50 protein-coding genes, 1 tRNA gene, 1 pseudogene and 1 riboswitch (1 of these 53 running past the window's edge) are annotated in these 57,671 nt (G+C 37.7%); of the genes and pseudogenes, 44 read left to right on the plus strand and 8 right to left on the minus strand.

The window, feature by feature from the left end; genetic code table 11:
• Nucleotides 1–620: 620 nt before the first annotated feature.
• Entirely contained in the window at nt 621–1,328 is a 708-nt protein-coding gene (locus tag O3793_RS00005) for an alpha/beta hydrolase (protein ID WP_371444651.1), read from the plus strand.
• 43 nt (nt 1,329–1,371) lie between these two features.
• On the opposite strand, the gene O3793_RS00010 is transcribed toward O3793_RS00005, so the two are convergent.
• The 3 genes from O3793_RS00010 to O3793_RS00020 form a co-directional block, all read right to left on the minus strand.
• Nucleotides 1,372–1,445, minus strand: a tRNA-Arg gene (locus O3793_RS00010).
• Nucleotides 1,446–2,054: 609 nt separating this feature from the next.
• Nucleotides 2,055–2,498, minus strand: coding sequence for a threonine/serine exporter family protein (locus O3793_RS00015; RefSeq protein ID WP_005605748.1), 444 nt, complete (start codon nt 2,496–2,498; stop codon nt 2,055–2,057).
• Nucleotides 2,495–3,265: a threonine/serine exporter ThrE family protein gene (locus O3793_RS00020; RefSeq protein ID WP_049554443.1), complete on the minus strand. Its 771-nt coding sequence runs from the start codon at nt 3,263–3,265 to the stop codon at nt 2,495–2,497. The genes O3793_RS00015 and O3793_RS00020 overlap by 4 nt, the downstream gene beginning before the upstream one ends.
• 209 nt (nt 3,266–3,474) lie before the next feature.
• On the opposite strand from O3793_RS00020, the gene pta reads away from it, so the two are divergent.
• The 6 genes from pta to queA all read left to right on the plus strand — a co-directional run bounded on the left by pta (nt 3,475) and on the right by queA (nt 9,951).
• Entirely contained in the window at nt 3,475–4,464 is a 990-nt protein-coding gene (gene pta / locus O3793_RS00025; protein WP_371444652.1) for a phosphate acetyltransferase, read from the plus strand.
• A gap of 863 nt (nt 4,465–5,327) precedes the next feature.
• The gene (locus tag O3793_RS00030) at nt 5,328–5,867 is read left to right on the plus strand and encodes an NADPH-dependent FMN reductase (RefSeq protein WP_175814680.1); all 540 of its coding nucleotides are present in this window, start codon (nt 5,328–5,330) and stop codon (nt 5,865–5,867) included.
• 131 nt (nt 5,868–5,998) lie between these two features.
• Nucleotides 5,999–7,140, plus strand: a protein-coding gene (locus O3793_RS00035) for an IS3 family transposase (RefSeq protein ID WP_175814681.1) whose coding sequence is annotated in 2 segments (ribosomal slippage) — nt 5,999–6,284 and nt 6,284–7,140 — 1,143 coding nt in all. Because the reading frame shifts where the segments join, the coding sequence is not laid out codon by codon here.
• 151 nt (nt 7,141–7,291) lie between these two features.
• Nucleotides 7,292–7,879 carry a Holliday junction branch migration protein RuvA gene (gene ruvA, locus O3793_RS00040; protein ID WP_371444654.1) on the plus strand — a complete coding sequence of 196 codons (588 nt, stop codon included), beginning with the start codon at nt 7,292–7,294 and terminating at the stop codon, nt 7,877–7,879.
• A 12-nt stretch (nt 7,880–7,891) separates the two neighbouring features.
• Nucleotides 7,892–8,899 (plus strand): Holliday junction branch migration DNA helicase RuvB, encoded by a 1,008-nt coding sequence (gene ruvB / locus O3793_RS00045; RefSeq protein WP_371444656.1) that lies wholly within the window; start codon nt 7,892–7,894, stop codon nt 8,897–8,899.
• A gap of 14 nt (nt 8,900–8,913) precedes the next feature.
• Nucleotides 8,914–9,951: a tRNA preQ1(34) S-adenosylmethionine ribosyltransferase-isomerase QueA gene (gene queA / locus O3793_RS00050; RefSeq protein WP_371444658.1), complete on the plus strand. Its 1,038-nt coding sequence runs from the start codon at nt 8,914–8,916 to the stop codon at nt 9,949–9,951.
• A 302-nt stretch (nt 9,952–10,253) separates the two neighbouring features.
• Here the strand turns inward: queA and O3793_RS00055 are convergent, their stop codons facing one another.
• Nucleotides 10,254–10,436: a YjzD family protein gene (locus tag O3793_RS00055; RefSeq protein WP_175814690.1), complete on the minus strand. Its 183-nt coding sequence runs from the start codon at nt 10,434–10,436 to the stop codon at nt 10,254–10,256.
• Nucleotides 10,437–10,575: 139 nt separating this feature from the next.
• Here O3793_RS00055 and O3793_RS00060 point away from each other — a divergent pair, with 139 nt between their 5' ends.
• The 12 genes and pseudogenes from O3793_RS00060 (at nt 10,576) to O3793_RS00115 (ending at nt 23,362) form a co-directional block, all read left to right on the plus strand.
• The gene (locus O3793_RS00060; RefSeq protein ID WP_371444660.1) at nt 10,576–13,929 is read left to right on the plus strand and encodes a DNA polymerase III subunit alpha; all 3,354 of its coding nucleotides are present in this window, start codon (nt 10,576–10,578) and stop codon (nt 13,927–13,929) included.
• Between the two features lie 98 nt (nt 13,930–14,027).
• Complete coding sequence (gene pfkA, locus O3793_RS00065; RefSeq protein ID WP_371444661.1) at nt 14,028–14,993, plus strand: 6-phosphofructokinase; 966 nt, start codon at nt 14,028–14,030, stop codon at nt 14,991–14,993.
• Nucleotides 14,994–15,014: 21 nt separating this feature from the next.
• Nucleotides 15,015–16,430: pseudogene (gene pyk, locus O3793_RS00070) on the plus strand (pyruvate kinase); the annotation flags it as partial.
• Between the two features lie 181 nt (nt 16,431–16,611).
• Entirely contained in the window at nt 16,612–17,475 is an 864-nt protein-coding gene (locus tag O3793_RS00075) for a S1-like domain-containing RNA-binding protein (RefSeq protein ID WP_175814698.1), read from the plus strand.
• A gap of 18 nt (nt 17,476–17,493) precedes the next feature.
• Nucleotides 17,494–17,943 carry a Fur family transcriptional regulator gene (locus O3793_RS00080; RefSeq protein ID WP_208451441.1) on the plus strand — a complete coding sequence of 150 codons (450 nt, stop codon included), beginning with the start codon at nt 17,494–17,496 and terminating at the stop codon, nt 17,941–17,943.
• 3 nt (nt 17,944–17,946) lie between these two features.
• On the plus strand, nt 17,947–18,831 hold the full coding sequence (gene xerD, locus O3793_RS00085; protein WP_371444664.1) for a site-specific tyrosine recombinase XerD: 885 nt from the start codon (nt 17,947–17,949) through the stop codon (nt 18,829–18,831).
• Between the two features lie 23 nt (nt 18,832–18,854).
• Nucleotides 18,855–20,024 (plus strand): phosphopentomutase, encoded by a 1,170-nt coding sequence (gene deoB, locus O3793_RS00090; RefSeq protein ID WP_371444666.1) that lies wholly within the window; start codon nt 18,855–18,857, stop codon nt 20,022–20,024.
• A 19-nt stretch (nt 20,025–20,043) separates the two neighbouring features.
• Nucleotides 20,044–20,859, plus strand: coding sequence for a purine-nucleoside phosphorylase (locus O3793_RS00095; protein ID WP_371444668.1), 816 nt, complete (start codon nt 20,044–20,046; stop codon nt 20,857–20,859).
• A 20-nt stretch (nt 20,860–20,879) separates the two neighbouring features.
• Nucleotides 20,880–21,263 carry a reductase gene (locus O3793_RS00100; RefSeq protein ID WP_371444669.1) on the plus strand — a complete coding sequence of 128 codons (384 nt, stop codon included), beginning with the start codon at nt 20,880–20,882 and terminating at the stop codon, nt 21,261–21,263.
• Nucleotides 21,251–22,012, plus strand: a complete 762-nt coding sequence (locus O3793_RS00105; RefSeq protein ID WP_005605721.1) for a ScpA family protein — start codon at nt 21,251–21,253, stop codon at nt 22,010–22,012. Before O3793_RS00100 ends, O3793_RS00105 begins: the two co-directional genes overlap by 13 nt.
• A complete protein-coding gene (gene scpB / locus O3793_RS00110; protein ID WP_371444672.1) occupies nt 22,005–22,625 on the plus strand; it encodes an SMC-Scp complex subunit ScpB in 621 nt (206 codons plus the stop codon). The genes O3793_RS00105 and scpB overlap by 8 nt, the downstream gene beginning before the upstream one ends.
• Nucleotides 22,626–22,633: 8 nt before the next feature.
• Entirely contained in the window at nt 22,634–23,362 is a 729-nt protein-coding gene (locus O3793_RS00115) for a pseudouridine synthase (protein ID WP_371444674.1), read from the plus strand.
• A gap of 64 nt (nt 23,363–23,426) precedes the next feature.
• Here the strand turns inward: O3793_RS00115 and O3793_RS00120 are convergent, their stop codons facing one another.
• Entirely contained in the window at nt 23,427–23,681 is a 255-nt protein-coding gene (locus tag O3793_RS00120; RefSeq protein WP_371444676.1) for a ferredoxin, read from the minus strand.
• Between O3793_RS00120 and O3793_RS00125 the strand changes: the two genes are divergently transcribed.
• The 13 genes from O3793_RS00125 to O3793_RS00185 all read left to right on the plus strand — a co-directional run bounded on the left by O3793_RS00125 (nt 23,680) and on the right by O3793_RS00185 (nt 38,477).
• Nucleotides 23,680–24,747, plus strand: a complete 1,068-nt coding sequence (locus O3793_RS00125) for a helix-turn-helix domain-containing protein (protein WP_175814706.1) — start codon at nt 23,680–23,682, stop codon at nt 24,745–24,747. The two genes, O3793_RS00120 and O3793_RS00125, sit on opposite strands and share 2 nt — an antisense overlap.
• Nucleotide 24,748: 1 nt before the next feature.
• Nucleotides 24,749–26,122, plus strand: a complete 1,374-nt coding sequence (locus O3793_RS00130; RefSeq protein ID WP_175814708.1) for a RecQ family ATP-dependent DNA helicase — start codon at nt 24,749–24,751, stop codon at nt 26,120–26,122.
• Nucleotides 26,123–26,257: 135 nt separating this feature from the next.
• A complete protein-coding gene (locus tag O3793_RS00135; protein WP_175814710.1) occupies nt 26,258–26,830 on the plus strand; it encodes an SAG1386/EF1546 family surface-associated protein in 573 nt (190 codons plus the stop codon).
• A 71-nt stretch (nt 26,831–26,901) separates the two neighbouring features.
• Complete coding sequence (cmk, locus tag O3793_RS00140; RefSeq protein WP_048710074.1) at nt 26,902–27,567, plus strand: (d)CMP kinase; 666 nt, start codon at nt 26,902–26,904, stop codon at nt 27,565–27,567.
• A gap of 131 nt (nt 27,568–27,698) precedes the next feature.
• Nucleotides 27,699–28,892 carry a 30S ribosomal protein S1 gene (gene rpsA / locus O3793_RS00145; protein ID WP_175814712.1) on the plus strand — a complete coding sequence of 398 codons (1,194 nt, stop codon included), beginning with the start codon at nt 27,699–27,701 and terminating at the stop codon, nt 28,890–28,892.
• Between the two features lie 84 nt (nt 28,893–28,976).
• Nucleotides 28,977–30,290 carry a ribosome biogenesis GTPase Der gene (gene der, locus O3793_RS00150; protein WP_049554467.1) on the plus strand — a complete coding sequence of 438 codons (1,314 nt, stop codon included), beginning with the start codon at nt 28,977–28,979 and terminating at the stop codon, nt 30,288–30,290.
• Nucleotides 30,291–30,453: 163 nt separating this feature from the next.
• The gene (locus O3793_RS00155; protein WP_175814714.1) at nt 30,454–30,732 is read left to right on the plus strand and encodes an HU family DNA-binding protein; all 279 of its coding nucleotides are present in this window, start codon (nt 30,454–30,456) and stop codon (nt 30,730–30,732) included.
• Between the two features lie 140 nt (nt 30,733–30,872).
• Nucleotides 30,873–32,144, plus strand: coding sequence for a tetratricopeptide repeat protein (locus O3793_RS00160; RefSeq protein ID WP_371444680.1), 1,272 nt, complete (start codon nt 30,873–30,875; stop codon nt 32,142–32,144).
• Between the two features lie 10 nt (nt 32,145–32,154).
• Entirely contained in the window at nt 32,155–32,685 is a 531-nt protein-coding gene (locus tag O3793_RS00165) for a YpiB family protein (RefSeq protein WP_371444682.1), read from the plus strand.
• Entirely contained in the window at nt 32,678–33,910 is a 1,233-nt protein-coding gene (locus tag O3793_RS00170) for a CCA tRNA nucleotidyltransferase (protein WP_371444684.1), read from the plus strand. Before O3793_RS00165 ends, O3793_RS00170 begins: the two co-directional genes overlap by 8 nt.
• A 124-nt stretch (nt 33,911–34,034) precedes the next feature.
• The gene (locus O3793_RS00175; RefSeq protein ID WP_371444685.1) at nt 34,035–34,508 is read left to right on the plus strand and encodes a hypothetical protein; all 474 of its coding nucleotides are present in this window, start codon (nt 34,035–34,037) and stop codon (nt 34,506–34,508) included.
• A gap of 135 nt (nt 34,509–34,643) precedes the next feature.
• Complete coding sequence (gene glgA / locus O3793_RS00180; RefSeq protein WP_371444687.1) at nt 34,644–36,062, plus strand: glycogen synthase GlgA; 1,419 nt, start codon at nt 34,644–34,646, stop codon at nt 36,060–36,062.
• Nucleotides 36,063–36,080: 18 nt separating this feature from the next.
• Entirely contained in the window at nt 36,081–38,477 is a 2,397-nt protein-coding gene (locus O3793_RS00185) for a glycogen/starch/alpha-glucan phosphorylase (protein ID WP_371444689.1), read from the plus strand.
• 67 nt (nt 38,478–38,544) lie between these two features.
• Here O3793_RS00185 and O3793_RS00190 read toward each other — a convergent pair whose 3' ends face one another.
• Nucleotides 38,545–40,389 carry a glycoside hydrolase family 13 protein gene (locus O3793_RS00190; RefSeq protein WP_371444691.1) on the minus strand — a complete coding sequence of 615 codons (1,845 nt, stop codon included), beginning with the start codon at nt 40,387–40,389 and terminating at the stop codon, nt 38,545–38,547.
• A 263-nt stretch (nt 40,390–40,652) separates the two neighbouring features.
• Between O3793_RS00190 and glgB the strand changes: the two genes are divergently transcribed.
• From glgB to nth, 9 genes are all read left to right on the plus strand, one after another.
• Nucleotides 40,653–42,506, plus strand: coding sequence for a 1,4-alpha-glucan branching protein GlgB (glgB, locus tag O3793_RS00195; RefSeq protein ID WP_371444693.1), 1,854 nt, complete (start codon nt 40,653–40,655; stop codon nt 42,504–42,506).
• 15 nt (nt 42,507–42,521) lie between these two features.
• Nucleotides 42,522–43,694 carry a glucose-1-phosphate adenylyltransferase gene (locus tag O3793_RS00200; RefSeq protein WP_371444695.1) on the plus strand — a complete coding sequence of 391 codons (1,173 nt, stop codon included), beginning with the start codon at nt 42,522–42,524 and terminating at the stop codon, nt 43,692–43,694.
• 1 nt (nt 43,695) lies between these two features.
• On the plus strand, nt 43,696–44,808 hold the full coding sequence (gene glgD / locus O3793_RS00205) for a glucose-1-phosphate adenylyltransferase subunit GlgD (RefSeq protein WP_371444697.1): 1,113 nt from the start codon (nt 43,696–43,698) through the stop codon (nt 44,806–44,808).
• A 138-nt stretch (nt 44,809–44,946) separates the two neighbouring features.
• A complete protein-coding gene (locus tag O3793_RS00210) occupies nt 44,947–47,586 on the plus strand; it encodes an exonuclease domain-containing protein (protein WP_371444698.1) in 2,640 nt (879 codons plus the stop codon).
• Between the two features lie 88 nt (nt 47,587–47,674).
• Nucleotides 47,675–48,151, plus strand: coding sequence for a DUF5590 domain-containing protein (locus O3793_RS00215; protein ID WP_048709893.1), 477 nt, complete (start codon nt 47,675–47,677; stop codon nt 48,149–48,151).
• Between the two features lie 67 nt (nt 48,152–48,218).
• The gene (locus tag O3793_RS00220; protein ID WP_371444700.1) at nt 48,219–49,352 is read left to right on the plus strand and encodes a pyridoxal phosphate-dependent aminotransferase; all 1,134 of its coding nucleotides are present in this window, start codon (nt 48,219–48,221) and stop codon (nt 49,350–49,352) included.
• A 30-nt stretch (nt 49,353–49,382) separates the two neighbouring features.
• Nucleotides 49,383–50,684 (plus strand): asparagine--tRNA ligase, encoded by a 1,302-nt coding sequence (gene asnS, locus O3793_RS00225; RefSeq protein WP_371445088.1) that lies wholly within the window; start codon nt 49,383–49,385, stop codon nt 50,682–50,684.
• Nucleotides 50,685–50,751: 67 nt separating this feature from the next.
• Nucleotides 50,752–51,441 (plus strand): DnaD domain-containing protein, encoded by a 690-nt coding sequence (locus tag O3793_RS00230; protein WP_371444702.1) that lies wholly within the window; start codon nt 50,752–50,754, stop codon nt 51,439–51,441.
• A gap of 1 nt (nt 51,442) precedes the next feature.
• Entirely contained in the window at nt 51,443–52,081 is a 639-nt protein-coding gene (nth, locus tag O3793_RS00235) for an endonuclease III (RefSeq protein WP_371444703.1), read from the plus strand.
• Between the two features lie 40 nt (nt 52,082–52,121).
• On the opposite strand, the gene O3793_RS00240 is transcribed toward nth, so the two are convergent.
• Nucleotides 52,122–52,943, minus strand: a complete 822-nt coding sequence (locus O3793_RS00240; protein ID WP_371444705.1) for a hypothetical protein — start codon at nt 52,941–52,943, stop codon at nt 52,122–52,124.
• Nucleotides 52,944–53,252: 309 nt separating this feature from the next.
• Here O3793_RS00240 and O3793_RS00245 point away from each other — a divergent pair, with 309 nt between their 5' ends.
• The gene (locus tag O3793_RS00245) at nt 53,253–55,094 is read left to right on the plus strand and encodes an Ig-like domain-containing protein (protein WP_371444707.1); all 1,842 of its coding nucleotides are present in this window, start codon (nt 53,253–53,255) and stop codon (nt 55,092–55,094) included.
• A 123-nt stretch (nt 55,095–55,217) separates the two neighbouring features.
• Nucleotides 55,218–55,299: riboswitch (SMK box riboswitch) on the plus strand.
• Complete coding sequence (gene metK, locus O3793_RS00250) at nt 55,297–56,469, plus strand: methionine adenosyltransferase (RefSeq protein ID WP_371444709.1); 1,173 nt, start codon at nt 55,297–55,299, stop codon at nt 56,467–56,469. Its footprint overlaps the riboswitch before it by 3 nt.
• Before the next feature lie 76 nt (nt 56,470–56,545).
• Here metK and O3793_RS00255 read toward each other — a convergent pair whose 3' ends face one another.
• Nucleotides 56,546–57,115: a class I SAM-dependent methyltransferase gene (locus tag O3793_RS00255; protein ID WP_285252205.1), complete on the minus strand. Its 570-nt coding sequence runs from the start codon at nt 57,113–57,115 to the stop codon at nt 56,546–56,548.
• A 151-nt stretch (nt 57,116–57,266) separates the two neighbouring features.
• Here O3793_RS00255 and O3793_RS00260 point away from each other — a divergent pair, with 151 nt between their 5' ends.
• Nucleotides 57,267–57,671: the 5' portion of a LysM peptidoglycan-binding domain-containing protein gene (locus O3793_RS00260; protein ID WP_371444712.1), read on the plus strand. Its footprint extends 1,476 nt past the window's final position; 405 of the gene's 1,881 nt are visible here — the first part of the coding sequence; it begins with the start codon at nt 57,267–57,269; the stop codon falls past the right edge of the window.

Genomic DNA, 57,671 nt, shown 5'->3' on the forward strand with positions numbered 1-57,671 from the left:
TATGAATCGTTCTAATTCTTTTGCAGTATGTTTCTTAGCCAATCTAAAAAATACCCCCTCTAAAGTAGTTTACTTTTTTTAGTGTCTACTTTAGAGGGAGCATATCACAGTAACAAATATGTTACATTTCAAAAATTGAAGTATAATTGGAAGTTTGTTATTACTTAAGTATTTATCTTTCTTAATTGACTAGTATCGATACTACTCTTGAACTTAAAAAAATCGTATTGTAGTTTGATTAAGAATGGAGTGTTTTCGACTAGTAAAGATTACTAAAAGTGTTTCGGGTTAGTCGAAATTGTTAATAAAGCCGCGCATATTGAATTAGAATTGAATCGTGATAGCAAAAATAATGTAATATCAAAAGCAGATTTAAGAAAAAATTGCGACGTTCTTGGAGTAGAAGGAAAATACTTAAACGACTAGCATTAGTCGATAACTAAAACTAAAACGATGAATAATTAAATTAATGGAATTGCCCAAAAACTGTTTAAAAGATTGTTCATTACGTAATAACATCAGACGTCAGTGCGTATCGCTAGCGTCTCTTTATTTGGACTTATCAACTGCCCAGAAAACTGTTAAAATAGTGGAGAATAAGCAGTAGAAAGGAAATCGCCATGACTAGAAATTCTGTATGGATTCAACAAGAAATTGAGGGTGTGAAGCTATATGTTTATCGTTCCAATGTCAAAGATGCTACGACCATTTATTTTTTAGATGGAGATCAATTCGAAGAACCTTTTAATCATTGGATTCGTAAACATCAACCTGCACTCAATTTTGTACTCATCAATTCTGATAATCGAAAAGATGATTATACTCCTTGGCCACTACAAGCCACTGAAGCCTTGCCGATGGATTTCGGTGGAAAAGCTGCAGAACATCTTTCGTTTTTAGCAACACAAGTTATTCCATTTTGTGAGAGTGAATATGGTTTTACTTCAAGCACAGAAAAGAGAGTTATCGGGGGTTATTCGCTAGGTGGATTATTCAGTCTGTACGCAGCGGTGAACACTGATTTATTCGGAACTGCCCTCAGTTGTTCTTCGTCGCTGTGGTATCCGGATTTTCTAGACTATTTAAAAGCACATCCCTTTAAAGCCTCTCATCCAAAATTGTACATGAGTGTGGGCGATCAAGAAGGAACGACCTCTACGAATTTAACAGCAGCCCAAACTTGTAATACGATAGCATTAAAAGATTTTTATGAGCCGAAATTTCAAGCAGGTGATTTCAAGTTTACTTTGGAAGAGGGAAATCATGGAAATGATATCTCAGGACGTGCCTGGCGTGCTATTGAATGGGTAGAAGAGAATTGTAAATAATCAACAAAAAATCCACTGGTTAAACCAGTGGATTTTTTTCTAGCGGTGCCAAAGGGTCTCGAACCCCCGACCTAGCGTTTAGGAAACGCTTGCTCTATCCAACTGAGCTATGACACCCTGATACATTTATTGAACCACAGAACCCGCTATCTGTCCATACGAAGTTACTTAATCTTAAAATAAATGAGCAGTAGCAATCTTCATCATAGCAGCAGATTTAAATAATAAAAATAGACTATTTTTTGGTCTACTCAGAAGGTTTAGAAAAAACCGATTCTATGAAAAAAAGATGGAGTGCCTTGGGATTCTATGGTAGGAGTAAGAGCGAGAGGTAACTGATACGAATATGAGACTCTAGGAATTTATTCCGTAGAGACTCATTGAGGCTCAGTAGGTGAGAGACTTCGGCTCGAACCGGTACAGCTCTTATCCCTACCATGAAGATATCCCAAAGGGACGGAATCCAAAGACTTTCTTGATGAGTTGGTTTGTGATGAAAGGGTGTGGTTATAGTAGCCATATTAGGGAATCGCATTGAATGTGAATTAGCTGGAGTTTGGAATGTATTCCTTACTCCAGCTTTGAAGCTTCAAAGGTGCAAGACCAAGGCTTGCACCGGTGCCCTAATTTAGCAACTATAACAAAACACACCATTTCAAAAACAAACCAACGGTAAGCATAAAAAAACCACCAAAGAAAATCTTTGGCAGTTTCAAGTTCATTTATTTAGTTTGCTGACTGACGGCGTGAAGATTGCCAATGCGAGTACAGACGGAAGATTGAATCGACCGTAAAGATAGCAAGTGCAATCATCCCGGCAGTAATCATTGTTTGACCGAAGAAGAATTTTCCTTTTTCAACATCTCCTACAAAGAAGGCATATACGGTACGATACATGCCTGCACCAGGAACGAGTGGGAAAAATCCAGGGATAAAAAATACCGTTACGGGAGCTTTAAAATAGCGTGCTGCTAAGTGCGATAAAAACGCAATTGTAAGGCCGCTATAGTAAGTAGCTAGTTGTAATCCAGAACTGTCCAAGAAGAAGAGATATACAAACCAACCAATGCCTCCAATAATCGAAATATGAATGAGGAGACGTTTTGGAGCTTCAAAGACAATACAACTGAAGTAGACAGCGATGAGAGCACTAATCACTTGATAAATCATAAGGGGTTTGCACCTCCTGCTAACACGAGTCCTAAAGCAACAGCAATCGCGACGGAAAGAGCCGTCACAAACGCTTCAATTGCCCGAGCTGCTCCTGAGTTGTAGTCTCCGCGTAATGTATCGCGAATGGCATTTGTAATGGCGGTTCCAGGAACGGCCGGCATGATTAATCCTACAATGGAGATGCCGATTCGAGCATCCGGAACGAAATGTTTCTGAATCAAAATAATAATGACAATCGCTGGAATAATCGAGATGAGGTTCAACACGAATGTCCCTAATTTTAATTTCGGATCTAACTTATAAACAAATGGCATGATAATCGCTGCTACTGATGCAATGACGAGTTCAATTGGCGTTGCTCCAAATAGAGCAGCGTAGAACCCACACATCAGAATAAGGCCTAAGTCTTTTAACCACTGTGGATATTCGGATTCTTTTAAATCTTGTAATCGTTGATAAGCTGTATCGAGGTCAATTTCTTTTGTCACTAATTGACGAGAGATTGCGTTGACCTTATAAATTCGGTTCAAGTTCGTGTCGCGATTTGGAACACGGCGAATTTCTGTAATAGAATCGATGCAGTCATCATCGAGCGTTGCAAAGATTCCAGTCGCCATTGCGAAGGCTTCGCAAGTTTCAAAGTTTGAAGTGGAGAGAATATAGTTCATTGTTTCTTCCACGCGATACGATTCCGCATTGCATTCGAGCATGATTTGACCTGCCAGAATAGCGGTATCCATTAATTTTTTTGCATATGATCGCACAAAGCCTTCCTCCTTACTAAAATACTCTCTAAGTATAGCATACTAGCGGTGTTTTGCTAAGTAGAAATTTTTATAAAATGAAACTGTACTATTTTTAAATTGCAATCAGATTAGTACAGTTGTTTTTTTGATGATTGTTTTAACATTGTACTGTTTTTTTAAAAGTATTTAGTGTATTATTAAGATAACAAATTTTTGGAGGGATATCCGTGGAATTATTTGAAGAATTATCACTTAAAGTGAAAGGGAAAGACGTTAAAATCGTATTTCCAGAAGGAGATGAACCAAGAATTATTGGTGCAGCGGTTCGTTTATTAGCAGATGGACTTTGCAAACCAATCTTACTTGGAAACGTAGATGCCATTAACGAAGTAGCAGATGCTCGTGGATTTAACATTTCTCATTTAGAAATTATCGATCCAGAAACTTATGCAGACGATAAATATGCTGAAATGGTAGCAAGCTTTGTAGAACGTCGTAAAGGTAAAGTATCTGAAGAAGACGCTCAAAAATTATTACGTGACGTAACTTACTTCGGAACAATGATGGTATACATGGGATTAGCAGACGGATTAGTATCTGGTGCGGTTCACTCAACAGGGGACACAGTACGTCCAGCGTTACAAATCATCAAAACAAAACCAGGAGTATCTCGTACAAGTGGTGCGTTCATCATGATCAACAGCGACAAATCTAAGAAATACTTATTCTCAGACTGCGCAATCAACATCAACCCTAACGCACAAGAATTAGCTGAAATCGCAGTTGAATCTGCTAAAACAGCTGAATTATTCGGTATCGAACCAAACGTTGCAATGTTAAGTTTCTCAACAAAAGGTTCTGCTAAATCTGAAGAAGCATTAAAAGTAGCTGAAGCAACTAAAATCGCTCAAGAATTAGCTCCAAACTACAACATCGATGGAGAATTACAATTCGATGCTGCGTTCGTACCAAGCGTTGGTAAACAAAAAGCTCCAGACTCACCAGTAGCTGGACAAGCAACAGTATTCGTATTCCCAGAAATCCAATCAGGAAACATCGGATACAAAATTGCACAACGTTTCGGTAACTTCGAAGCAATCGGACCAATCTTACAAGGATTAAACAAACCAATCTCTGACTTATCACGTGGATGTAACGAAGAAGACGTCTACAAATTAGCAATCATTACTGCTAATCAGGCTTTAATGGAAAACTAAGGTGCGACAAAGTGCGCTCAAAAGCGATGACGGTTCGAACTTTGCCGTAAACGACTAGACTAGTCGTGCGGACAAAGTGAGAAAGGCTTGAGCTTTTGCACTTTGGAGCCCGATTTCAAGAGAAAGACAGAAGACAAAAAATGACTCGCAGTGCGAGTCATTTTTGCTTCGTAGTCTTTCCCCCACAGAGCTTATTAGATGTTCTCGAATCACGAGTGATGAAGAGAACGTCAATAAGCTACTGTGCGATGCGAGACTTCGCGATTTCTGCGATGGCGAACTCAACTACACGAAAACGACTCACAGTGTGAGTCGTTTTTCTATTTATACAGCCTTATTAGATGTTCTCGAATCACGAGTGATGAAGAGAACATCAATAAGCTACTGAGCGGTGTGAGAGCATAGTCGTGCGGATATTCTGGGAAGGAAAACTTCACAGTGCGAAGTTTCGGGCCTGTGAGCTCGAGTTCAACTACACAAAAACGACTCACTTGTGAGTCGTTTTTCTATTTATACAGCCTTATTAGACGTTATCGAATCACGAGTGATGAAAAGAACATCAATAAGATACTGCGCGGTACGAAGTTTTGAGCCTGCGATGGGAAAGTCAACCAAACTTTTGCAATTCTATTTGTCTCAAATTTTTTATCATTATAACGTATACATTATAATGATATTTTTCGTTTTTATTTTAAAACACCATGATACCAACGTTTATAAGAGTTTTTCCTTTTTTTAAGCAAAAAATTTTTTTCTGAGCAGATAAATTGCTTTAACGTTTAAGTGATGATAATCTAATTTCAATCCCAAGAGAGATGACGTCGCTTTCTTGCTCAAACCATTCACGAAAAGAGGAAAAGAATATGAAAAACATTTTATTTGTAGTAGGTAGCTTACGTAAAGGTAGCTTCAACCACCAAATGGCAGAAAAAGCAGAACGTATTTTAGAGGGAAAAGCAACTGTTACTTACTTAGATTACTCAAACCTTCCATTAATGAACCAAGACTTAGAAACTCCAGTATTACCTGAAGTACAAGCAGCTCGCGATGCATTTGGTAAAGCTGATGCAGTTTGGATCTTCTCACCAGCGTATAACTTCGCAATTCCTGGAACAGTGAAAAACTTATTAGACTGGATGAGCCGTGCCTTAGACTTATCAGATACACACGGGCCTTCAATTCTACAAGATAAAGTTGTAACGGTATCAGCAATGGCAAACGCAGGACATGAACCATTATTTGCAGCTTATAGTGCATTACTACCATTCATTCGTATGCAAGTAGTGGGTGAATTCACTGGTGCTAAAATTAACCCAGAAGCTTGGGGAACAGGCGTTGTGACTTTAGACGAAGAAGTAGTAGCAGGACTTGAAAAACAAGCAGAAGCATTATTAAATGCCTAATTAAAAACTAAAAAGGTAACTTTTAAAAGCAGTCTCTATAGGCACTGACCCCCGTAAATGAGAATTAAATAAAAACACCTCCAAGTTGGATTTGGTACAATATTATCAAATACGCATGGAGGTGTCTTTTTATGGTTAAAAATCGTGTTGCTTATTCAGCCGATATTAAAAATAAAGCCGTAGAAATGAAATTACAGGGATATAGTACAAAACAAGTAATGCAGGAGTTAAACATTAAAAACAAAACGCAAGTAGAAACATGGTTTAGATGGTATAAAAATGGAGAAACACATCGTTTCCACCAACAGGTGGGTAAACAATATTCTTATGAAAAAGGAATGGCTAAACTTTCTGAAATCGATCAATTAAAATTAGAATTACGAAGAAAAGAAGTTGAATTAGAAATATTAAAAAAATACAAGGAATTGGAAAGGAAGTGTCGCCTCAAGCAGTTGTAAAATTAGTAGAAGAATTGAAAGGTAAATATACAGTTCATTTAATCTGTTTTTGCCTTAATGTACCCATATCTACTTACTACCGATGGAAAAAGAAAGACTTTTCTCCAACCGTTATCGAGGAAACTATTGGTAAAATTTGTAAGAAAAACAAATTTATTTACGGGTACAGAAAGATTAAGCATTTGATTCAGAAGGAATTAAATCAGATTGTTAACCATAAGGTTGTGCAGCGGATTATGCAGAAAAATGGTTGGAATTGTGCCGTGAAAACGAAAAAAGCTATCAAAATAGGTAAACCTTTCTCAATTACTGGCAATACTCTGAATAGAGATTTTTCAGCGGATAAACCTATGCAAAAGTTGACTACTGATATCACATATTTACCTTTCGGCCCTAAACGATTATATTTGTCGTCGATTATGGATTTATACAACGGAGAAATACTAGCTTATACAATTGGTTCTAAACAAGATACTAAGTTTGTATTGGATACTTTAAATCAAATTGACTTACCTAAGGGTGTTCTACTACATAGTGATCAAGGCAGCGTTTATACTTCCGCCGAATACTACAATTTATGTAAAGAAAAAAACATTATCCGCAGTATGTCCCGTAAGGGGACACCCGCAGATAATGCGCCCATCGAAAGCTTCCATTCTTCCCTAAAGTGCGAAGCTTTCTACATAAAAGATGAAGTAATAACTTCATCTTCTATTGTAATTCAAATTGTAGAAAATTACATCAAATATTATAATGAAAATAGAATCCAACAAAAATTGGACTACCTGTCTCCGGTTGAATACCGGAGACGGTAGCCCTAGGGTGTTTTTATTAAATTCTCACTTTTTGGGGTCAGTCCCATAGATGGGGGCTGCTTTTTTGAACAATATGCGAACAGACATTTGCCCTAGACCTTCCTGTTATGCTAGAATTGTACTGATATAGACATAAAAAGGAGCATCATTCATGTATGAATATTTAAATGGAGAGTTAGCGCATATCTTACCAACAGCGATTGTTGTCGATGTGTATGGCGTAGGCTATCAAGTGGTTTTTGCAAACCCATACCGCCTACAAGATTCTCTGAAGAAGCAAATTAAAGTGTTAGTACAACAAGTCGTTCGTGAGGATTCCATTACTTTATATGGATTTATTTCAAGCGAAGAACGCGAATTATTCCAACGTTTAATTAGCGTTTCTGGTATCGGTCCAAAGAGTGCGATGAGTATTTTAGCAAATGACGATACAGAAGGTTTTGTGAATGCTGTAGAAAGTGGGAATGTCACTTATTTAACAAAATTCCCTGGTGTTGGAAAGAAAACCGCACAACAAATTATTTTAGACTTGAAAGGGAAGTTTGAAGCTGTCCCAGAAGAAACGACTAAAGCAGTTGTTTCAACAAACCAAGCAACTCTTGAAGAAGCAAAAGAAGCACTCCTTGGTCTTGGGTATTCTGCAAAAGAAATTACAAAGATTTGGAAGTCGCTGGAAGCTGCTGCTCCAAGTACGACGCAAGAGGCATTAAAAGTGGCCTTTAAACTATTGATGAAATAATGGAGGATTATCGTGGAGGAAGAACGTTTTATTGACCAAAACCCGCTTGACGAAGGGGAAGTACAAGACGAATTATCATTGCGTCCACAGACGTTACAACAGTATATCGGTCAACAAAAAGTAAAAGAAGAACTTGCTATCTATATTCAAGCGGCGCGTAGTCGTTCAGAAGCCTTGGATCACGTATTACTATATGGACCTCCAGGACTTGGAAAAACGACACTTGCGATGGTGATTGCCAACGAATTAGAAGTTGGCATTAAGACGACGAGTGGCCCTGCGATTGAACGCCCAGGGGACTTAGTGGCTCTCTTAAACGACTTGGAAGCCGGAGATGTTTTATTTATCGATGAGATTCACCGCTTGCCACGTGTCGTGGAAGAGATGTTGTATTCTGCGATGGAAGATTTCTTCGTTGATATCGTAGTGGGTCAAGGGCCAACTGCGCATCCAGTACATTTTCCATTACCACCGTTCACGTTAATTGGGGCGACGACTCGTGCAGGGGCTCTTTCTGCACCGCTTCGTGACCGTTTTGGCATTGTGGAGCATATGGAGTATTACGATGAGGCTTCACTTTCTGAGATTGTAAAACGTAGTGCGAATGTCTTTGATAGTGAAATTAAAGATGAGGCCGCTCTTGAGATTGCGCTTCGCTCGCGTGGAACACCACGTATTGCCAATCGTATCTTGAAACGTGTACGTGATTTTTCTCAAGTATACGAAGAAGGCATGATTTCAAAAGAAATTACGCAGCAAGCGTTAAAGGTCTTGCGTGTGGACGCTAAAGGGCTAGACCATATTGACCGTAAATTGTTGACGGCGATGATTGATTTATACGATGGTGGCCCAGTTGGACTAGGTGCCATTGCGGCAAATATTTCAGAAGATGCTGAGACTATTGAAGATATGTATGAACCGTATTTATTGCAAATTGGATTTTTAAAACGGACATCACGCGGTCGTGTGGTGACGCCTGAAGGATATGCTCACTTAGGGCGCTTATATCCTTTATCGTAAGAAAGGAACTAAAAATGAACTATACAACAAAAGATTTTGACTTCGATTTACCCGAGGAATTAATCGCGCAAACCCCATTGAAAGACCGTACGTCTTCACGTTTATTAGTGGTGAATAAAACAACACATACCATTGAAGATAAACATTTTTCTGACCTTTTAGAAGAATTGGAAGAAGGGGATACACTTGTTGTCAATAACACGCGTGTATTGCCAGCACGTCTTTATGGAACGAAAGAAGAAACAGGAGCTCATATTGAAGTCCTCCTATTAACAAATACGGAAGGCGACAAGTGGGAAACGCTTGTGAAACCTGCTAAACGTATGAAAGTGGGTAGTGTGGTTTCGTTTGGAGACGGTCGACTTAAAGCAACAGTTGTCGAAGAATTAGACCAAGGTGGACGTATCATCGAGTTTTCATACGAAGGAGTATTCCTAGAAGTGTTGGAATCTCTTGGTGAAATGCCATTGCCACCATATATCAAAGAACGTTTAGAAGATAAAGAACGTTATCAAACAGTGTATGCTAAAGAGAATGGATCTGCAGCAGCTCCAACAGCTGGATTGCACTTCACAGAAGAGTTAATGCAACAAATCCGTGACAAGGGTGTCAATATTGTGCCAGTCACATTGCACGTTGGTCTTGGAACGTTTAGACCTGTTTCTGTGGATTCACTAGAAGACCACAAGATGCATTCAGAGTATTATAATGTGTCAAAAGAAACTGCGGATATGATCGAAGCGACAAAGAAAGCTGGCAAACGTGTCATTGCCGTTGGTACGACTTCGATTCGTACGCTAGAGACGGTTGCTAGAGACAACGACGGGCATGTGGTGCCTGCGAGTGGGTGGACGGATATTTTCATTTCTCCTGGGTATGAATTCCGTGTGGTTGATGCGTTTGTAACGAATTTCCACTTGCCAAAATCAACGCTAGTAATGCTTGTCAGTGCTTATCTTGGACGTGAATTCACGCTAGAAGCGTATCAGCACGCTATCGAAGAACGTTACCGCTTCTTTAGTTTTGGCGACGCAATGTTTGTGCATAAATAAAGGGAAAAGACCTTCGGTCTAACTACGAACCATAGGGATATCTTCATGGTAGAGATAATAGCTGTATTGGATTGAGCCTTTTGTCTCAATCCTACCGAGCTTCAAACTGACTCTAGGAAATAAATTTCCAGAGTCAGTAATTCACATCGGTTACTAATCGCTATTACTTCTACCATAGAATCCCTATGGTTCTTCGTTTGCCCGCGGTCTTTTGTGCTATTTATACAGAACATCGCTAAAAGAAGAGGAATGTTTTTAGTATGTGCTTATAAAATAAAAAAACAGAAGTTAAGTTTTAAAGCTTAACTTCTGTTTTCTTTTGATTTCATAAATACGTGTTGGATGATAAAGATAGCTGCAGTTACGAGCACTCCTACGATTACAGCGCTCTGCACGTTGTAAGGTGTTTGAGAAAGTGCACTTCCTAAATAATAAGTCACTTGGCTAAGTATCAATCCCCATACGATGGTAACAATATATTTCACGGACAACCCTTCTTTCATTTCCCATTATAGTACAAGCAAGATTCTTTTGACAATAGATGGGCCAAAAAACTTTCCAAATGGGAGCGTGAAAGGGGAAGATATGCTATAATAAGACGACTAATACGAGAGGAGGAGACCTATGCCGTTTACAACATTACAAGTATTCAGTAGCTATTCATTACTCAAGAGTACGATTCGTTTAAATGAGTATGTAGAAACTGGAAAATTATTAGGTTATAAACAATTGGCCTTAACAGATGATGGTGTGTTGCACGGAGCAGTGGAGTTTTATGAGCTATGTATTCAAAATGGAATCCAACCGATTCTAGGGTGTACATTCGAGGCTGCATGGAAGAGTGATGCTTCTAGAAAAGAAATGCTTGTCGTCTATGCCAAAGGTGCGAAGGGGTACGAATCCCTCCTGAAACTTTCGACCCTTTATCAACAAGGGCTTACTTGGACAAAGGAGATGACTGAGTGGATAGCAACTCATAGCGAGGATGTGAAAATCGTTCTTCCTCCAATGGACAGTGAGTGGGTTGCTGCGCATTCTAAGGGTAAACTCGAATCAGTTCTTCGTGCTGTGAAGGAAGAATTTCCTGGTGTCGAAATTGCTGTAGGGATTACTCGTGAAATGGTTGAACGCGGTGAGTTCGACAAGATGCGTGCAGGAATTGAAGATGCTGGAGTAGTGCCAGTTGCTTTTAGTGTCGCTCGTTATTTAAATACTACTGATTATTTCTCATGGAAAGTATTACAAGCGATTCGACTAGGAGAAACGCTCTCGTTTACACAAGAAGATGCAACAGGAAGCGAATCCTTGCCAGAAGCAACTTCGATGACGAAGGTGTTCCAAGCGGCAGCAGATGGAGTCCTTCTTTCTAACTTAGAACACTTTACAAAAGAGTTAGTGGTGGAAATTCCTCTAAGAGATACCATGCTTCCTAAATTCCCAGTACCAGGTGGGAAGACGAGTGCACAGTTTCTTTATGAATTATGTGAAGCTGCGATGCTTGAAATTGGGGTAACGACGCCTATTTATGTGAACCGTCTCAAAGAAGAGTTAGCTGTTATTCATGAAATGGGATTTGATGATTACTTCCTTATCGTTTGGGATATTATGCGTCATGCACGTGAACAAGGTATTCAAACGGGTGCTGGTCGTGGATCTGCGGCAGGATCTCTTGTTGCGTATCTCTTGCATATTACAGGCGTTGATCCGATTCGTTATCACTTGCTATTTGAGCGTTTCTTAAACCGTGAGCGTTATACGATGCCCGATATTGACTTGGATTTCCCGGATGATAAGCGCGAAGATATTTTAGCCTATATCGTGTCGAAATACGGCAATCAGAATGTAGCGCAGATTGTGACATTCGGTACGCTTGGGGCGAAACAAGTGATTCGCGATGTATGTAAAGTCTTTGGTGAAAACATCATTACGGTTCAGAAGTTTTCAAACAATATCGCTCAGGGGAAAGTAACACTAGAGCAGACCTATAAAGAAAATAAGGCGTTTAGAGAACATGTAGAAAGTAGTGAACGTAATCGTAAGCTCTATCAAGTGGCGAAATCTCTTGAAGGACTTCCACGTCATTCATCTGTCCATGCGGCCGGAGTCGTGTTATCACAAGACGTGCTAACAAAGAACGTTCCTTTAATGAAACGAGATAAAGGATATTCGACTGCTCTACAAGAATCCGATTGGATGCTTACGCAGTATGCGATGCAAGCTGTTGAAAAAGTCGGACTTCTAAAAATGGACTTGCTAGGGTTGAGTAACCTGACATTACTGCATAAGGCGATTCAACAAACGCAAAAGGTTACGAAAAAGGCATTGGATATTACGAAGATTCCTTTAGACGATCCTCGTACATTTGAACTCTTCCAAAAAGCACAAACGAATGGCATCTTCCAATTCGAGTCAGACGGGATTCGTCGTGTGTTGAAAGACATGAAACCAACAGTCTTTGAAGATTTAGTAGCAGTTCTTGCACTTTATCGTCCAGGCCCAATGGAGCAAATTTCACACTTTATCAATCGTAAAAAAGGAACGGAAATTGTTCAGTATCCTCATGCATCTCTTCAAAAGATTCTTGAACCAACATACGGTATCTTGGTTTACCAAGAACAAGTTATGCAGGCGGCTAGTGAAATGGCTGGATTCTCACTTGGGGAAGCGGATATTTTACGGCGTGCCATCGGGAAGAAGAATAGTGATGCGATTGCTGCGCAAAAAGAGAAGTTTGTTCAAGGAGCACTTACAAAAGGGTATAAACAAGAAGATGCCGAGACGGTATATGATTATATTGAAAAGTTTGCCAACTATGGATTTAACAAATCTCACGCGGTGGCTTATGCGATGTTGTCTTATCAATTAGCGTACTTAAAGGCAAATTATCCAACGGCATTCTTTACGGCATTGTTCCAAAACGCTAGTGCGAAATCAGCGAAGTTACAAGATTATCTTGTTGAAGCGCGTCAATTAGGAATTAAGATTCTCGCGCCAAGTATCAATCGTAGTTTTGCAGACTTTGTGTCAGACGATAGTGGAGTCGTTGTTGGGCTCAATAACATCAAAGGAATTCGACGAGACTTTGTAGAAAGTATCGTGAAGAACCGTTATGAGTATGGTTCGTTCAAAGGTTTCCAAGATTTTGCTTACCGTATGGGAGCTCAATATACGAAAGAACCCCTTTTAATGGCATTGATTAATGCTGGAGCCTTTGATGAATTTGGTGAAACAAGAGCAACGCTGAAGGCTAACGTCGACGCTGTTGTCAAAAGCGTGAAGTTCCATGGATTGAATTTATCGCTGGAAGATGACTTAGAAGTGGCGTTCACACATGTGGAGGAAGAACCACTCCTAAAACGAATTGAAGAAGAAATCGAAGTGCTTGGATTTTCAGTTTCTCCGCATCCATCCTCTAAATACGACTCTCTTGTGAAGAGTGGATGGATTACTCCGATTCAAACCGTCTTTGAAGAAGGATATATGAGATTCATCGGCATGATTGTGGACATTCGTAAAATCTCTACTCGTAAAGGCGAGCAGATGGCGTATGTCACACTTCAAGATGCGTCTGGAATGATGGATGTTGTCGTCTTTCCGTCCACGCTTGCAGAAGTCTTTCAACACCTTCAACAAAACACGATGATTCTAGCGGAAGGCCGTGTGAAGAGAGGACAAAAAGGTCAATGGCAACTGCAGTTAAACCGCATGTATCCAATGAGTTTTGCCGATAAGCTACTTGAAGATTCAGCCAAAAGATTGCAAATCGCGATTCGTCCGGACAAACATACTCCTGAAGTGTATGCTGAGATTAAGCAGTTGGTGACTAAATATAAAGGGGTGACACCTGTTGAAATATTCCTCGTGAATAGTAAAACACTCGTAAAGAATTCTTTTGCAAACGGTGTGAACCTTGAGTCGAAACTAATCCCGAGTCTTGTCGACATTTTAGATAAAGAATGTATAAAAATTGTAAAATGAAAAAGTTTATGAAAATGAAAGACATTTGTAAAAAAAAGTGATAAAATAAGAACAAATGGGCTAGTTCCAGTAAAAATAAATCTAAGAGGTGAATCTTTGTGAAACGCATTGCTGTTTTAACAAGTGGAGGAGATGCTCCAGGAATGAATGCCGCTGTACGTGCGATTGTACGTAAAGGTATTTATGAAGGTTTTGAAGTCTACGGGATTAACTATGGATATGCCGGTTTAGTAGCTGGTGATATTCGTAAATTAAATCCATCAGACGTGAGCGATATGATTGGTCGTGGGGGTACATTCTTGTATTCTGCACGTTATCCTGAATTCGCAAATCGCGAAGGACAAGAAAAGGGTATCGAACAATTAAAGAAATTCGGAATTGAAGGGCTTGTTGTTATCGGTGGTGACGGAAGCTATCAAGGTGCCGTTGCTTTAACAAAACTTGGTTTCCCAACAGTTGGGGTTCCAGGAACAATCGATAATGATATTCCAGGTACGGAATATACAATTGGTTTTGATACTGCCATCAATACTGTATTAGAAGCGCTAGACCGTCTTCGTGATACTGCGACATCACATGTTCGTACGTTTATCGTTGAAGTTATGGGTCGTCGTGCTGGAGATATTGCACTTTGGACAGGGGTTGCCAGTGGTGCAGAACAAATCTTAATTCCAGAACAAGGTTTCGATTTAGAAACTGTCGCTAAAGAAATCAAACAAGGCCGCTTGAACGGTAAGAAACATACTTTAATTATTCTTGCTGAAGGCGTAATGTCTGGTGACGAACTTGCTAAGAAGTTACGTGAATACGATAGTGATTTCCACACTCGTGTTACAGTACTAGGACACGTACAACGTGGTGGGGCTCCAAGTGCTCGTGACCGTGTTCTTGCAAGCCGTATGGGTGCTAAAGCAATCGATTTATTAAAAGAAGATATCGGTGGCGTGTGCGTCGGCGTTAAAGCTGAAGAAATTATCTACAGCGATATCGTTGAAACATTAGCAAACGGCAAACATTTACCTAACTTAGAGTTGTATCAACTAAATAAAGAAATTTCATTCTAAAACTAAAGGAGTCAACAGAAAATGAAAAGAACTAAAATCGTATGTACTATTGGACCTGCTAGTGAAGCGCCAGAAAAATTAGCAGCATTAGCAGAAGCAGGGATGAACGTTGCACGTTTAAATTTCTCACATGGTGACCATGAAGAACATTTAGCACGTATCAATACAATCAAAAAAATCCGTAAAGAAACAGGACGCGTTATCGCGATTCTTTTAGATACAAAAGGACCAGAAATCCGTACACATAATATGGAAAATGGTGCGATTGAATTCCACACTGGTGATGTTGTTCGTATTTCAATGACTGAAGTTTTAGGAACAAAAGAAAAATTCTCTATTACTTACCCAGAATTAATCAACGATGTTAAACCTGGATCAATTATCTTAGTAGATGATGGTTTAGTAGGGTTAGCAGTTACTAAAGTAGACCACGCAAATGGCGAAATCGTCTGCGTAGTAAACAACAGTGGTGTTGTTAAAAACAAAAAAGGAATTAACGTTCCTGGCGTTAAAACAAAATTACCTGGTATCACTGAAAAAGACCGTGCAGATATTATCTTCGGTATTGAAAATGATATCGACTTTATCGCAGCAAGTTTCGTTCGTCGTGCTTCAGACGTTCAAGAAATTCGCGATTTATTAAAAGAACATAACGCAACTCACATCCAAATTATTCCAAAAATCGAAAACCAAGAAGGTATCGACAACATTGACGAAATCTTAGCGTTATCTGATGGTTTAATGGTTGCTCGTGGAGACATGGGTGTTGAAATCGCTGCGGAAGAAGTTCCAATCGTTCAAAAAATGTTAATCAAGAAATGTAACACATTAGGTAAACCAGTTATTACTGCTACTCAAATGTTAGATTCAATGCAACGTAACCCACGTCCTACACGTGCGGAAGTTGGTGACGTAGCGAACGCTATCTTCGATGGTACAGATGCAGTTATGTTATCTGGTGAGTCTGCAGCAGGGGATTACCCAGTTGAAGCTGTTCGTACAATGGCTAACATCTGTGTTCGTACAGAACAAGAAATCCGTGTACGTGACAAATTCAAATTAAAAGCATTCGATGAAACTGATGTAGCAGAAGCTATCGGTCGTTCAGTAGCCCATACAGCTAAAAACTTAAAAGTGAAAACAATCGTTGCTGCAACTGAATCAGGACATACTCCAAAAATGATTTCTAAATTCCGTCCTGACGCAACAATCTTAGGTGTGACTTCTTCTGAACGTCAACAACGTGCATTGGCGTTAATCTGGGGTGTGAAACCAGTAATCGTTGAACGCGCACATTCTACAGATGAAATGTTCGAAATCTGTATGCAAGCCGTTCGCGAAAACCACAATGCTCAAGAAGGCGATTTAGTAATCATCACTGCTGGTGTACCTTTAGGAATTAAAGGAACAACAAACATGATGAAAGTTGCTCGCGTATAATTCATTTAAATCATAATAAAAAGCTTGAACAAACCGTAAAAAGTTGTTCAAGCTTTTTTGTTATATGGAACCATTTGATAAAATATAGAGAAATCGGTAGAAATACAAGGAGTTAAATGACTGAAAGCCCTATTTTGTGTTAAAATAAAAGGACAAATGTAGAAGAAGGAGGTTTGTTATGACAAGTGAATTATCGACCGTTGTTCAAGCCATTATCACGGATGAAAATGAAAAGTACTTTTTCGTTCAAAAGAGTGGAGAAACATTCCGTCTAAAAAAAGACGACGCTACCGAATCACTAAAGATTGGTGATATAGTGACAGGATTCTTATATGAGAATTCTTCCCGTAAAAAAGTCTTTACGCTCCGCATTCCTGAAGTAACAAATGAAAGTTATGGATGGGCAAGCGTAACACAAGTCAGAAAAGACTTAGGCGTATTCGTGGATATTGGTTTAGAAGATAAAGATATGGTAGTTTCATTGGATGAACTTCCAAGTATGAAAGAGTTATGGCCAAAGAAAAATAATCGTTTATATGTAACGTTAATTAAAGATAAAAAGGACCGCACATGGGCAACGATGGGAGACGGTCAAGCATTAAATGAAAAAGTTGTTCGTGGTCATAAAGGATTATTGAATAAAGATTTAACAGGAACAGTGACACAAGTAAAACTTGTGGGGACAACGATTTTCACACCAGAAGGGTATAAATTATTCTTGCATCCTTCAGAACGACTGTATGAACCAACGCTTGGGGAAGAAATTACCGTTCGTGTGATTGGTCTTCGTCCTGATGGGGTACTGAATGTATCAATGCGTCCACGTGCTCACGAAGCTATTGGAGACGATGCAGAGATGATTGTAGCGATGCTGAAAAATCGTCCAACGCATACACTTCCTTATTGGGATAAAACAGATCCAAAAACGATTAAAGAGATTTTTGGAATTAGTAAAGGGCAATTCAAACGTGCCATTGGTAATTTATTAAAAGCAAAACGAATTACACAAGAAGAAGGATTTATCCATCTGATTGAAGAATAATGAGTGGAGGCGAGTCGCTTGTCATCTATTTCTATTGAAGGGATTCAAAAGAAATTACAAGAAGAAGGTTTTAAACTGACCCTGCAAAGACAGGCAACAGTTGAAATCCTTCTAGAACATCTGAATGAACTCCTGACAGCCGAAGAAATCTACATGTTCGTAAAGCAAAAGTATCCGGATATTGGATTAGCTACTGTGTATCGAACATTAGAAATTTTAACCGACTTAGGAATCATTTCTAGAAATCTGTTTGATGATGGCATTGGTCGTTATCATCTAAAACAAACCGTTAATCGTCACTTTGCACATCATCTCTTATGTGTGAAATGCGGACAGATTCAAGAAGTTGAAGAAGATTTGCTCGTTGATGTTGAACAAAAAGTATTAGAGCAATTCCAATTTCAAGTGCTCGATCATCGTCTGACTTTCCATGGAATTTGTAAAAATTGCCAGCAAAAGGAAGGGTAGAAGATGAAAGAAATACACTACTTCCTGGATAGTATTACCGTTCAAGGTCTATCCGATAATACCGTTCAAAGTTATAAACGGGACTTGGAAAAGTTTTCTCAGTTTTTAGAAGAACAAAAGGTGACACGTCTTCAAGATGTGGATCATACAACGATGGTACTGTTTCTTCAGAAATTGAAAAAAGATGAATATGCAGTAAGTTCAACAAGCCGCATGATTAGCTGCTTGAAGAAGTTCTTCCAGTTTCTCGTGCAAGAGCGCATGATAGAAAAAGACCCGACGCAACAAATTCATCCGCCAAAACCGAAGAAGCAGTTGCCAAAAGCGCTCAGTATCGATGAGGTCAATCGATTGTTGGAGGTACCAGATACCTCAACGGTTCTAGGCTTAAGAGATAAGGCGATGCTCGAACTCTTATATGCAACTGGGATGCGTGTGAGCGAACTGATTAGCATTGAACTCAGTGATTTGCATTTGGAACTTGGATTCCTACAAACGATTGGGAAAGGGAATAAACAACGCATTATCCCAATCGGACAAGAAGCAACCAACTGGATTCAAAACTATTTAGAGTATGCAAGGCCTGCTCTAGAAGACGAGAAGAAGTTATCGAATATCTTGTTCTTGAATCACAGAGGCGGTCCGTTTACGCGTCAAGGTTTCTGGAAGAATTTAAAGAAAATCGTTCAGACGGCCATGATTACAAAGGAAGTGAGCCCGCATACATTGCGCCATTCCTTTGCAACCCATATATTAGAAGCGGGTGCCGACCTTCGAATTGTTCAGGAATTGCTTGGACATTCAGATATTAGTACGACACAAATTTATACACATATTACAAACGAACGAATGAAGGAAATTTACAAACAAGCACATCCTCGTTCGTAATAAAGAAAATGGAGATGGAAACTATGAAATTTAAAAGAATACATGTCATTGTAATGGACTCTGTAGGGATTGGAGAAGCACCAGATGCTGCAAAATTTGATGATGCAGGTTCACATACTTTAGGTCATATTTCAGAAACTGTGGGCTTAAATGTGCCAAATATGCAACGTTATGGTTTAGGAAATATCGCTCCTTTAAAAACAGTTCCACCAGTAGAACATCCAGAAGGAAGCTATACTAAATTGGAAGAAGTTTCTGTTGGTAAAGATACAATGACAGGTCACTGGGAATTAATGGGATTAAATATTAAAACTCCTTTCCGTGTATTCCCTGATGGTTTCCCACAAGAATTGTTAGACCGTATTTCTGAGTTCTCAGGAAGAGGTATCGTATGTAACTTACCATACAGTGGTACAGCGGTTATTGATGACTACGGTAAACACCAAATGGAAACAGGCGATTTAATCGTTTATACTTCTGCTGATCCTGTAATGCAAATTGCAGCTCACGAAGACATTATTCCGCTAGAAGAGTTATACCGTATTTGCGAATACGCTCGTGAAATTACAAAAGACGATCCATACATGATTGGTCGTATTATCGCTCGTCCTTATGTGGGGGAACCAGGCAACTTCCAAAGAACTTCAAACCGTCATGACTATGCCTTAAGTCCATTTGGTGAAACAACATTAGACTTCTTGAAGAAAGATGGATTTGATGTAATTGCAATCGGTAAAATTAACGACATCTTCAACGGACAAGGAATTACGGAATTCGTTCGTACAAAAGACAATATGGATGGCGTAGATAAACTAGTAGAAGTATTGAAGAAAGACTTCACTGGTATGAGTTTCTTAAACTTAGTAGACTTCGATGCGGTTTATGGTCACCGTCGTAATACAAAAGGATACGGCGAAGCATTAGAAGCGTTTGATGCTCGTATTCCAGAAATCGTAGAAAATATGCAAGAAGATGATTTATTAATTATTACTGCTGACCACGGAAACGACCCAACATTTAAAGGGACAGACCACACTCGTGAGTACATTCCAGTGTTAGCAATTAGCAAATCATTAAAACACCCAACACACTTACCACAAGGACACTTCAGCGATATCGCAGAAACCATCAGTGAAAACTTTGGTGTACCATCAACTGGTAACGGAAAAAGCTTCTTAAAAGAATTAAACTAATACAGAAAGAGGGCACAACATGAGCAAATACGAACAATTAGTCGAAACAAAAACGTTTTTACAAGAAAAAGGCATTGGTCATATTGATTTCGGAATGATTTTAGGCTCTGGTCTTGGAGAACTTGCTGGAGAAGTAAAGAATCCATTAATCTTTGACTATAAAGATATTCCAAACTTCCCAGTGTCAACAGTAGTCGGTCATGCTGGCCGTCTTGTATATGGTGAATTAGAAGAAAAACATGTTCTAATCATGGATGGACGTTTCCACTACTATGAAGGTTACGATATGGAAACAGTAACGTTCCCAATTCGTTTAATGAAACTATTAGACGTTGAAACGATTATCGTTACAAACTCTGCAGGTGGAGCAAACCCAACATTTGAACCAGGAGACTTAATGATTATTACAGATCAAATTAACTACACTGGGACAAACCCATTAATCGGAGCAAACGACGACCGCTTTGGACCTCGTTTCCCTGATATGAGCCACGCGTACCACGAATACGGACAAGAAGTGGTTCGTAAAGCAGCGAAAGAATTAAACATCAATATTAGAGAAGGTGTATACATGGGATACTCTGGACCAACTTATGAAACACCAGCAGAAATCCGCTTCACGCAAGCAATTGGTGGAGACGCTGTAGGGATGTCAACAGTTCCTGAAGTGATTGTGGCAAACCACGCTGGTATCAAAGTGATTGGGATTTCATGTATCACAAACTTAGCTGCAGGAATGCAAGCAAACTTAAATCACGAAGAAGTGGTAGAAACAACACAACGCGTTAAAGAAGTGTTCAAATCATTGGTTCGTAAAGTTCTTGTTTTATATTAAGAGACGAACCTCGAGGAGGAATGAATTTGTTAGTACCTTATTCAGCAACGAATAAAAAGATTGCAATGGGATTGCTTTCGTATATCCCAGAATTCAAGGACTTTAAACGATTGCAAGAGGAAATTGAAGAAATCGCGACAAATCCATCCATCAAATGCTGGCTCTGGAAAGAGTCAGAAAGCGATAATTTTATCGGATTGATTGGCGGAGAAAGTACAACAGACACAATTGTGATTAAATACTTATCGATTTCACCTTCGTTTCGTGGGGAAAATAAAACATTCCAAATGTTAGAAGATTTAACAAAGATGGAAGATAAAGTATTAAGCGGAACGATTGAAACAAGCGTCATTCTCGCAAAATGGAATAAACATCGTGTAAGTGAGGGGCCATGGAAGATTTAACGATTAAAGTAGCTGAATATGAAGGACCGATGGACGTCCTCTTGCATCTGATTCGTGAGATGAAAATCGATATTTACGATATTCCGATGAATGAATTAACGAAGCAATATTTGAACTTCATTCATTCCATGAAAACTTTGGAGTTGGAAGTGGCAGCTGAATATTTAGTAATGGCATCAACATTATTAGAGATTAAGGCAAGAATGCTTCTTCCAAAACCAAAACTGGAAGAGTTGGATGAAGACGGGGAGCCAATCGTGGAAGATCCTCGTGACCAGCTTGTTCAACAGTTGTTGGAATATCAACAAATTAAAGAAAATGCCAAAAAGCTTGAGGAGCTTTCTTTCCTAAGGGGATTACACTTTGGTAAAGAAGCGAGTGACTTGTCTTCTATGCAAGAGATTATCCCTTTAAAAGAAGGAGAAGTGACGACTCAAGATTTATGGAATGCGTTAAAGAAATTAGCGCGTAAGAATATTGCGAAAATGCCGCTTAAGGCTAATATTCAACATGAAACGCATACGGTTGAAGAATTAATGGATTCGATTATTTCAAAAATTGAACATACAGATAAGAAACAAGTTCCGTTTGAGGAATGTTTCCCAGCGTTCAACAGGCATGCGATTACAACGACATTCTTAGCGATGTTACAGCTCGTTCGGGAACATCGTGTCCGTTTTATTCAAAGTTCTCCATACGAGGATATTTTGATTGAGAAAAGACAAGAAAAGGAGAAAGAGAGTGACTAATTATATTTCAGTACTAGAAGGCTTACTATTTGTTGCTGGAGATGATGGAATTTCATTAGAAGAAGCAAGCTATATTTTAGAACTTGAAAGAAGTGCAGTTCGTCAATTACTAGATGAATTAAAGAAACGCTTAGAGGATGAAAATAGTGGATTAGAGCTTCTTTTGACGGCTTCTCATTATAAACTCGTGACAAAAGCAAGTTTAAAATCCTATATCGAAAAATATGCAGTTTCTCCATATTCTTCCCAATTGTCTCAAGCGTCCCTAGAAACGTTAGCGATTATTGCGTATAAGCAACCTGTCACACGTGTGGATATTGAGTCGATTCGTGGCGTTCAAAGTAGTGGTTCGATTCAAAAATTATTACTACGTGATTTAATCGAAGAGGCTGGAAGACTAGAAACGCCTGGTCGTCCGAAACTGTATAAGACAACAGCTTACTTCATGGATTACTTTGGATTAGAATCGCTGGATGCATTGCCAGATGCCTCAGATTTATTCGATTTAGATTCGGAAGAAGCAAACCAATTATTTAGAGATAATCATGATTTATTTGAAGAGCTTGAAATGCGCTCTAAAGAACATCATGAAGTAGAAGAAGAGAAAGAGTAGGTTTTTTTGTGGAAAGATTACAAAAAGTAATGGCGCACGCTGGTGTGGCATCCCGCAGAAAATGTGAGGCATTTATTCAAGAAGGCCGTGTGAAGGTCAATGGTGAAGTCGTAAGAGAACTCGGCTTTAAAGTAGGTGCCAATGATAAAATTGAGGTAGACAGTATTCCGATTTACAAAGAAGAACCTGTGTACTTCATGTTTTATAAACCAAAAGGCGTGCTTTCAAGTGCCAGTGACGATAAAGGAAGAACCGTTGTGACGGACTATTTTAAAGATGTGGAACAACGCGTGTATCCAGTGGGACGTTTGGACTACGATACGACAGGACTTCTTTTATTAACGAATGACGGTGAGTTTTCAAACTTAATGACGCATCCAAAGCATCACGTAGAGAAGAAATATATCGCCAAAGTTAAAGGAATTCCAACGCCAAGACAAATGCGTCAATTGGAACGTGGAATTGTCTTAGATGGCAAGAAAACGTCAAATGCTAGAGCTCAAATTTTATCAGTGGATACCGATAAAGGAACAGGAATTGTCGCTTTAACGATTCACGAAGGATGGAACCATCAAGTGAAGCGTATGTTTGAGGCTGTAGAGTTACCTGTTATGAAATTAAAACGTGAAGAGTTCGGATTTTTAACGTTGGAAAACTTACGCCCTGGAGATTATCGTGAATTGCGCTCATTTGAAGTACAGAAACTGAGAAAACTCGCGTTAGACGAAGAAAAATAGAGACCATTAGGGAGTAATGTAAAAGGAAAAACGGACTCATATTAGTTGAGTCCGTTTTGTTTATTTATTCTTCAGTAAAGGGACTATTTTTTCGTTTAATGGCACCTGTTGGACAGGCTGTATAAGCATCTTTAAACTTTTCTAGCGTATCTTCTGGTAGTGGAACTGTTCCGGTATTGTTGTCTTGTTTTACAAAGGCAATCCCTTCAGCATCGTACTCGAAGATTTCAGGAGCACGTAGTTGGCAGATGCCACATGCGATGCAAGACTCGCAATCAACTTTTGTATAAATTTTTGAAAGAGAGGATTTTTTATCCATGAGTCAGTACTCCTTTTATCAAATTTGGATATTACATGCAATCAAGTCGTATGGTGTGGTTCCGTTAAATCGATTATATCGTATTTTAACGGGAAATCGTACCATGTCGACTTTAATTGGCGTGACAGAAGATAAAACTGAAGTGTTTTTTGCGAGTTTACCTCATTTAAAAGAAGAGTACTTTCATCAGTTAGTAGATGGATTCTTCCGTGAAGGAATGGTTAGCGAAAATGAATCAGGATTAGTACTCCTTAAAGAGATTCCAGAATTTTCGCTTGTGACAAACGGAAGTCATCCTGTCAATTACTTGATGCATCCATATTCGTTTGTGCAATTACGGGATGTGACAAGACTTTGGATTGAATGGATTAGTTATCACCGCTATGAAGAAACAAGCTATCGTCCTCTGATTCAAAATGCATGGTTACAGCAATTGTTCAAACGATGGTATAAAGAAGAAAAAGAGACGATTACTCCAGCTTGGTTTACTAGTGTTGTGAATGAATTCCAGGCATGGGCTGATAAACAGGATGAATCTGTGAAAGGACATTGGGTAGGGCTTTTTAATGGCGCTAAGTCGACAGCAGCTCTAGAAGATGAGCTCGTTTCGTTATGGGAGTTTACCACGGTTGAAGACTGTGAACCTCTTTCAAGATTAGTCTTTATGAAATGGGTGAGTGATGTCTTTGAGGAGCCTGAAAATTCTCCAATCACTTATGGATGGTTTTCTAAAATGTTTGAATGGATTTCTCATGAAACGAGTTCCGTTCAAGAAACCGTTCGTCTATTTGAAAAAGGATTAAAACGAACGGAGATTGCACGTCTACGTAAACTCAAAGAAAGCACGATTAACGATCATCTCTTAAAGCATTTATTACTTACAAAAGATGCGTTTTATAAACGTGTAGAGGAAACGAAGGCTGCCGTGGCGTACAAAGAACTTTTCGAAAACGAGCAGTATCCAAAATATAAAGAGGCTAAAGACCAGTTTGAAGCAGAAGGGAAAAAACTAGATTTCTTCTTATTCAGATACTATCAAATCAAGGCCTTAAAGGAGCGTGAATGACATGGATCCAATATTGAATCGATTCGGATATGATGAATTCCGAGAAGGACAACAGGAAGTCATTACCGCTCTTGAGGAAGGGCATGATGCGATTGCGATTTTACCAACAGGAAATGGGAAATCGTTTATTTATCAATATATTGGCGTCAAAGAAAAGTGCAGAGTCGTGATTGTGTCTCCGCTGATTGCATTAATGGTCGATCAAGTTGCTAGTTTAAAACAGCTAGGAATTCATAGAGCGGTGGCCATCACGTCTCTTATGTCAGAGTCTGAGAAGAATTATATTTTAAGTACGTTAAATGAGTTTCAATTTATTTTCGTTTCTCCAGAGATGCTACAAGCGCCTAGATTCTTTAAGCAATTATCAAAACTGGAAATTGGTTTACTCGTCGTCGATGAGGCGCATTGTATTTCACAGTGGGGGTATGACTTTAGAAGCGATTACCTATTTATTGGTAAGATGAGAAAGAGTTTGGGAAGTCCAAGAACGTTAGCGTTAACGGCAACAGCGACGACACAAGTCATTCATGATATTTATACCTTCTTAGGATTAAACAAAGAAGATACGACTTATTTCCAAGGACATGCCTTCTTGAAGAATCGTGAAATTGATGTTATTTCGGTTGAAGGACTTCGCAGTAAGATGCTTTCTGAATTGTTGAAGCGTGTGGAATATCCTTGTATCGTGTATGCCTCAACGATTAAAGAGATTGAAGGGTTAAAAGAATCGCTCCAAGAGGAAGGATTTACAAAAATCGATACCTTCCATTCCAAGAGACATAGTAGTGATCGACAAACCATCCAGCAGAAGTTCTTTAGAGGAGAACTCAACATTTTATTAGCGACAAGTGCTTTTGGAATGGGGATTAATCAGTCGAATATTCGAACAATTATTCATTACCAACTACCTCAAACGCTTGAAGATTATGTGCAACAAATCGGTCGTGCGGGTAGAGACCTGCAGTTTAGTCGTTGTATCGCCTTTGTTCATCCAGACGATTTTTCCGAAATGGGACGTAAAATTGAACGGTCGTATGAAGCAGGTGACGAGGAAGAAACGGAACTGCATCAAAATATCAAAGAGATTGCGAACGCATTTCGTTGGAATAATGAACAAAAGAATGAATTTATCAAGATGCAACGAACACGTAAATTAAAGCAAGTGGGGCAGATTGAAGAGTTTGCGACTACGAATCAGTGTAAAGAACAGTACTTAGCACAGTTCTTCGGAGAAAATCGTAAAGAGCCGTGTGGGAAGTGTAGTAGTTGCAGGCATCTTGATTTATTTTTACTGGATGTAACAGAAAATTGGAATGAAGAAGAAAATGGCAAAAACACCTTCGAAGAAAGCTTTAAGAAATTATTTAATCTATGATTAAATAGAGTGATTTTTTGAGAAATTATGCTACAATAGTAATAAAGTAAAAGTTTGCCCTGAGTGTAAGAATATGCTATATTGTGTAGTGAATTGACTGAGGATAGCATTGGGTCAAATTAGGAGGATTTTTGAATGAGCGATAACTTTAATAATAATGAAGATTTAAATCAAACAGAAGAACAACCATGGGAAAGAAAATTTGGAGAAGATGAGAATTTAAAGAATCGTCAATTCTCTCGTAGTGCTAGAAACTCAGGTGGGAAAGCAGTAGCACCATTATCAAATGTGTTATTATTTGTGTTCCTTATTGTAATTGTTGCACCAGTTTTATTTATGATGTGGTTCTCAATTAGCAATAATAGTAATCAAGTAAAACCAAGAACAGCTGATGATGTAATGTTAACGAAGACTGTTGAAACTACAACAGCAACTCCAGAAACAACAGCAGCTACAACAAAACAAGAAGCTACTACTACAGCTAACGAAGCTACAACAACAGCTCCTCGTCAAGCTCAAACAACTCAACAAACACCAACAACTCAAGCGCAACAAAATGGTAACTATGGAACATATACAGTTAAAGCTGGAGATACTTTATACCGTATCGCAGTAAACCATGGTATGGACGTTGCGACATTAAAACAAATTAATGGTCTTACAGGAGATAACATTGCTCCAGGAACAACATTAAAAGTTGCACAATAATACAGAACTATATTAGCGGAAGTCTGAGACGCAAGACGTTTCAGGCTTTCTTTTTGAGAAGGAGAGAGAATATGCAAGTTGCTATTGATGGACCAGCTTCGTCTGGGAAAAGTACAATTTCAAAATTGATTGCCAAAGAAACTGGTTTTCTTTATCTAGATACTGGTGCGATGTATCGTGCTACAACATTGGCATTTTTAAGAAATAATATTTCAGTAGATGATGCGTCAGCAATCGATGAATTGCTCGAAAACTTAGTCATTAGTTTTAAAAATACTGAAGATGGCCAACTCGTTTTCTTAAACGGGGAAGATGTGACTCGTGAGATTCGTGATCTTGAAGTGACACGAAATGTATCGGAAGTTTCAGCGATTAAAGCAGTTCGTGTAAAACTTGTACAAATGCAACGTGAGATTGCAGAGAACCATTCCATCATTATGGATGGTCGCGATATTGGTACAGTAGTGCTTCCAAATGCTGAGTTGAAGATTTTCTTAGTAGCATCTGTAAAAGAACGTGCGCTTCGTCGATTCAGAGAAAACCAAGAAAAGGGCATTGAATTATCTCTTGAAAAATTGGAAGAAGAGATTGCTCACCGTGACTTCTTAGATAGTACTCGTAAAGAGTCTCCTTTGAAAAAAGCGGATGATGCAATTGAAATCGATACGACAAGCCTATCAATTCAAGAAGTCGTTTCTAAAATTACGAATCTTATCCAAGAAAAGTTAACGAATTAACCAGATTTTACACAAAAACACTAGAATTCGTTTTCATTTAGTGGTATGATTGTAAGTGGATAAAAAGTTTTATTTTGCACAAAAATCAAACTTGATGTTCGCATGAATTGTCGCGCTTAGGAGGAAGTCACATGTCAGAATTACAAACAATGCAAGATGCGCTCGATATCGTCAAAGATATTCAAATCGGAGATTTAGTACAAGGTGAAGTATTAACTCTACAAGATAAACAAGCCATCGTCGGAATTATCGGTGGAGGAGTTGAAGGGGTTATTCCTTTCAATGAATTATCTACATCACCAGTTGAACGTGTAGAAGACGTTTTAGCTGTAGGAGATGTTGTTGATTTAGTAGTCATCAAACAAATCAAAGATAAAGAAAATGGAAGTTTCTTACTTTCTAAAAAACGTGTAGATGCACGTAAAGTTTGGGAAGAAATTCAAGCTAAATTCGATAACAAAGAAATCATCGAAGCTCCAGTTGTGGATGCTGTTAAAGGTGGTTTAGTAGTGGATGCAGGAGTTCGAGCTTTCGTGCCAGCTTCAATGGTATCAGACCACTATGTTGATAACTTAGCTCAATTCAAAGGCCAAACATTAGCTTTTGAAATCGTTGAAATCGAACCAAGCGAAAATCGTTTAATCTTATCACGTAAAAACTTAGTTGCAGCTGAAAAAGCAGCTAAGCGTGCAGCTGTATTTGAAGCAATTCAAGAAGGTTCTGTAGTGACTGGTAAAGTTGCTCGATTAACAAACTTCGGTGCGTTCATCGACTTAGGTGGTGTGGATGGATTAGTTCACATTTCACAAATTTCTCATGAGCACGTTGCAAAAGCAAGCGACAAATTAAAAGTTGGCGAAGAAGTTCAAGCAAAAGTTATTTCAGTAGATCCAGAAAACGGACGTGTATCATTATCAATCAAAGATACATTAGCAGGACCATGGGACAACATTGAAGAACGTGCAGCAGTTGGTTCTGTATTAGATGGTTTAGTAAAACGTCTAACTACATTCGGAGCATTTGTTGAATTATTCCCTGGAGTAGAAGGATTAGTTCATATCTCACAAATCGCTCACCAACATATTGCAACACCGCATGAAGTTCTCAAAGAAGGTCAAGAAGTTCAAGTGAAAGTTCTTGAAGTTCATCCAGAACAACAACGTATTTCTTTAAGTATTAAAGCTTTACAAGAAGCTCCAAAACCTGAAAAAGAAGAAGTTGAAGAAGTGGTTGAAGAAACTTACGAATTACCTGAAGAAGATGTTTCATTCTCTTTAGCAGATCGTTTAGGTGATCAACTTTCTGAACTTAAAGTTGAAGAATAACATTCAAATAAAAGTTAAGTGGAAATAGTCTGGACTGGTTCCAGACTATTTTTATGATAGAATTAGAGAAAAAGGAGGAATAGTATGTCAACACCAGTTATTGCCGTTGTAGGAAGACCAAATGTCGGAAAATCTACAATTTTTAACCGTATTGTCGGAGAACGTATCTCTATCGTAGAAGATATCGCCGGAGTCACTCGTGACCGTATCTATTCTGAAGGTGAGTGGTTAGGTCACTCATTTAATATTATTGATACAGGTGGAATTGATATTACGGATGAACCGTTTATGTCAAACATCCGTATGCAAGCAGAGATTGCGATGGAAGAAGCAGATGTGATTATCTTCCTTACAAGTGTGAAAGAGGGCGTGACAACGACTGACGAACACATTGCAAAATTACTCTATCGTACAAATAAACCAGTTTTACTAGCTGTTAATAAAGTCGATAATCCTGAATTGCGTTCTGAGATTTTTGATTTCTATGCATTAGGATTCGGTGAACCCTTCCCAATTTCAGGAAGTCACGGGCTAGGTCTTGGAGACTTATTAGACGCAGCTGTTAAAGCTTTCCCTGAAGATAAAGGAGACGAAGAGGATAAAGATGTCATTAAGTTTAGTTTCATCGGACGTCCAAACGTAGGGAAATCAAGCTTAGTGAATGCGATGCTTGGTGAAGAACGTGTAATTGTATCGAATGTTGCAGGTACGACTCGTGATGCCATCGATACGACATTCGAGGATGAAGAAGGTACTGTCTTTAAGATGATTGATACTGCCGGTATTCGTAAGAAAGGTCGTGTCTTCGAATCAACTGAAAAATATAGTGTCTTACGTGCCTTAAGAGCGATTGAACGAAGCGACATTGTTTGTGTGGTCTTGAATGCCGAAGAGGGAATTCAAGAACAAGATAAGAAGATTGCCGGATACGCTCATGAAGCTGGTAAGGGTGTCGTTATTTTAGTGAATAAATGGGATACGCTTGAAAAAGATAATTCAACGTATAAAGAGTTTGAGGATAAGATTCGTCAAGAATTCCTATACTTATCATATGCTCCGATTATTTTTGTATCTGCAAAGACAAAACAACGTCTTTCAAAAATCCCACCAATTCTAAAAGAGATTCATGAAGTTCGTTCACGTCGTATTTCATCATCAGTCTTAAACGATGTATTGATGGATGCGATCGCGATGAACCCAACTCCAACGGATAAAGGGAACCGCTTGAAGATTTACTATATGACGCAAGTGGCGATTCAACCACCAACATTTGTCACATTTGTAAATGACGTTGAATTGATGCATTTCTCATATGAACGATTCTTAGAAAACCGTATTCGCTCAGCTTTTGGATTCGAGGGAACACCAATTCATATGATTACGCGTCAAAGAAAGTAAAAAAATTCATAGCAAGCTTATAAAACAGGATATAAAACGTTGAAACTATTGAGGTTGAATGGTATAATTTAGAGGAAATCAAAACTAATTTTCGATTTCCAGATAAGTTGGACCACTCAACGAACTCTGATAGAAATTCTTATTTGACGGAGGTGAAACTAAAATGGCTAACAAAGCAGAATTAGTAGATCGCGTTGCTAAAAAAACGCAATTAACAAAGAAAGATGTTTCAGCAACAGTTGAAGCGTTATTCGAAACAATTCAAGAAGCTTTAAAAGCAGGCGAAAAAGTTCAAGTTATCGGATTTGGTACATTCGAAGTACGCGAACGCGCTGCTCGTAAAGGACGTAACCCTCAAACAGGTAAAGAAATCAAAATCAAAGCTTCTAAAGTTCCAGCATTCAAAGCTGGTAAAGCTCTTAAAGATGCAGTTAAAAAATAATTCCAATGAATTATTTTTCATAGCATGAAGTTTTAATTGGTGTTATATTAGAGTTAACTCTATATAACACCTTCTTTTTTTGGTGTAAAACTTTAATAGATACATATACTACTCGCAGTTCATCTGCAAAAGGAGACATTATGACACAAGTAATCGAAGCGATTGAACAAGCCTTACAAGAACAAGATATTGATAAAGTCTATGAACACTACCATCGTTTTTTTGACAATTTTGATCCAGAAAAAGACCTTCAAGAGATGGCAGATTTAGCGACTTATTCTGTATCGATTGGATTCTACGAAGAAGCAAAACGTGCTCTGTTACGACTCACTGAAGTGGAACCAGATGAAGCGATTTGGACAATTTTATTAGCCGAGATTTTAGTGGCTGAAGGAGAAACAGACCAAGCGTTATCGATTCTGTACGATATTCCTGAAACAGACACAGACTACCCAAGTGTGTTGGTGGTTCAATCGGAAGCATACCGAGAAGAAGGAGATTTCGACTTAGCAGAGAAGAAACTCTTAAAAGCAAAAGACTTGGAACCAGATGAAGCGATTATTGATTTTTACCTTGGAACATTATTATTTGAAGCGGGAAGTTTCGAACGCAGTGCATTTTTCTTGGAGCGTTTCTTAAAACAAAATCCAGCAGAAACTGGGGAAGAAGAACGTGCACAAGAACTGTACGTTGAAGCCACTTTAAGAATGGGCGATAAAGAGCCATTAGAGCAATTTATTGGCGAACAAAGTATCGACGGCCTCTCAAGTGATTTATTGTTCCAGATGGCCTCATATGAGTCCATTGAGGGCAACTATGAGGAAGCTCTCGAGTATTACATGGAACTTCTAGAACGTGAACAAGAAAATAGTGAAGTGACACTGAATGTGATTCAATGTCTTTTAATCTTGAAACGTGACGAAGAAGCAAAAGATTATGCAAAGAAATGGATTGCTTTTGATGAATTGAATGATGAAGCACATCGTATTCTTGGCCAAATCGAAATCGCAACAGGAAATTCTAAAGTTGGATTACAAGAATTAAAAGAAGCGGTTGATATTAACAGCGATTCTTTACTTAATGTGACAAGTTATGTTGAGGCTTTAAACGATGAGGAAGAATATGAGGAAAGTATTGCATTCCTTGAAACCTTAGAAACAAAAGAAGATGCAGTGATTCTTTATCTATTTGCGAAAACTTATGAAGCAATGGAAGAGTACAACGAGGCCTTTACATACTATCAAAAAGCCTATGAAGCCGGGGAAAGTTCTGTTGAATTCTTAGAAGATTATATCCGCTTTATGATTGAAGAAGGACGTAAAGATTTAGCAGCACCAGCCTTACAAGAAGCATTAAAGGTAGATCCATTTAATCCTGAGTTTATTCGTTATACATTTATTTTTGAAGAGTAGGAGGGATACTTTGTTTAACCCAAGTTTAGAAACGAAGAAGAAATTTATTTCGTGGTTCATTTCAAATCATTCTTTGAAAAGAAGAGAGTCATTGTGGATTCTGAACTACTTGTTAAACCATGAGTTATTGCTGAAACAAATTCATTTCGTTGAGCATGTAGAAGCTACTCCAAAAGGAATGTTATTTTCAACGATTAAACCTGCTCAAGAATCTTTTCTATTCTATAAAGAAGGAACAAAATTCGATAATCCAGAAGTGGCGTTTCACGATATGCGTCTTCATTGGAAAGAAGATTGCTATGTGGAATTAGACTTTCCAAACGCTTATAAGAGTATGGTGAGTTTTGCTGTATTAGAGAAAAATCCTTACTATTTCTCTGAAGTAGAAGAGATGGAAGTAGTCGATGAGGAATTAGATAGTATTCAAAAAGAAGTGCTGATTTCTCAATTAAAAGCAGAAATCAATGAGGCTCTGGAATCAATGGACTCTCAGCGTTTTATGGAACTAACAAATCGATTAAAGGAGTTAGAAGATGAGTGATTTTAAACGAAAAGTTGATATACAATCGGTACCGCTCTTCGTTAGTGCACTCCCTGTTCTTCAAACGTTAAAAGAAGCCGGACACGAAGCCGTTTTTGTGGGTGGGTCAGTTCGCGACTTAGTTCTTGGAAAAGAAATTTCGGATGTGGATATTGCAACGAGTGCAACTCCTGAAGAAGTGAAAAGTCTCTTTTCTCATACAGTAGATGTGGGAATCGAACACGGTACCGTTCTTGTACTCCATCATCATGATAGCTATGAGGTGACAACATTTCGTACGGAAGGGACGTATCAAGATTTTAGACATCCAGATTCTGTGACCTTTGTCAGAAGCCTGGAAGAAGATTTGATGCGTCGCGACTTTACAATTAATGCTCTTGCGGTTAACGACAGAGAAGAAATTGTTGATTATTTTAATGGGATTGAAGATTTAGAACGTGGCATTATTTGCTGTGTTGGAAATCCTATGGAACGTTTTAATGAAGATGCCTTGCGTATGATGCGTGCGGTCCGTTTTGCTGGGCAATTAGGTTTTTCGATTGAATCAGATACATTTAATGCGGTACGTACTTTAAAAGCCAATCTCGAGCGAGTGGCTGTGGAACGTATGAAAGTTGAGTTTGAGAAAATGATACTGAGTCCACATCGCACCCTTGCCTTTAAAGCCTTTGTGGAAAGTGAGTTATATCAAGCTTGTCCAGATTTTAAAGAGGCTAAAGAAACGCTCTTAAAAGTGGGTGAGTTCCCGTTAGACAAACTTACGATTACTCAAGCTTGGATTTTATTTGCTTACTATGAACGATTAAGTATCCCTCAGTTAAGAAAAGTATTGAAAAACTGGAAATCATCGAATGACCAAATCTCTACTGTATTAACAGGTTATCAAACATTGCTCGCTCGTCTTGAAAAAGAATGGGATGCATTTCTTGCTTATGAGTGCCCAGAAGACTTAGCTGTTGAAGTAGAGCAGTTGTTGCCAGGAATTGGTCGAGCAGAGGAACTAGAAAAGCTGAAGGCTGTGTATCAACAATTACCGATTCGTTCGATGAAAGACATTCAAATTGATGGGTTTGGAGTTAAAGAAGCGCTTGGCTTAGAGAAGATGGGGCCTATTATTGGCGAAGTCTTACAAGCTCTTCAAACAGAGATTTTATCTGGTAGTTTAGCCAATGAAAATACTGAGTTAGTTTCATGGATTAGAAATAATTTCAATGAAAGTAAATAAAGTTTCATTGAAATGAAAAACAATTTATTGAAAGCCATTTAATTTAATATAATTCTTGAATGAAAGGCGTTTCAATGGTATTATCATTTTGTAAGCAATAATTTATTTTAAGGAGTGACCCTATATGAAAAAGGTTATGTCAGGTTTACGTTTTGTATTTAGAAATGGAGAAACATGGACGATTAATCGCCGTTTGATTGGTGACTTATGGATTAAAAAAGTTACAACATCATTTGGACGTATTAACGGTGGAGAATTCCAAGAAATTCACCCATGTGAATCATTACGTATCGAAATCTTCCCTGAAGCAGACCACGTTATGTCAGAAGACATCAACTTAGGTGGTTTAGAATTAGGAATGTTCGAACGCGTTAAAAAATATAGCGATATCGAATTAATGGATATTTTATATGTTGATGGAAATCATCCAAAATCAGATGTAATTGTTGACAAAGATCGTGTTTATTTCCCATACAGCCCAGTAGATGAAGATGGAAATGACAACAAATACCAAAGTTCAACAATTGGTTCACACGGTAACTTATTCATCGTGATTGACCCAGAAAAATCTGTGGAAGATATCTACCCAGAAATTTAATTGCCAATTGAACCTAGGACATTTGTCCTAGGTTTTTTATTTAGTTTAATTTATTTATTTTATTATATAAGAAGTCTAGTTCTTTTCATGATTTCAAGGTATAATAAACCTATCACAAGTTAAAGGAGAAAGTGTATGAAAGTTTGTTTTATTGCAGCTGAAGCAGCTCCCTTTGTTAAAGTAGGAGGGTTAGGAGACGTTATTGGTTCTCTTCCAAAAGCCCTTCGTGAATTAGGCGTAGATGCACGTGTTATTTTACCTTTGTATTCTAGTATTGACCGCGAACGTTTTGGCTTAAAATACAAAGCATACCAATTTGTTGATTTAGGTTGGAGACATTCGTATTGTGGAATTTTCGAGACTGAAGTGGACGGAGTTCCTTGTTATTTTGTAGATAATGAACAATATTTTAATCGTGACAGTATTTATGGTCAAATTGATGATGGAGAACGTTTTGCTTTCTTCTCAAAAGCAGCTCTTGAAATCTTACCAGCTCTTGATTTTAAACCAGATGTTGTGAATGTAAACGACTGGCATACAGCACTTTCTGTCATTTACTTAGACGTGTTGAAGAGTCGTGAAGCAGAATTCTATAAAGATATGAAGAGTGTGCTTTCGATTCATAATATCGAATTCCAAGGTCGATTCAACCCATATGAAATGGGAAATCTTTTCGGATTAGAAAATAAATATTTTGACGCACTCATTTACAATGGTGACGTGAACTTACTAAAAGGTGCGATTCAATTAGCAGACCGCGTGAATACAGTAAGTGAAACGTATGCTCGTGAAATCTTGGACCCTTATTTCTCATATGGACTCGACAAGATTTTAACTGTTGAACAAGGAAAATTACGAGGAATCTTAAACGGAATTGATGTGGATAAATTCAATCCAAAAACAGATCCAATGATTCCTGTAAATTACGACTTAAAAACCTTTGAAGATAAGGTTCAAAATAAATTAGCATTCCAAAAAGAGATGGATTTAGAAGTGAATGCCGATATTCCTTTAATCGGAATGGTAACGCGTCTCACTCATCAAAAAGGAATCGACTTAATTTTACAAGCAAGCGAAGAAATCCTTAAAACAGGTGCACAATTAGTCATTCTAGGGACAGGGGATGCTCATTACGAGAGTGCCTTACGTTCACTAGAACATTACAGACATGATCGTGTTCGTAGTATTTTATTATTCTCTAATGAGATGTCTGCAAAAATCTATGCGGCAAGTGATTTATTCTTAATGCCTTCTAAAACAGAGCCATGCGGATTATCACAACTGATTTCAATGCGCTACGGAACAGTTCCTGTTGTTCACCGTGTTGGTGGTTTGCGTGATACAGTTATTCCATTTACAGGCGTTGAAGGAAATGGATTCACGTTTGAGAGTTTCCAAGCTAGTGATATGATGGATGCGATTTACCGCGCTGTGACATGCTTCTACCAATCACCTGATGAATGGAAACAAATTATCAAGAACAATTTACAAAAAGACGTAAGCTGGGAACAGTCCGCTAAGAAATATTTAGACTTATACCATGAAGTGGTATAAAAATAAGGAGGCTCTTAAATGGTCGAAAAAAGTTTAACAAGTCGTGTAGAAACTTCATTAAAGAATCAATTTGGTGTAACCATCTCAAATGCTAGTAAGAGACAAGTGTACGAAGCGATGATGAGATCTGTTCGTGATATTTTAATGGAAAAGAAATTCAGCTATGAACAAACATTAAAACAAACTCGTCAAAAACGTGCGTACTATATGTCAATGGAATTCCTAGTAGGACGTACACTTCGCAATAACTTATTCAATTTAGGTATTGAAAAGGAAGCAAAAGAGTTCTTGAGCGAAAACAATTTTTCACTCGATGAAATTTACAATATGGAACCAGATCCAGGTCTAGGAAATGGTGGTCTAGGACGTCTTGCGGCTTGTTATTTAGATGCCTTAACAAGTAATGAATACCCAGTTACAGGATTCTCAATTCTTTACGAATACGGGATTTTCAAACAAGTCATCACAAATGGATGGCAACAAGAATTCCCAGATCAATGGTTGGATCTTGGAAAATATGGCTTAGTGTACCGTAATGATGAAGAAGTTGAAGTACGTTTTGGTGGAGAATTAGAGCAAGTCATGACTGAAACTGGCTTAAAAGTGAACCATAAAAACTATACTTCGATTCAAGCGGAACCATATGATTTATTAATCTCTGGTTATGATGCTTCAGCAGTAAACACACTCCGTTTATGGGAAGCGAAAGCAAAAACTGGTTTCAATATGAAACTATTTGAACGCGGTGAATATTCTAAATCATCAGAAGCAGAAGCAATTGCGTCTTCTATTTCTAAATTATTATATCCAGCTGATGTTACAAATGAAGGTAAAGAGTTACGTATTAAACAACAATACTTCTTCATTAGTGCTTCATTACAACAATTAGTGAAAAACCATTACCGTGAATTTGGTACATTAGAAAACTTCTCTGAACATGTAGCGCTTCATATTAATGATACGCACCCTGCAATGGGCGTTGCTGAATTAATGCGTTTATTAGTGGATGAGTATGGCTATGGATGGGATAAAGCGTGGGAAATCACGACGAAGACATTTGCATATACAAACCACACCATCATGGCAGAAGCATTGGAAAAATGGCCAGTTTCCTTATTCCAACCAATTCTTCCACGTATTTACTCAATCATTGAAGAAATTAATAGACGTTTCTGCTTATGGGTCATGGAACAAGGCAAACAATATACATTACGTGATACAGCGATTATTTATGACGACATGATTAAAATGGCAAATCTTTCTATCGTGGGTAGTCATTATGTAAATGGTGTATCAAAACTGCATAGTGATATTCTTGTTCGTGATACTTTCAAAGCATTCAACGACTTATATCCAGGAAAATTCGGTAACGTAACAAACGGGATTGCGCACCGCCGTTGGTTAGGTCAAGCAAATCCAGAACTTGCTACTTACTTAGAAAATTTAATCGGAGATGACTTCATTAAAGATCTCTCTGGTATTTCTAAATTGAATGCTTATAAAGATGATGAGAAAGTACTGAAAGATTTACAAGCCATTAAATTAACGAAGAAAGAGCAATTAGCGACTTACATTAAAGAAACGCTTGCTATTTCAGTAAATCCTCATTCAATCTTTGACGTACAAGTGAAGAGATTACATGAATACAAACGCCAATTATTAAATGCGTTACACATTGTATATCTTTACCATGAGATAAAATACAATGGATTACGTCCAACTCCACGTACATTCATTTTTGCTGCGAAAGCTTCTTCAGGATACCAAATGGCGAAAAACATTATTAAATTCATCCACTCAATTTCTCAAATGATTGAAAGTGATGAATTAGTGCGTGAGTACATTAAAGTAGTATTCATTCCGGACTACAAAGTGACATTAGCGGAAATCATCTTGCCAGCTGCAGACGTGAGTGAACAAATCTCTCAAGCCGGTAAAGAGGCGAGTGGTACTGGTAACATGAAACTGATGTTAAATGGTGCAGTGACTCTTGGTACAATGGACGGAGCAAACGTTGAAATATACGAAGCTGTAGGCGAAGACAATATTGTCATCTTCGGTTTAGAAACAGAAGAAGTAGAAGCGTTATATGCAAAAGGCTACAAACCTTGGGAATACTATAATCATTCACCTAAGATTAAGACCGTTCTTGATTTCATCCGTACAATGACGGTTGGTGGTATGAACTTCAACTTCATCGTGGATTACTTATTAACTCAAGATCACTATATGTGTCTTGCAGACTTTGACAGCTATGTTGAAGCACAAGAGCGCATTGAAAAAGCCTACAACGATTCATCTAAATGGATGAAGATGAGTCTTGCGAATATCGCAAATGCTGGAATCTTCTCAGCTGACCGTTCAGTAGAAGAGTATGCAAAAGACATTTGGCACATCAAACCTGTTCAAGGTTAATGAAATAAAAAAAGAGATTCTCACAAGTGGGCAAGCCCCACTGTGAGAATCTTTTTTAATTTACCGATTAAATTTGATAAGCAGCAAAGCCATTCGCAGGAACAAGAATTCCATTTGGATGATTTCTTGTTTTGTGGCTTGCAAAAATCTGTTTACCATGGAGACCTTCAATGTACTCTGTATTGTCATTCATATTGACAGCACATAGAAGAGACTCACGTTGGAAGACAAGGCATCCTCCATTTTCATATACAACGTTAAAGTTACCTTTAAAGTCTTCTTTATACTCAGTTCTAAAGGCAGTTAACGCTTTGTAATGAGTGAAAATTTCTTCGTTGATTTCTTTTTTGCTAAATGTCTTACGGTTATATGGGTCACGGAACCCTTGCATTCCAATTTCATCTCCGTAATAAATCGAAGGAATCCCTGGAAGAGTGAATTGAATGAAGCTTGCAATTTTAAGTTTTTGAATCGTATCCGCAAGTTCTTTTCCAGTTAATTCGAGAGTTGGACGTTCATGGAGAGGTACGGCCTCAGTATTGCCAAATCCAATTTTTGTAATGATGCGTTCTGTATCGTGACTATCCAGTAAGTTCATTAGAACCTCAAGTGCTGGTTTTGGATAATGGTCAATCAATTCTTCGATGGCAAAGCGTAAAGCATGAGCATTCTTCGTTTGAACAAACTCAATAATGGCATCTTTCCAAGGGTAGTTCATAACGCTGTCGAGTTGTTTTCCTAAGAAATAGCGACGACGTTTATCATAGGCATACTTGGTTGTAGCATCTTCCCATACTTCACCAATAATGAGAGCTTCTGGATCTGTTTGTTTTACGGTTACTCGTAACACGTCTAAAAACTCATCAGGGAATTCATCGGCTACATCTAAACGCCAACCACCAATTCCTAAATGCTGCCAGAATGGTAGTACACCAGTTTTAGGATTATTGATGAAATTCATAAATTCTGGGTTTAACTTATTTACGGTTGGAAGATTTGTAAATCCCCACCATGAGTGATACGTATGTGGAAACTCCATAAAGCTAAACCATGGATAGTATGGTGACTCTGTTGAGTTATACGCACCCACGCTATCATAATGACCTTGCTTGTTGAAGTAAATACTGTCGTCACCAGTGTGACTAAATACGCCATCTAAAATAATTTCGATTCCATGTTTTTTAAACTTTGCACATAGCTTTTTAAAGTCTTCATTCGTACCTAAGTAAGGGTCCACATTGAAATAATCTGCAGTAGAGTAGCGGTGGTTATCTGGACTTTCCATAATTGGATTTAAGTAAATACAGTTTATATTTAAGGCTTTGAAATGATCTAGTTCTTCTTCAATTCCTTTTAAATTCCCAAGGAAGAAATCCTGCGCCTTGTAATTTTCGTGTGTGATACTCGATTGAGGCAATTCATCCCACTCATCATGACGGTAACGAATATCTTCGTTCGCGGCTTTTTTAGCTTTATATTGTTCACTTCTCTTAAAACGGTCTGGGAAGATTTGATACATAATCCCACCCTTAAACCATTCTGGAGTCGTAAATTGTTCTTCGTAAACCGTTAATTGCCAACTGTTAATTTCATGATAGTTCAGAACAGGAACAGCTTGGAATTCATGGTTAGAAAGAAAGTAAGTTCCGATTTCAGAACGAACTTCAAAATAGTAGAAATATAGTCCTGTATGTAAAGGTGAGATTTCAAATGAGTATAAAGTTGCATCCGCATCAATCGTAGAGCGACTTGGATGATAAATACTTGTTGTTTGTGTAAAGTCTTCTTTTAAAACTAATTGGATAGAAGAGAGGTGAGTCTCTTTGGTAACTTTAACTTGAATAAAAATAGTTTGCTTATCCGTCACTGCCCCTGAAGGATATTTATTTTTAAGTGAGTGATAGAAAATCATAATAGGCCCCTTTTTTTAAAAATCTATTTCCATTGTAATACAAACATGTGGAAAGATATACCAAAATGGTGATTATGAAAATTAATGAGAAAAAAGCAATTTTTTTCAAGAAAATTCATGAAAACCTATACGAATATTTAAGAAATATGTTATAATCATAACAAGAGAATTTGTTTGGGAACCGAGCTCTCTAATTTTTTATAGCAAGAATGAAAACGCTTATTTTCTTTTTGTTAGCGAATGCGAAAAGGAGTGATTGTTTAGTGCAACAACTAGCAGAATATTTATTTCATGAGGGAAGAAACTTTCATAGTTATGATTTCTTAGGTAACTTTCCAGGTGATAACGAATGTACATTCCGAGTTTGGGCTCCAAACGCTAAAGAGGTATATGTAACAGGCGATTTTTGTGACTGGAGACCTACAGATTACCGAATGGAACGCATTAACCAAAATGGTATCTATGAAATAACCATACCGAATGTGAAACAGTTTGATTCTTATAAATATGTCATTGTTCCTCATCACGGTGACTGGTTGTGGAAAGCTGATCCATATGCACGTCACGCTGAAACAAGACCACAAACTGCTTCCAAAGTTTATCATTTCCCAGATTTTTCTTGGACGGATGAAAAATGGATGAAGAAGAGAACAGTACCCTTCCAGGAAGCTTTGAACATTTATGAAGTCGAGCTAAGCTCATTTAAGAAAAAGGAAAATGGAGACCCATATTCCTATCGTGAAATGGTTGATGTGTTAATTCCTTACGTAAAAGAAATGAATTATACACATATTGAATTATTACCGATTACGGAATATCCATATGACAAATCTTGGGGATATCAAGTAACAGGATTCTTCGCAGCGACTTCTAGATTTGGAACGCCTGAAGATTTTATGTACTTTGTGGATGAATGTCATAAAGCAAATATTGGTGTGATTTTAGACTGGGTTCCAGGACATTTTACGAAAGATGCCTTTGGATTATATGAATTTGATGGAACACCTTGCTATGAGTACAGTGACCAACGTATTCAAGAGCATAAAGGATGGGGAACTCGTGTCTTTGATTATGGAAAGACAGAAGTGCTTTCATTCCTTTACTCTAGTGCAGTACTTTGGCTTGAAAAATTCCATATCGATGGACTTCGAGTGGATGCTGTAAGCTCAATGTTGTTTTATAACTATTGTCGAAGTGAAGAAGAGTCTGCACGTAATATTTACGGAGGATTCGAAAATTTAGAAGCCATTCGATTTATTCAATCTCTTAATGAGTTTGTTCGTAATGAGTATCCTGGAGTAATGATGATTGCTGAAGAGTCTACTGCGTTCGCTGGGGTTACGAAACCAGTAGAAGAAGGAGGGCTTGGTTTCCACTTCAAATGGAATATGGGCTGGATGAATGACTCTCTAGATTACTTAGAGAAAGATCCGCTTTTCAGAGGAGGAATTCACAATCAATTTACATTCTCAATGATGTACGCCTTCTCAGAAAATTATATTTTACCAATTTCTCACGATGAAGTCGTTCACGGTAAAAAGTCACTCCTAGATAAAGCTTCAGTTCCTTATGAAGATAAGTTTTCGAACTATAGAGCTTTCATGGGGTATATGATGGCCCACCCTGGTAAAAAATTAAACTTCATGGGAAATGAAATTCCACAAATGATTGAGTGGAATGAAGAACGAGAATTAGACTGGTTCTTATTGAAATATCCAATTCATGATGCGACTCATCGCTATGTGAAAGACTTGAATGCATTCTATAAAAAACATTCTGAGTTATGGCAACTAGATGGTGGCTGGACTGGTTTCAGATGGCATGAAGTTGAAGATGTTTGGAATAACTGTTTCGTCTTCTCAAGAATGAACTCTAAAGGCGACTCAGTGATTGTGATTTCTAATTTCTCAGGAAACTTAATTAAGAATTACGAAATTGGCGTTTCAAAATGGGGTAGTTACAAAGTAGTTTTAAACTCTGACGCTAAAAAGTATAACGGAAGCGGAGTGGTCAATCGTGGACTTCATACAGTTACCGAACCACATAAGGGCTTTGATTATAAACTTGCGGTGAACGTACCACCGTTTTCAACAATGTATCTTATCAATAATCAATAATCGGAGGTTGAACGTATGGCAAGAAAGCAAGAAATCGTAGCAATGCTACTAGCAGGTGGACAAGGAACACGTCTGCAAGTACTGACAAAGGATATGGCTAAACCAGCTGTACCTTTTGGTGGGAAGTATCGTATTATCGATTTTCCTCTCTCAAATTGTTCAAATTCAGGAATTTCTACTGTTGGTGTTTTGACTCAGTTTATGCCGCTTGAATTGAACTCTTATATGGGAAACGGGAACCCGTGGGACTTAGACCGTGTGGACGGAGGATTAACAATTCTTCCACCGTATACTGCGGGTAAAACTGGGGAATGGTATAAAGGAACTGCCAATGCGATTTATCAAAATATTAAGTATATCGAGCAATACGATCCAGAGTACGTTTTAATCTTATCTGGCGACCACATTTATAAAATGAACTACAACAAGATGCTTGAATTCCATAAAGAGAAAAAGGCAGACTTGACGGTTGCTCATATTAATGTGCCTATAGAAGAAGCAAGTCGTTTCGGTATTTTAAATACGGATGAAGATTTACGTATTGTAGAATTCTTGGAAAAACCTGAACATCCGGTTTCAACGAAAGCTTCAATGGGGATTTACATTTTTAACTGGAAAGTATTAAGAGAATACTTAATTCGTGATGAAGAAAATCCTGAAAGTGAAAAAGACTTTGGTAAGAATATTATTCCGATGTTGCTTGAAGAAGACCGCCGTATTTATGCCTTTCCATTTGCAGGATATTGGAAAGACGTTGGTACCATTGAAAGTTTATGGGAAGCTAATATGGACTTAATTAAACGAAGAGAAGAATTTAATATTTCTGATAAATCATGGAAGATTTATTACCGCCACGAAGGCAGACTTCCTCAATATATCGGAGAAAGCGCCGAAGTGACAGATTCTATGATTTCAGATGGAACTATTGTACTCGGTAAAGTTCATGAATCTATTGTTTCTTCTGGGGTATCGATTGCAAAAAACTCCAAGGTTCTAGGTAGTATCATCATGCAAAATGCAGTCATTGAAGAGGGAGCCACAGTTGTTAACTCAATTATTGCAGAAGGCACGGTTGTGAAAAGCGGTGTGACTGTGGGCCATGAAGAAATTGAACTTGGAAAAGATATGATTACCGTAATCGGCAATTTCGAAGTGGTAGAAGAAGATACGAAAGTTGGAGGAAATTAATATGATCAAAGCGTTTTGTATATTGTTTGCAGATAATTATAGAAATGACGACCTTCAAGGGTTAGTCAGAAATCGTACAGCAGCTGCTTTACCAGTTATTTCCCGCTATCGTATGGTGGACTTTATGTTATCCTCCCTTGTACATGCTGATATCGATAATATTGCATTATTAACGAATCATAATTATAAATCTTTACTTGATCATGTCGCTTCAGGAAAAGATTGGGATTTAAACCGTAAGCACCGTGGTTTGAAGATTATTACTCCGATGTCAAACTACTTATCAACACGTATCCCACAAAATAAAATTGAAGCGTTAGCGAATACGATGGTGTATACGCAAGATTTGGATGAAGAGTTCGTTATTTTAGCTGATACAAATATTATCGGGAATATTGATTTCAAAGAGATGTTCCAATATCACTTAGATACAGGTTCCGATATTACAGTTGCTTATACGTATCGCAAACCAACAGTAGGGGAGTCGCAAATTATCTTTGATGAAAATCATCAAGTTTATGAGTCACTCTATCATTTTGATGGATCAGATAATGAATGCGCAACACAAGTGAAGATTTACATCTTAACAAAAGAATTATTCAATGGTATTGTGAAGAAAGGTTTGACACTTGGTTGGGAAGATATCTTACGCGATTATATCTCTAAAAACCTTGAAACATTACGTGTATTTGCATACCAAATCAAAGGGTACTTAAAAGTTGTTAATACGATTAAAGATTACTATGACTTGAATATGGAAATGCTTGATTTCGAAAACTTACGTGATGTATTCCTTTCAGGCACTCAAGTGATTACGCGTGTTAAAGATACCGTTCCTACGAGCTACGGCAAGAAGGCGCTAGTGAAGAATTCTATTCTTGGAGATGGTACGAAGATTCGAGGTACTGTTGAAAATAGTATTATCTTCCGTGATGTTGTCGTAGAAGAGGGTGCCGTTGTTCGGAACAGTATCATTATTTCAAACACAGTCATTAAATCTGGTGCTCATTTAGAATATGTGATTGCCGATAAAGATGTGACTGTAAAACAACATACCGTTTTAACAGGTACAGAAGAAGTACAAGTGGTCATCGATAAAGGTAAAACCGTTTAATGAACATTTAAAAGAATAAAAGAAAGCTTGAGCAATCGCTCAAGCTTTTTTTTGCCTTAATCCTTTTCTACTGTTTGCAACAAGAGAAATAAGTTAGTAAACTAAATAAGTAGGAATTCTTAGAAAGGAGCTTTTCTCATGGTAAGAAAATATGCGGTCATTGATTTAGAAACGACAGGGCCAAAATATGAGAGCGGGGATCGAATCTTCCAATTTGGTTGTACCTTAATTAATGGCGATGAAGTGATTGAACATGTCTCACTCAATATTAATCCTGAAAAAAGTATTCCATTCGAGATTCAATTATTAACAGGAGTGACCAACGCAGATGTTGCAAAGGCTCCATATTTTGATGAAGTAGCAATGACCATTTTTAATCTTTTAGAAGATAGAACGCTGGTTGCACATAATGTAGGATTTGATGGGCCTTTCATAATATCAGCTTTAAAAGATACATTAGGACTCGATTTAGAGGTTCCATTCATTGACACAGTACAACTAGCGCAGATTTGCTATCCGACGGCTCTTAGTTATAGACTCAGTGATTTAACAGAGTGGTTAGAGATTCGTCACAACCAAGTACATACAGCAGGTAGTGATGCGCGCGCAACTGCTGAGTTGTTTTTAAAAATGAAGACGAAGCTAAGGACGTTGTCATATATCACTTTGAACCAACTGACCGAATTTTCAGGAGAATTACTAGGGGATACGGGGAAAGTTTTTGAGGAGATTTTAGAAGAAAGTATAAAAGAAAGTATAAAAGAAGAACAGAAAGAACTTCCGGTTGAACAAGGTTTCGTTGTTTCACCGCTAGTATTGGAAGAGATTGAGGTGAAGAGCTCTAAGAGAAAAATCAATGCACTAGAAGCTTATCAAAAATTAGTAGAAGGTGGATTTTTAGAGGATAAGTCAAGTCAACGTAAGATGATTTCAACGATTGAATCGCTTCTTGAAAAGGATGAACCTTTGCATTTTATCGAAGCAAGTCCTGGTTCAGGTAAGACTTACGCATATTTATTAGCAGCGTTTGAAAAAGCTAGTAAGCGTAATCCAATCTGGATTGTAACTTCGAATTTGCTGTTGCAACAACAATTGATGGAAGATAGTATCGCACCACTTATTTCTGAGTTGAAGATAAAGACGTCAGTCGTATCTATAAAGGGGCAACGACATTATATTGATTTATCTGCATTTAAACGTTCAGTTCAAAAGTATAAGGAAGAAAGAAGTGCCAGAAATAGTCTTTCAATCATGGGGTTAATCGTCTGGATTACCCAGACGAAGACAGGAGATTTATCGGAATGTAACCAAGTCCTCCATCAAGCATCGTTGTGGAAAAACATTTCGGTGAAAGAAGCAGAGAAAGAAGGAAGTCTATATTGGAACAAGGCGGTCACTTATGTACAACAGAGTCCTGTTGTGGTAACGAATCATGCCTTCCTTATCCAGTATGCCTCAACGATTGCTCATCGTATTAAACCTGCTGTTCTTCTCGATGAAGTGCAACAATTTGAGCATGCACTAGAACAATTTGGCACGATTACCGTTAATTTCTCTCCTCTATTTGAAGTGCAACAATTGTGGTCTGATCATCACTTAAATGCGATGTTTCATTTCTCGAAAGAAGAGGAACATCTTTCTCGTACTATGAATCGTAAGTTATTAGAAATCTGTGATTTATATGAAACGTGGTTTGAAGAATTGAAGAGCACTCAACAACTGTCAACTTCTTTTGTATTTACAGCTACAGAGTGGAAAGATTCTATTCACTGTGAAATGGTGAAGGCGATGCAAAAAGCTCTGTCTGGCGTGATGAATCTATTACAAGCCAATGCAGATAAGACAAGTTTATACGAAGAGAGTACACATTTATTGCAAGAGTTAATAGAATCTATTGCGCAATTCCAAAAGGATGGGAATGATTATTTTGTCATTGAAGAAAAAGAGCAATATGGACAAAATACCCTCGAACTATTAAGAGTTAGACCGGTCATTGAAGTCTTCAATCAATTTAAAGAGAAAATCAGACAACTGATTGGGATTTCTGCAACGATACCAACGTTTACGCCATTATTCCATGAGTTAGAAGCAAAAGAGAAGCTTACGGTGATTAATACTGAAAAGAATCATAGTAATCATCATATTTTCATTCCAAATGATTTAGTGGCCGTGAATTCTTCTTCAAGTCAACAATATCACGCACAAATTGCAAGATGCATTGAACAGATATATGAGCGCAAGGGTGGAAGAATGCTTGTATTAATGCATTCAGTAGAAGCGCTCTTAGCAGTAGAGAGCTTGTTAGAAGGATTTTGTTACGCTCATCAGATTGATTTGCTTGCTCAAAAAGGTCCTCAGATGGGACGAAGAATTCAACGTCGTTTCCAAGAACGAAATGAAGCGATTTTACTTGGTGTTTATAGTTTCTGGGAAGGATTTGATAGTGGTGGACAATCGATTGATTCCCTCGTGATTACAAAATTGCCGTTCCCAAATCCGGTATCCACAGCGCAACAAATTATTCAACTTGAAATGAAGGAACAAGAGCGTTCTTATTTTGGACATTATGCGATGAAGATGATGCTGCTTCAACTCTATCAGGGACTAGGACGTTTTAGTAGACCTCATCAAAAAAATGCCGAGATTTGGCTATTAGATGTTCGGGCTACAATTAGTAAATATGCACTGAAAGTGAAGAGCGTTTTTCCAGAAAATGCCGTGGTCATTGAGAAACCATTTAAGAAGTGTTTGAACGTTACAAAGAATATAAATTCGTAGCGTTCTTTTATGGTGGATGGTGGTATTTTTGCTTTAAATAGCGTATAATACCATTATCTATGAAAATTAGAGTAGAGGAGAGAAATTGATGAAACGCAGAACAATGTTTATTCTTTTACTCACTTTATTTCTATTATTTTTAGCTGCTGCAAGTATCTTTTTAGTAAGTGTGGATCCAAAGATTAAAAAACGTAACGAAGCACTTACGATGATGGCACCAACCGTAGAATTTTCAAAAGTAACGAAGTTTTACTTGTACAATACGGATGCGTCTTATTACACCGTTATGGGTGAAGATAAAGACGGAAATGCCATCTACGCAATCATTCCTGAAGAAGGTGGAGATGTCACAATTCTTCAGCAATCAGCAGTGGTCAATGAGCAAGAAGCTCGTTCTATTACATTACAAGATAAACCAGATGTTGAAGTGCTTGAAGCAAGACTTGGCCTTTTAAATGGGGAACCTGTATGGGAAGTCAATTATCGTATGAGTAATCAACGTATTGGTTATTACTATATTTCAGCGAAAAATGGTAAATGGATTAAAGATATTGAGAATATATAGAAATTGGTGATTTATGGTAAAAATTTCAGATAGAGTATCGAAAATTTTGCCTTCAGGAACTCTAGCGATGACACAAAAAGCTAGAGAACTAAAAGCTCAGGGAAGAAAGATCATTAGTTTGTCGATTGGTGAACCTGATTTTAATACACCTGAAGTGATTACAGAGGCAGCCATTGATGCTTTAAGAAAACACGAAACCGATCATTATACACCAGCTTTGGGAATAGATAAGTTAAGACAGGCGATTTGTGATTTTCATAAACGTAAAGATGGAATTGATTTGCAAAAGGAGCAAGTTGCGACTTTTGCGGGTGCTAAATTTGCGCTGTATTCAGTCTTTATGACTTTAGTAGATCCAGGAGACGAGGTTTTAATTCCAATTCCTTACTGGGTGAGTTATGCCGAACAAATTCAATTAGCAGATGGCGTTCCGGTGTATATTGAGACTAGAGAAAAAAATTCGTTTAAACTAACAGTTGATTTATTAAACGAATACGTAACAGATAAGACAAAACTCTTGGTGCTCAATGCGCCTTCGAATCCTTCAGGGCTCTTGTATACAAAAGAAGAGTTACAAGAGATTGGAAATTGGGCATTAGAACATAATGTATTTGTCGTATCAGATGAAATCTATTATGAGTTAGTCTATGATGCGCCTTCCATCAGTATGGCAAGTTTATCCCAAGAGATTTTTAATAACACATTAGTCATTAATGGATTATCAAAATCAGTTGCGATGACTGGATGGAGACTTGGATATGTATTCGGTCCAAAACGAATCATTAGAGCTTTAAATGACTTAACAAGTCATACAACAAGTAATCCTGCTGCGGTTGTACAGTATGCAGCCATTCGCGCTTTTAACGAAGATGTTGAAGTTAGTAAAAAAGAAATGCGTGATGAGTTCCAAAGAAGAATCGACGTATTTCATGGATTACTAAACGATATTCAAGGAATTAAGTGTGAGAAGCCTAAAGGAGCGTTCTACTTATTCGCGAATGTGAAAGTAGCCATGCATATCGTAGGCGTAGCTTCTTCAGAAGAGTTTGCTCTAAAGCTACTCGAAGAAGCAGGGGTTGCAACAGTATCCGGAGAGAACTTTGGATGCAACGGTTTCCTAAGACTTAGCTGTGCTAATAGCGAAGAGGAATTAAGAGAAGCCGCTAATCGAATTAAGGAATTTATTGAATCATATAAGTAAAGGAAGAGTGATATTTTGAAAACTATAACAATGAATCAAGCAAAAGATTACGTTGGACAAACCGTTACCATTGGTGCTTGGGTAACTAACAAACGTTCTAGCGGAAAAATTGCGTTCTTACAATTACGTGATGGAAAAGCTTATTTCCAAGGAATTGTAGTAAAAGCAGACGTAAGCGAAGAAACTTTTGAATTAGCAAAAGGATTAACACAAGAAAGTTCTGTATTTGTAACAGGTGTTGTTCAAGAAGATACTCGTTCTAAATTAGGCTATGAGTTATTAGTAAAAGACATCGAATTAATCGGGGAGAGTCATGAATATCCAATCACTCCAAAAGAGCATGGTACTGATTTCTTAATGGACCACCGTCATTTATGGTTACGTTCAACAAAACAACATGCCATTATGGAAATTCGTAATGCGATTATTTATGCATCATACGAGTTCTTTGATAAAAATGGATTCATTAAATTCGATAGCCCAATTCTTTCTGGAAATGCGGCTGAAGATTCAACTGAATTATTCGAAACAGATTACTTCGGAGATCCAGCGTACTTAACACAATCTGGTCAATTATACTTAGAAGCTGGAGCAATGGCATTCGGTCGCGTATTCGACTTCGGCCCTGTATTCCGTGCAGAAAAATCTAAAACTCGTCGTCACTTAACAGAGTTCTGGATGATGGATGCTGAGTATTTATACTTAACACATGACGAGTCATTAGACTTACAAGAAGCATACGTTAAAGCCTTAATTCAAGGCGTATTAGACCGTGCACCACATGCGTTAGAAACTCTTGAACGTGATACTGAATTATTGAAGAAATATATTAGCGAACCGTTCAAACGTATCACATATGATGAAGCGATTGACTTATTACAAGCGCATGAAAACGATGAAGATACTGACTACGAACACTTAGAACACGGAGATGACTTCGGTTCACCACACGAAACATGGATTTCAAATCACTTTGGAGTACCAACATTCGTTATCAACTATCCAACTGAGATTAAAGCTTTCTACATGAAACCAGTACCTGGAAATGAAAGTCGTGTACTTTGTGCAGACTTACTTGCTCCAGAAGGATACGGAGAAGTTATCGGGGGTAGTGAGCGTGAAACGGACTACGATAAATTATTAGAGAGAATTAAATCAAATGGATTAAATCCAGATGATTATGCATTCTACTTAGATTTACGTAAATATGGTTCTGTTCCTCACTCAGGATTCGGTCTTGGGTTAGAACGTCTAGTAACGTTTATTGCTGGTACGAAACATATTCGTGAAGCTATTCCATTCCCACGTTTATTAAATCGTATTTATCCATAATAAAAAGAATATGAAAGAGCCGCTGACATGAGTCGTTGGCTCTTTTTTAAAAGAGGGAGGTCAAAAAATGGCATTAACATTCCAAGAACATTGGATTTATAGTGGCAGTACGTCTGTTCCAAATGCATTACTTCAAAATTACCGAAAATTGCAATTGACTGCAGATGAATGCTTATTAATTGCATGGTTAATGCAACGACATCCAGAAGAATCATTTGTGTTAAATATTCGAGAAACTTGCCAACAATTTGGAGTCGACGAAAGACAATTATTTAGCATTATTCAACATTTAATGGATCGACAAGTGTTAGAGATTAAACAGCGCGAAGCACAAGACGGGAAAAAAGTGGATTACTATAGCTTTAAACCGCTTCTTCGTCAATTAGAAGTGTTATTTAAGCAAAACTCTTTTAGTGTTGAAAAGATGTCGCAAAAAGATGTCAATGTGTTGACGTTAATTGAGCAAGAGTTTAATCGTCAGTTAAGCGGTTTTGAAATTGAGATGATTTCTGGATGGATTCATAACGACAAGTATCCACAGGAATTAATCGTGGCTGCCTTAAAAGAGGCGGTTTTAAATCAAGCGCATAATGTGAAATATATTGACCGTATTTTACTGGCTTGGAAGAACAAAGGGATTCAATCTGCGCAACAATTAGTAGCGTCTGAAACTCGCACGAAGAATGCACAAGTAGACGTAAAACCAAATGAAACTGCTAGTCAATCAGTTCCATTAGTGAATTGGGTGAAAAGATAAGATGTTATCAAAAGCAAAAACATTACAAGCAGTTCTCGAAATGCAAAAACTATTTCCAGATGCGCATTGCGAACTGGATCACGAGACGCCGTTTCAATTGCTGATTGCGACTATTCTCAGCGCGCAAGCAACCGATAAAGGTGTGAATAAAGTCACTCCAAAATTGTTTGCTATTTATCCAAATGCGCATGCTTTAGCGAATAGTGAAGAAGAAGTGGTGATTGAGTGTATTCAATCCTTAGGCCTTTACAGAAATAAGGCAAAGAATATTCGTCTGTGCGCACAGCAATTGGTTGAACGATTTAACGGAGAAGTTCCACGTACAAGAGAAGAGTTGATGCAACTAGCAGGAGTTGGGCAAAAGACAGCGAATGTCGTGTTAAGCGTTGCGTTTGGATTGCCTGCATTTGCAGTAGATACTCACGTAGAACGTATTTCTAAACGACTCCAAATGGTTAAGCAATCGGCATCCGTTTTAGAAGTAGAAGAAACACTTTGTAAGAAATTACCAAAAGATTTATGGGGAAAAGCCCATCACTGGATGATCTTCTTTGGAAGATATCATTGTATTGCCAGAAAACCGAAATGTGCAAGTTGTCCATTACTCGATATTTGCGCCTATGGTCAAAAAGAAGTATAAACAAAAAATGGTTGGACAATTGTCCAACCATTTTTTTGATTTAAATTGCGATAAAGAATCCATATAAAACAGACATTACAACTAAATACCAATGGAGGTATGTAATTAAACGATTCACTGTGTACTGTTTTCTAAAGTGGATTTGGTAAAGAATCGGAATTAATAATGATAATGAGAATAAAATGATTCCCAAAATATTGAAATGATTCAAATACCATAAGTAGTAAACGACTGTTCCTACTAGCCATGACAGACTGACAAATACATTAAAGATAGCAGCTACTGGGCCGAAATGTCTTTTTCCTTCTTTTCGCTCTGTTAGTTTTGTTTTGATATGAGACACATACAGTCCAAATAAAACATATTGGAAGAGTTGAGCGCTAATAGCAGAAGTTACATTGCCACTGAGTACATATACTGTAACGAAATTTGCGATATAGTATTTAGCAATCCCATTTAGTAGCAGATGATAAATATATGAAACTTCATTTACCTTCACTTCAAACAGATTCGTATGATTAAATAGCACAATGGCAAAGAGAAGAAGAACCACCCTAATAGCGACTGTTTGGTAGAAATAGAAGAGAATTGCAAAGAGAATAACATTCGTTAATGCAATGACTGGCCATTTCTTTTTCTCTGGATGAAGTGCTAGTTTGCGATATGAATTTTCTTGTAAGTAAATAGCTACAAAAAATAAAAATAAAACGACAAAATGCAAAAATTGAAATTGCTGTTGTCTTAATGCAAGAATCAAACCGATAAAGCAATAACCAAGCGGTGCTAAGACAAAGCTCAACCACGGGGTAGTTGCTTGGTGAAGAATGCTTTCGATTGATATCGTCTGCGATTCATTATTCATAATAATACCTCATTCTTAAGTATAGCTTAATGATAGGTAATAATAGAGTTCTTGTCAAGGTTGGGCGCTGTTTAAGGGCTTTTAGGATGGAAATGATTGTGTATTTTTTAATTAGCTCAAAGAAAACGAACCGCTAAAACGCTTTATTTTTCAAGGCTTCTGAGCATTTTGGGAAAAATTCTTTGAAAAAAAGATGAAAAAAACGCGGTGAATTTCACCTTTAAGGTATTAATTAGGAATTAAATGTGATAAAATGAACGGGAGAGGTAATTTTTTACCATCAATTTAATAAGAAAAGAGGAAAGCACGATGAACAAAAACGGGAAAAAATTGGGGATTTTTTCGTTCTTACTATTTTTATTAACAGCACTTTTCACATTAGCTTCTCATAATGCATCTGCTGAAGAAACGACACCTGCAGTTTCTGTGACTGGTAAATTTGCAGATACCATTACAATTGTTAATGTAACCAATAACGAAGGTGGAGATCTAAATTGGGATTTAGCACAATGGGCTACCTTCCGTATTAATGCAACATATGATTTAGCAGGTAAAAATGTTAAAGCAGGTGACCAAACTACAGTTACCGTACCAGATGCATTAATCATTACATCTGATAGTTTTGAAATTCGCGATATTAACACAAATGAAATTATCGCTCATGCTAAAGTTGATGCTGAAAACAAAAAATTAACATTAACGTATACAGACTATGTTGAAAAACATTCCGATACAAATGGTTCGTTCTTCTTCTATGCACGTATTGACTTTAAGAAACATCCACAACAAGGTGAAATTCCTGTCGTTGTGACAGTCAACGGTGTAACAAAAGTTGCTGGTAAAGTGACATTTAAAGGGATTGGTGATGGAAATCCAAGAACTTTAACAAAAACAAGTTGGGTAAACAATACAGACAACAAGACAATTTCTTATACAATTTCTGTAAACCGTAACCGTCAAAATATTAAAGAAGTTACATTAGAAGACCATTTGAAATTTACAAACGCTAGCTATGTAAAAGATAGTATTAGAGTTATTAAAGGTAAATTTGCTTTTGTAGATGGTGAATGGCAATTCTCTGACCGTGTTGATGTTACAGATCAACATAAAGTGACAGTCGCTGAAGATGGACAATCTTTCGTTATTGATTTAGGCGATATTACTGAAGCGGATCAATACCGTATTGATTATGATGTTCGATTAAACTACCAACCAGTTGATGGCGAATTATTAAAGAATGACGCTACATTAAAAGGTAAAGGTGTCGTTATTAAAGAAATAACCAATGCTTCTGCAGTTCAAATTGCTGGTGGTGCCGGTGTCGGTTATGTATTTACAATCAACGTTCATAAAGTGGATGACGCTAACCAACCAATTAAAGGTGCTAAATTTAAAGTAGTACGTGAAGCGAACAACCAAGTAATCGGTGAATACGAAACTGATGAAAATGGTAATATTACTGTTAATGCATTATTAAAAGATAAATATATCTTGACAGAAACAGAAGCTCCTGCAGGATTCGTTATTAAAGACGCTGAAACTGTCGTTAACGTTGAAGACTTCGGAACGGATCACGCTGTAACAAAAACAATTGTGAATCCAAAAGAAGAGACAACAACGACTACAACAACAACAACGACTACTACAACGTCAACAACAACAACGGAAGCTCCTACGACAGCTACAACAACGACAGAAGCTCCTACAACTGTTACAACAACAACGGAAGCTCCAACAACAGTAACGACTACAACGGAAGCTCCGACAACAGTAACAACTACTACAGAAGCTCCTACAACTGTTACAACAACAACGGAAGCTCCAACAACAGTAACAACAACAACGGAAGCTCCAACAACAGTAACAACAACAACGGAAGCTCCAACAACAGTAACAACAACAACGGAAGCTCCAACAACAGTAACAACAACGGAAGCTCCGACAACAGTAACAACTACTACAGAAGCTCCTACAACTGTTACAACAACAACAGAAGGACCAAGTACAGTAGTGACAACTGAAAATACAACAACTACAGAAGAAAAACCTGAATTACCAAATACAGGTACAACAAACTACAATCTTCTAGTTGTAATTGCAAGTGTGTTATTAGTTGGCGCATACGCAATTGTTCGTAAAGAAGTAAAATAATAGAATAAAATCCTCTTGAAGAAAGTCTAAGTCTTTGAACTTAGGCTTTTTTCTTATGTTTGAAAAAAATGTTCATATAATAGTAGTTTTTGCTATCTTTTTTTACAATAAATGCTATAATGAGAAAGTTAAAAATGATATTCCCGAAAGGATACACAATGTGTAGATGCCTTGTAACCGGAATTGAATGGGGGAAAAAGAAATGGAAAAAATTTTATTTACATCGGAATCCGTAACAGAAGGACATCCCGATAAAATCGCAGACCAAATTAGTGATGGTATTTTAGATGCAATTCTTGCTCAAGATCCAACAGCGCGTGTAGCCTGTGAGACAGTAGTAAACACTGGTTTAGTCGTATTAGTAGGAGAAATCACAACAAGTGCTGTTGTCGATTATCAACAAGTAGCTCGTGATACAATTCGTAAAATCGGTTATACAGACCGTAAATATGGATATGATGCAGATTCAGTTGCGGTATTAGTTTCACTGGATAAACAATCACCAGATATCGCAATGGGGGTTGACGATGCATTAGAAACTCGTGGACAAGCAGAAGAGTTTGGAGCTGGAGACCAAGGATTAATGTTTGGTTATGCAACAAACGAAACTGAATCATATATGCCACTACCAATCGACTTAAGTCATAAGTTAGCTTATCAACTTGCAAAAGTTCGTAAGGAAAAACAATTAGATTACTTAGGACCAGATGGTAAAGTTCAAGTGACAATTGAATACACACCTGAACACCAAGTAAAACGTATTGATACAATCGTTGTAAGTACACAACATGATGAAGAAATTTCTCAAGAGCAAATCAGAAAAGATGTGCTTGAGTATGTTGTAAAACCAGTTGTTCCGGCTGAATTATTAGACGACGAAACTCGTTACTTCATTAATCCAACTGGTAAATTCGTTATCGGTGGACCTGTTGGTGACTCAGGATTAACTGGACGTAAAATCATTGTTGATACGTACGGTGGTTATGCTCGTCACGGTGGTGGAGCTTTCTCTGGTAAAGACTCTACAAAAGTAGACCGTTCAGCAAGTTATGCAGCTCGTTACATTGCTAAAAATGTTGTAGCAGCCGGTCTTGCTGATAAATGTGAAATTCAATTAGCGTATGCCATTGGGGTAGCACAACCAGTTTCCATCGCTGTAGATACATTTGGAACAAACCATGTACCAGAAGAAAAAATTATCGAAGTGATTCGTAAAGAGTTCCGTTTAACTCCAAAAGGAATTATCGAAACATTAAACTTACGTAGACCAATCTACCAACAAACAGCCGCTTATGGACATTTCGGTAGAACAGATATTGAACTTCCATGGGAACAACTGAATAAAGTAGAAGAGTTAAAAGCTTATTTTGCTTAATATAATGAAGAAATCCAACCTCTAAAAAGAGGTTGGATTTTGTTTTTAGTAGAAAATTATCATATATGATAATTTTCTACTTTTTTTCTATGACATAACAAATTGGTGGACAGTTAATTTGATTGATGAATTGATATTTTAATACAGACCATTCCTTCTGCGGGAGAGTCGTGAGGAGTTCTTCTACAGAATTCTTTTCTTCGATTCCACCATCATGCCCATAGTAGGAAACGATGATTATTTTCCCTTTTTTCTCTAATCGATCTAGTAAAATTTGGATGGCTTCTAGAGTAGAAGAGGGAGTTGTGATGATTTTTTTATCACTTCCTGGTAAATAACCAAGATTAAAAATCGCTAATCGAACCAAATCTTGATCGTCTAAATAGTTCGAAATTTGAGCGTGAGAGTCCAAAATAAAGGTCACTTTATGCTCAAAGTCATGGTTTTGTAATAATTGTCTTGTTTGTAAAATAGCTTTCTCTTGAATATCGAAAGCCAAAATTTTTGATCCTTTTTCTATATGTTGTGCCATGAAAAGTGTATCATGTCCATTTCCTGCGGTTGCATCGATAAAAATCCCGTCTTCTAAATTTACAGAAAGAATCATTTCGTGACTAAATTGCTGTGCATTCTTCAAAATAAGCACCTCTTAACTAAAATTTTACATTTTGTTACATAATTTTTACGGATATTAAGAGTATACGACGATTCGCGTGTTCGTGCAACGTTCCCCTACACAAAAGAATTTATCCTACTATAATGAATAACGAATTAGTTTTTAGATGGAGGAAAAAAGGATGACAGAAACAAAACACGAAAGATATTTACGTTTAAAAAAGGAAAAACAAATGAAAGCTTTACAGGCTGCAAATAAAAACTTACAAAAGACAGTTGCAGTTGTTGGAGCGACTACAGTAGCGGGATTAGTACTTGCGCCAAAATCACATGCGTATACAGTACCTTCAAATCAAGTACAATCACCAGCGCAACAATTCTTAAATAAAATTATTCCTGCAGCTCAACAAGCTACAGAAGGAAAAGATGTATATACTTCAGTAATGATCGCACAGGCAGCGTTAGAATCTGCATGGGGAACTAGTGCGTTATCTGCTGAACCAAACCACAACTTATTTGGTGTGAAAGGGAACTACAACGGTCAATCTGTAAACATGTATACATTAGAAGATGCTGGAGCTCAAAAA

It is taken from the genome of Granulicatella sp. 20925_1_28, from assembly GCF_041433575.1.
In the GTDB taxonomy this organism is placed as follows: domain Bacteria; phylum Bacillota; class Bacilli; order Lactobacillales; family Aerococcaceae; genus Granulicatella.

Excerpts from the sequence above, each read along its gene's own strand:
- O3793_RS00005 (WP_371444651.1), top strand. The coding sequence starts at position 621 with ATGACTAGAAATTCTGTATGGATTCAACAAGAAATTGAGGGTGTGAAG.
- O3793_RS00015 (WP_005605748.1), bottom strand. The coding sequence starts at position 2,498 with ATGATTTATCAAGTGATTAGTGCTCTCATCGCTGTCTACTTCAGTTGT.
- O3793_RS00030 (WP_175814680.1), top strand. The coding sequence starts at position 5,328 with ATGAAAAACATTTTATTTGTAGTAGGTAGCTTACGTAAAGGTAGCTTC.
- ruvA (WP_371444654.1), top strand. The coding sequence starts at position 7,292 with ATGTATGAATATTTAAATGGAGAGTTAGCGCATATCTTACCAACAGCG.
- queA (WP_371444658.1), top strand. The coding sequence starts at position 8,914 with ATGAACTATACAACAAAAGATTTTGACTTCGATTTACCCGAGGAATTA.
- O3793_RS00060 (WP_371444660.1), top strand. The coding sequence starts at position 10,576 with ATGCCGTTTACAACATTACAAGTATTCAGTAGCTATTCATTACTCAAG.
- O3793_RS00075 (WP_175814698.1), top strand. The coding sequence starts at position 16,612 with ATGACAAGTGAATTATCGACCGTTGTTCAAGCCATTATCACGGATGAA.
- xerD (WP_371444664.1), top strand. The coding sequence starts at position 17,947 with ATGAAAGAAATACACTACTTCCTGGATAGTATTACCGTTCAAGGTCTA.
- deoB (WP_371444666.1), top strand. The coding sequence starts at position 18,855 with ATGAAATTTAAAAGAATACATGTCATTGTAATGGACTCTGTAGGGATT.
- O3793_RS00095 (WP_371444668.1), top strand. The coding sequence starts at position 20,044 with ATGAGCAAATACGAACAATTAGTCGAAACAAAAACGTTTTTACAAGAA.
- O3793_RS00100 (WP_371444669.1), top strand. The coding sequence starts at position 20,880 with ATGAATTTGTTAGTACCTTATTCAGCAACGAATAAAAAGATTGCAATG.
- O3793_RS00105 (WP_005605721.1), top strand. The coding sequence starts at position 21,251 with ATGGAAGATTTAACGATTAAAGTAGCTGAATATGAAGGACCGATGGAC.
- O3793_RS00125 (WP_175814706.1), top strand. The coding sequence starts at position 23,680 with ATGAGTCAGTACTCCTTTTATCAAATTTGGATATTACATGCAATCAAG.
- O3793_RS00120 (WP_371444676.1), bottom strand. The coding sequence starts at position 23,681 with ATGGATAAAAAATCCTCTCTTTCAAAAATTTATACAAAAGTTGATTGC.
- O3793_RS00130 (WP_175814708.1), top strand. The coding sequence starts at position 24,749 with ATGGATCCAATATTGAATCGATTCGGATATGATGAATTCCGAGAAGGA.
- O3793_RS00135 (WP_175814710.1), top strand. The coding sequence starts at position 26,258 with ATGAGCGATAACTTTAATAATAATGAAGATTTAAATCAAACAGAAGAA.
- cmk (WP_048710074.1), top strand. The coding sequence starts at position 26,902 with ATGCAAGTTGCTATTGATGGACCAGCTTCGTCTGGGAAAAGTACAATT.
- rpsA (WP_175814712.1), top strand. The coding sequence starts at position 27,699 with ATGTCAGAATTACAAACAATGCAAGATGCGCTCGATATCGTCAAAGAT.
- der (WP_049554467.1), top strand. The coding sequence starts at position 28,977 with ATGTCAACACCAGTTATTGCCGTTGTAGGAAGACCAAATGTCGGAAAA.
- O3793_RS00155 (WP_175814714.1), top strand. The coding sequence starts at position 30,454 with ATGGCTAACAAAGCAGAATTAGTAGATCGCGTTGCTAAAAAAACGCAA.
- O3793_RS00160 (WP_371444680.1), top strand. The coding sequence starts at position 30,873 with ATGACACAAGTAATCGAAGCGATTGAACAAGCCTTACAAGAACAAGAT.
- O3793_RS00170 (WP_371444684.1), top strand. The coding sequence starts at position 32,678 with ATGAGTGATTTTAAACGAAAAGTTGATATACAATCGGTACCGCTCTTC.
- O3793_RS00175 (WP_371444685.1), top strand. The coding sequence starts at position 34,035 with ATGAAAAAGGTTATGTCAGGTTTACGTTTTGTATTTAGAAATGGAGAA.
- glgA (WP_371444687.1), top strand. The coding sequence starts at position 34,644 with ATGAAAGTTTGTTTTATTGCAGCTGAAGCAGCTCCCTTTGTTAAAGTA.
- O3793_RS00185 (WP_371444689.1), top strand. The coding sequence starts at position 36,081 with ATGGTCGAAAAAAGTTTAACAAGTCGTGTAGAAACTTCATTAAAGAAT.
- O3793_RS00190 (WP_371444691.1), bottom strand. The coding sequence starts at position 40,389 with ATGATTTTCTATCACTCACTTAAAAATAAATATCCTTCAGGGGCAGTG.
- O3793_RS00200 (WP_371444695.1), top strand. The coding sequence starts at position 42,522 with ATGGCAAGAAAGCAAGAAATCGTAGCAATGCTACTAGCAGGTGGACAA.
- glgD (WP_371444697.1), top strand. The coding sequence starts at position 43,696 with ATGATCAAAGCGTTTTGTATATTGTTTGCAGATAATTATAGAAATGAC.
- O3793_RS00210 (WP_371444698.1), top strand. The coding sequence starts at position 44,947 with ATGGTAAGAAAATATGCGGTCATTGATTTAGAAACGACAGGGCCAAAA.
- O3793_RS00215 (WP_048709893.1), top strand. The coding sequence starts at position 47,675 with ATGAAACGCAGAACAATGTTTATTCTTTTACTCACTTTATTTCTATTA.
- O3793_RS00220 (WP_371444700.1), top strand. The coding sequence starts at position 48,219 with ATGACACAAAAAGCTAGAGAACTAAAAGCTCAGGGAAGAAAGATCATT.
- asnS (WP_371445088.1), top strand. The coding sequence starts at position 49,383 with ATGAATCAAGCAAAAGATTACGTTGGACAAACCGTTACCATTGGTGCT.
- O3793_RS00230 (WP_371444702.1), top strand. The coding sequence starts at position 50,752 with ATGGCATTAACATTCCAAGAACATTGGATTTATAGTGGCAGTACGTCT.
- nth (WP_371444703.1), top strand. The coding sequence starts at position 51,443 with ATGTTATCAAAAGCAAAAACATTACAAGCAGTTCTCGAAATGCAAAAA.
- O3793_RS00240 (WP_371444705.1), bottom strand. The coding sequence starts at position 52,943 with ATGAATAATGAATCGCAGACGATATCAATCGAAAGCATTCTTCACCAA.
- O3793_RS00245 (WP_371444707.1), top strand. The coding sequence starts at position 53,253 with ATGAACAAAAACGGGAAAAAATTGGGGATTTTTTCGTTCTTACTATTT.
- metK (WP_371444709.1), top strand. The coding sequence starts at position 55,297 with ATGGAAAAAATTTTATTTACATCGGAATCCGTAACAGAAGGACATCCC.